The sequence below is a fragment of the Amycolatopsis sp. NPDC004747 genome (assembly GCF_053601335.1).
Genome location: NZ_JBSGBQ010000046.1, coordinates 1 through 57,671, shown reverse-complemented (window position 1 = coordinate 57,671; position 57,671 = coordinate 1). Strand labels below are relative to the sequence as shown.

Sequence of the window (57,671 nt, the reverse complement as noted above, 5' to 3'; positions counted from 1 at the left end):
GGATGTGCGTCGCGACCCGGTCGAGGAACCACCGGTCGTGGGAGATCACGACGGCGCAGCCGGGGAACTGCTCCAGCGCGTTCTCCAGCGAACCCAGCGTCTCGACGTCCAGGTCGTTGGTCGGCTCGTCGAGCAGGATCAGGTTCCCGCCCTGCTTGAGCGTCAGCGCCAGGTTGAGCCGGTTGCGCTCACCACCGGAGAGCACGCCCGCCGGCTTCTGCTGGTCCGGGCCCTTGAAGCCGAACGCGCTGACGTACGCCCGCGACGGCATTTCGGTCTGCCCGACGTGGATGTAGTCCAGCTCGTCGGAGACGACCTGCCACACGGTCTTCTTCGGGTCGATGCCGCCGCGGTTCTGGTCCACATAGGACAGCTTGACCGTCTCGCCGATCTTGACGTCGCCGGCGTCCGGCTCCTCGAGCCCGACGATGGTCTTGAACAGCGTGGTCTTGCCGACGCCGTTCGGGCCGATCACGCCGACGATGCCGTTGCGCGGCAGGTTGAACGACAGGCCGTCGATGAGCACCCGGCCGTCGAAGCCCTTCTGCAGCTTTTCGACCTCGACCACGACGTTGCCCAGCCGCGGGCCCGGCGGGATCTGGATCTCTTCGAAGTCGAGCTTGCGGTGCTTGTCCGCCTCCGCCGCCATCTCCTCGTAGCGGTCGAGACGCGAACGCGACTTCGTCTGGCGCGCCTTCGCGTTGGACCGGACCCACTCGAGCTCGGTCTTCAGCCGCTTGGCGAGCTTCGCGTCCTTCTTGCCCTGGACCTCGAGGCGCTCGCGCTTCTTCTCCAGGTACGTCGAGTAGTTGCCCTCGTAGCCGACGACGCGGCCGCGGTCCAGCTCCATGATCCACTGGGCCACGTTGTCGAGGAAGTACCGGTCGTGGGTGACGGCGAGGACGGCGCCGGCGTAGCGGGCCAGGAACTGCTCCAGCCACAGGACACTCTCGGCGTCCAGGTGGTTGGTGGGCTCGTCGAGCAGCAGCAGGTCGGGCGCCGACAGCAGCAGCTTGCACAGCGCGACGCGGCGGCGCTCACCACCGGAGAGGTGGGTGACGCCTTCGTCCGGCGGCGGGCAGCGCAGCGCGTCCATGGCCTGCTCGACGGTCGAGTCGAGCTCCCAGGCGTCGGCGTGGTCCAGCTCCTCCTGGAGCTTGCCCATCTCCTCGAGCAGCTCTTCGCTGTAGTCGGTCTCCATCAGCTTGAGGACCTCGTTGTAGCGGTCGAGCTTGGTCTTGATCTCGCCGAGGCCCTCTTCGACGTTCTGCCGGACCGTCTTCTCCTCGTTGAGCTCCGGCTCCTGCATGAGGATGCCGACCGAGGCGCCGGGCTGGAGGAACGCTTCGCCGTTGCTGGCCTGCTCGATCCCCGCCATGATCTTGAGAACGGTGGACTTACCGGCACCGTTCGGCCCGACCACGCCGATCTTGGCGCCGGGGTAGAACGCGGTGCTGACGTCGTCGAGGATGACCTTGTCCCCGACGGTCTTGCGCACCTTCTTCATGGTGTAGATGAACTCGGCCATACCCACGATCGTAGAGCGCGCTTGATCGCGCCTCGACGGCGGTCACCGTCGGACTACCGAAAGTCAGCCCGAGATCACGGCGAGAGTACCGAAACGGCCGTTTTCCCGGCAGCCGGACGGCGGCTCAAGCTCAACCGGACGTCGAGACTCAGTCCGCCCGCTTGCCCTCGGCGAGGTTCTTCAGCATCGCGTTGTAGGCGTTCAGCTCTTCGTCGCCCGTTGCCGCTTCGCGCCGGTCACGCCGCTTCGCCTCGCGCTCGTCCTGACGCGACCACTGCACCAGCAGCGCGATCAGCACCAGCAGCACCGGCACCTCGCCGGCCGCCCACGCGATGCCGCCGCCGAGCCGCTGGTCGGCCAGCAGGTCGGTGACCCACGGCAGGTGCAGCTGGCTGTAGAAGGCCTGCCCGATGACCGTCTGCTTGCTCATCAGGATCACGCCGAAGAAGGCGTGGAACGGCATCGCGGCGAACATCATGCCGAGCCGGCCGAGGTACGGGATCCGCCGCGGCGACGGGTCGACACCGATCACCGGCCAGTAGAAGACGTACCCGGCGAGCAGGAAGTGCCCGTTCATCGCCAGGTGCGCCCAGTGGTACTGCAGCGCGGTGTCGAACAGGCCGGAGAAGTACAGCGCGTAGAACGAGCCGACGAACAGCAGCAGCGCGACCACCGGGTGGGTCAGGAACCGCGACACCGGGGAGTGCACGAAGGCGACGAGCCACTCGCGCGGCCCGGGCGGGGCGTCCTTGCCCGCGGCCGGCAGGGCGCGCAGCGCGAGGGTCACCGGCCCGCCGAGCACGAACAGCACCGGCGCCACCATCGACAGCAGCATGTGGTTGCCCATGTGGACGCTGAACATCGCGGGCGCGTATCGGCCGACCCCCGACGACGTCGCGATCAGCAGCACCACGCAGCCGGCGATCCAGGCGACCGTGCGGCCCACCGGCCAGGTGTCGCCGCGGCGCAGCAGCCGCTGGACCCCGGCGAGGTACAGGCCGCCGAGCACCAGCGCGACGGTGCCGTACACCAGGTCGAAGCGGGTGTCGAAGAGCAGCCGCCACACCGTCGGCGCGCCGTCGAGGTCGTAGCCGATCAGCAGCTCGGTGGTGGACGGCTGGGTGATCGCGTCCGCCGGCGGCGGCGTCCTGGCCAGCCCCGACGCGATGCCGATGGTGACGAACATGATCAGGATCTCGACCGAGGCCAGGCGCAGCAGCTGGACACCGCCCGTGCCGTTCTTGAGGTTCGCGACGCCCTTTTCGCGCTGCTGGTGGCCGAACACCCCGAGCAGCAGCAGCGCCACCGTCTTGGCCACGACGAGCAGGCCGTAGTCGGTGGTGAACAGGTCGTTGAGGCCGATCCGGACCAGCGCGTTGACCGCGCCGGAGAGCGCCATCACGATCCAGCAGACCAGCGCGAGCTTCGAGAACCGCTGCGCGGCCAGGCTCAGGTGCCCCCCGCGCCGGTACCCGAGCGCCAGCAGGGCGACCAGGCCGCCGACCCACAGCGCCGCGGCGACCAGGTGGAACAGCAGGCTGTTGGTGGCGACGTCGTGCGAGCCGCCGCTGGCGGAGTGCCCGGTGACGGCGACCGGGACCAGCCCGCCGACGGCCAGGAAGAACAGCACCGCCGTCCAGCCCCAGGACAGCGCGAGCCGGCAGCCGAGCGCGACGAGGATGGCGATCAGCGCCGTCCACAGCCACGCCTTCGGCTGTTCGATGGCGCCGACGAGGTCGAGCAGCGTCTGCGGGTCCAGGACGTCCCCGAACGGCTTCCCGGCGGTGTCGGCGGCCGTGAAGGCGACCGAGAGCAGGGCCGCGGCGAACCACACCCAGGCGGCGATCCCGGCCGCGCGCAGGGCGCCGTAGCCCTCGGGGCCGAGCGTCCCGGACTTCTGCGGCGGCACCAGGAAGGCGGCCAGCAGCAGCGACCCCACGCAGATCACCGACGCGCATTCGGACAGCACGCGCATGACGGTGATGCCGTACTTGGTGACCAGCCCCGGGTCGGGCAGGCCGGCGATGACGTAGCCGGCCCCGCCGGTGAGCGCGATCAGGCCGATCGCGACCACCGCGGCCAGCAGGACACCGACCGCGAGCAGGGGCAGCACACTGGCCCGGCGCTGGGTGGGCACGTCGGATTTCGTGGCGGACACGCCCCTGAGGGTATGCCCCGGCCCGGTCAGGCCCGTGTGACGGGCAGGATGGCGCCGTGAAGATGATCCTGCTGCGGCACGCCGAGTCGCTGGGCAACGTCGACGAGCTCGCCTACACGCGGATCCCCGACCACGCGCTGCCGCTGACCGAAAAGGGCAGGCAGGAGGCCCGGGCGGTGGCGCCGGAGATCGCGCGGCTGCTCGACGGCACGCGGCCCGCGGTGTACGTCAGCCCGTACCTGCGCACGCGGGAGACGTTGCGGCTGCTGGACATCCGGGCGTCGTGCGAGCGGCTGGTCCAGGAGCCGCGGCTGCGCGAACAGGACTGGGGCAACCTGCAGGACCCGGCCGACCAGGAGGTCCAGAAGGCGCGGCGGCACGAGTTCGGGCACTTCTTCTACCGGCTGCCGTTCGGCGAGTCGGGCGCGGACGTCGACGACCGCGTCGCGGCGTTCCTGTCCGACCTGCGCCTGCGCGACGAAAGTCACCCGGAGACGGTGCTGATCGTCTCCCACGGGCTCACGCTGCGGCTGCTGTGCCGCCGGTTGTTCGGCTGGAGCATCGAGCTGTTCGAGTCCCTCTCCAACCCGGCCACCTGCGAATACCGCGTCCTTTCCGAATCCGGCGGCAAGTGGGCGCTGGACCGCCCGTTCGCCCAGTGGCGCGACTCACCCGACGGGGAAACCCAGCTTTAGCGGCGCGGTCAGCACGACGCGGGTGCCGTGGCCGGGCACCGAGTCGATGCGCGCGGCGCCGTCGATCTCGGCCATCCGCGCGTGGATCGAGTTGTCGATGCCGAACCCGGCGCGGCGGGCGCCGAGGTCGAAGCCGGTGCCGTGGTCGCGGACGGACACCGTGACGACGCCTTCGCGCTCTTCGAGGCACACCACGGCCTTCGCGGTCCTCGCGTGCTTCAAGGTGTTTCGCAGTGCTTCGCGGGTGGCGTCGTGGAGGGCGTTGACGACGGCTTCGGGGACGTCAGTGGGCTTCGCGAGCACGACGAGGTCGACGCGGAGCCCGTCGGCCGTCATCTCGACCGCCAGCGCGCCGAGGCGGTGTTCGAGCCCGCCCGGTTCGGCCGGCGCGTCGCCGTCGAGGCTCAGCCGCAGGCGCAGGGCGTGCGCGCGGGCGGTGCGGCGGACCTGGTCGAGGCTGCCGCGCGGGTCGAGCGCGTCCCCCGGCGCCGGCAGCGCGAGGGACTCCATCACCTGCAGGACCGTGTCGTGGACGTCTCGGCGGTGCCGCTCCCGCTCGGCGGCCCGGCCGCGCTGCTCGCCCAGCCCGAGCGCGAAGCGCATGGACCCGGCGACGAGCAGGACGATGGCCAGCGCCGTCGCCGCGGCCGCGACCAGGGCGAGCAGGATCCACGTCGCGGGTGCCGACGTGCCCGACACCGCGGCCATGCCGTACCGCAGGAGCAGTGCGCCGACGATCGCGACCGCCCCGGCGGGCGCGCCGCGCAGCAGGGTCCAGACCATCACCGTGCCGATGATGTTCGGCCACGCCAGGGTCAGCAGCTCGGGTGAATGCGCCGCGAACACGGCCGCGGCGAAGCTCGTTATGAGCGTGTACGCGGTGTCGGCGCCCAGAACCGGCCGGATCCCGGTGGCCCGGCGGAAGACCCAGGCCACCTCGAGGAGGTTCGGCACCAGGTAGAGGGCGATCGCGATCCAGAGCACCGGCGCGCTCAGTGGGCCGCCGGACCACACGAACTGCAGGAACAGCGCCAGCCGGAACGCCACCGGCACCAGCACCAGCCGCGGCACGGCGTCCCGCACGAGCGTCGGCCCCGTCCCGCCGAACCGCCCGCCCTGGCCGGCGAGCGCCCCCGCGCCGCCGAGCAGCACAATCCTCACGACGTCCTCCCCGGATCAAGGCCCCTACCCTGATCAGCCGACCTGAAATTGAAACGTCGCCGTATTCATTTCAGTTTACCGACGGGGTTCAGCTTGCCTCGCGCACCAGGAGACTGTCAACGCCCGACCCGTGGCGGAAACGCGGTTCGCGGCACGGATTTCGTGCCCGGAACGGCTATCGGCCGATCATCGCGTCCGCTTCCTCCCGCCGGCGCGACCGCCGGGCGGCGACCGCGGCGGGCAGGATCAAGGCCGCGACGAGCGCGACGAAGACGAACGCCACGGCGTAATCCGTCGCCTGCGCGATGCCGCCGACGATCGGCGGACCGCCCAGGAAACCGGTGTAGGCGACGGCGGTGACGAAGCCGATCTCGCGCTCGCCGCCGGTGCCGTCGCCGCGCTTCCCGGCGTCCCCGGCGAGGCTCAGGGCCATCGGGAAGGACGCGGCGAGCCCCGCCCCGGCCAGCGCGAAGCCGGCGTAACCGACGGCGGCGACCGGGACGACGGCCGCGGCGACCAGCCCGGCGGCGGCCAGGGTGGCACCCGCGGCGAGGCAGCGGGTCGGGCCGAACCGGCGTTGGGCCCACGGGCCCGCCAGCCTGGTCAGGGCCATGACCAGCTGGAACCCGGCGAACGCGAGGGCGGCGGCGCCCTGGCCGACGCCGCGCTCGACCGTCATCAGCAGCGCCGACCAGTCCGATGAGGCCCCTTCGGCGATGGCCGAGCACAGCGCGACCGCGGCCAGCAGCCACAGCACCGGCCGCCGGATCGGCGCCCGCGCCGGCGTGACCACGGGTTCTTCGGCGTGCGCGGGACGGATGCCCGGGACGTCGCGGACCACCAGGGCCAGCACCAGGACCGCGACGACGGCGGCGACGGTGAGGTGGCGCGCCGGGGACCAGCCGTGACCGGCGGCGAGCCCCGCGGCCAGCGAACCGGCGAGCGCACCGAAGCTGAACCCGGCGTGGAACACCGACATCACCGGCTTGCCGAGCCGTCGTTCGACCGCGACGCCGGCGACGTTCATCGCGACGTCGAGCATCCCGACGCTCGCGCCGATCAGCAGCAGCGCCCCGGCCAGCAGCGGGACAGTGGGCGCGAAGCCGATCAGCACGAGCGAGCCGGCGGCCGACGCGGTGCTCCCGGCGACGACCGCGCGGGCGCCGGCCCGTTCGATCAGCCGTCCGGACACCGAAGCGGCGGCGAGCATGCCGACGCTGGCACCGAGCAGGGCCAGGCCGAACACCCCGGGCGAGGCGTGCACCTGCGTGGTCAACGCGGGCGTGCGCGACGCCCACGACCCCAGCGCGAGCCCGTTGAGGGCGAACACGGTGAACACCGCGATCCGGTCCCGCATGGGTCCCCCTTTCGTGGCTCCAGCGTGACTTAAGCGCTTCAGAAAGTCCACCGCCGCGGCGGCTAGACTGCGCGGATGACCCGGCGCCGCCGTCCCACGCTCGACGACGTCGCCGGCGCCGTCGGGGTCTCACGGGCCACCGTTTCGAACGCCTACAACCGGCCCGACCAGCTGTCCGCGCGGCTGCGGGACCAGGTGCTGCGGGTGGCGGCCGAGCTGGGTTACCCCGGGCCGGACCCGACCGCGCGGAGCCTCGCGACCAGCCGCACCGGCGCGATCGCGGTCCTGCTGGACACGTCGCTGTCGATGGCGTTCGCCGACCCCGCGCTGTACCTGACGCTGGACGCGCTGGCGCGGGTGATCGACCCCCGCGGGCACGCGCTGCTGCTCCTGCCGGGCGGCGAACACGGCGGGCCGCCCGCCGACCGCGTGCTCACCGCGCAAGCCGACATCGCGATCGTGTACTCGCTGCCCGACGGCGCTCCTTCGCTGGAGGCGGTCGACGCGCGGGGGTTGCCGCTCGTGGTGATCGACCAGCCGCTGCTGCCCGGAGCGGCGCGGGTCGGCTGCGCGGACCGGCGCGGCGCGGCGCTGGCCGCCCGGCACCTGCTGGACCTGGGGCACCGGCGGTTCGGGATCTTCGCCGCGTGCAGCCACCTCCGGCCGGGCGGGGGCGCGTTGACCGTGGCGGAGGCGGCGGCCGCGCCCTTCCACGACGTCCGCGAGCGGCTGGGCGGCTACCTGGACGAGCTGGGGTCGTGCCCGGTCGTCGTCGAGGAGGCCGCCGGACTGAGCGCGGAGAGCGCGATGGCGGGGGCGTTCGCCCTGCTGGGGGCGTCGCCGCGGCCGACGGCGGTGCTGTGCATGTCCGACCAGCTCGCGCTGGCGGTGCTCGCCGCGGCCCGCGAGCTGGGGATCGGTGTGCCGGACGAGCTTTCGGTGGCCGGTTTCGACGACAGCCCGCCGGCGTCGTGGTCCTCGCCGCCGCTGACGACGGTCCGGCAGGACCTCGCGGCCAAGGGGCGGATCGCCGGGGAACTGGCACTGGGCCTGCTGGACGACGGTTCGGCACCGTCGCCGGTCGAGGTGCCGGTTTCCCTGGTGGTGCGCGGCAGCACGGGTCCCGCTTAGCACCGCCTCCACCGTTCTGCAAGACCTTCTTTTCCGGCTGTGGACAACCTTTCCGCCGCGGGGCAGTTGTCCACAGAATCGAAATTGCGGGCTGACAAACCGGCCCCCGCCCGCCAACCTGGAATCACACGTTCACCGCGGCCCACGAAAGCCGCGATTCCGGAGGGGAAATCCACCATGTCTTCACGTCGTCTTCGTTCCCGCCTGCCGCACGTCGTCGTCCTGGCCATGATCGGCCTGCTGACCAGCGTCGGAGCCGCGCACGCGAGCACGGATCCGGGCTGCCGCAAGGGCGAGTTCTGCCTGTGGCCGTCCGACGGATACACCGGCAAAATCCAGCGTTTCGACCTGCGCACGGCCAATACCGAGGAATGCCTGCCACTGCCCGAAGGATTCGACGGATCGTCGTTCGCGAATCTGATGACCCGCGATGTCACGGTGTACCAGGACGAGGAATGTTCGACCGAGGGAGATTTCATCACCTATCCGGGTGGCGGCACGTACGTCCCGAACGCGCCCTTCCTGGTCCGAGGCATCCAGATCTGGGAGTGACGCACTGAGACCCGGGCCCCGCAACGCCGCCAGCTCCAAGGAAGAGCCGGCTCGCGGCGGCGGCCGGGCCCGACCGGGGCCGCTTACCCCGAAGCGGCCCCACCCCGTGGGCGCGCCCGAGCGGCCGGGCGCGCCCACGGGCTCCCTGACGGGCGGTCGGCAGGCTGGCGATGGGCCGCTCCGGGGCGCCTGTGGGTCGCTTCGGGCACCTCGGCGGGCCACTCGGCGCCTGGCGGGCCACTCCTGGGCGCTCCGGCGGGCTCCCAGGTGGGGCGGACCTGCGGACCTCAGGCCGGCCGCTCCGGGCAAACCGGCGGCCCCAGCCGGGCTGCTCCGAGCGGACTTGCCGGCCCCAGGCGGACCAGCCGCGCTCCAGGCCGGTCGCTCAGCGCCGACCTGCGGGCTCCACGTGGGCACTCCAGGCAGCCCGCGGGCTGCAGGCCGGGCTGTCCGGGGCAGGCCTGTGGGGCGTCCGGTGGGCATTTCCGGCCGGACCCGGAGCCGACCCGGCCACAGGTGAGCTCAGGGGCGGCTGCAGGCCCGCCGGAGCGGGTTTGCGCCCGGTAAACCGATGCCGAGCAGCCCTGGAACGGGAACCTTCCAATCTCCAGATCGCAGGTTCGAACCCGAAATCGCAGGTCCACACCCAATCACGCACGGTCATCAGCTGGAAACAGCCCGAGCATTCCGCGACCAGCCGGCTCTGGTTCGCCGTCTCGGCGGTCGTCCCGCTGTTTTCGGGCGGAATGACCAGCCGGATCCGGGCAGCGGTGGCCGCAGGGGCCGGGGCGCGCAAGCGCCGCCACCCCGCCGCGACCGCAGCGCCGGCGGGCAGAGCAAGAGCCTTCTGATCTCTGGATAGCAGGTTCGAGCCCGCCAGGGAACCCCACGCGGCCTGCGGGCCGCACCACACATCGATCCGAGAGGAGCACGCACCGTCACCACCCGCCGGCCCCACCCGGACGTTGGACCTTCCCCCGCCGATCTTCCGAAATACGTCCAACGAGACCTGAAACGATTTGCCGGTGTCGAACGATCGAGAGGATGGCGACGACTAAGCTGCCGGTGCCGGGCGACCGGCACGATCGGCAGCAGGCCGTCGGCGCGGGCCCTCGTAGCTCAGCTGGATAGAGCAAGAGCCTTCTAATCTCTAGGTCGCAGGTTCGAGTCCTGCCGGGGGCGCCACCAGGGAAGACGTCGTGCGCAGGTGCGCACGACGGCCCCCTGGCCACGTGACCGGCCCCACTCCCCCGGTTCTCCCGGCGCTCCCACTGTGGACGGTGGCGGCCTCCACACCCCGGCGGCGGGCAGCGCCGGAAGTCGCACCGTGCAAGCGGCCAAGTGGCGCAACGATCCCCCGTCGGAACCTGGTCGAGACAACCTTGTTACCCGGACGGCGAATCCGCTCGCACGTGCTTCCCTGCGACCGGACGATCACCCCCAGCAACACTCCTCGCGAGTGGCGTGCAAATCGACACGCCGCCCCGATCGAGCGAGGCATCCATGACCAAGGAGGCAGTGACACACCGTGGACCACAACGAATGCGCCGGACGGCACCGGCGACGCCAGACGAACAGCGTCGTCCGCGCCGCCCTGGACGAAGCCCGGCGCGCGGGGCTCGTCCAGCGGCACCTGATGAAACTGCAACACCTGCGAACCCGGCCACTTCCCGCGCAACAGACCGGACCACTCGCGGAACCGGTCCGCCCGGCACCCGCGTCCACATGGGAGACCCGCCCGCGCCCCGACGAATCCGCCCGATCGGCTGAAACACCAGCGGCCGGTCCCCCGGAACCTCTCGGCACGGACGAGGCGGCCTGAACCGCAGCCGATCCTTTGTGGATGATCAGCTCCCGAGAACCGCTTTCCCCGACATTCACGAAGGTTTTCCGGATCGCCCGCCGGAGGGCCGGCCTCGAAGGGAGGAATGCAACGACATCGGCAACCGTGCCCCGGCCACACCGGCCCCGCCCCGCCACCGTCGCCCACGCCATCCGCGACCGCTCCACATCGACGAAACCCCCTGAACAGCACAAACAAGCCTGCCGTGCCGTTGCCGGGTGGACCGTGGGCGGGCGTGTCAGCGCACCGGGTGGGTCTCCCGGGGCGCCGGCTCGGGCATTCGGGCCCGGGCGGCCAGGACCACCAGCGTCGATCCAAGAGCAGCGCCCAGGATGCACACGCCCGTCCAGCCGGCGAGTGTGTACGCCACGTTGCCCAAACCGGAGCCTGCGGCCCCGCCGAGGAAGTACGCGATCATGTAGTTGGCCGTGATCCTGCTGTTGCGGCCGGCCGCCAGGCGGTAGATCGTCGCCTGGTTGGTCACCTGCAGTCCTTGCACCCCTATGTCCAGCACGATGATCCCGACCACCAGGAGGAACACCGACTGCCGAGCCAAGGCCAGTGGGCCGAACGACAGCAGCACGCAGGCCGCGAACACCGTCCCCGGGCGGCGGCCGAAACCCCGGTCCGAAAACCGGCCCGCGAAGTTGGCCGCGAGTGCGCCCGCCGCTCCGGCCAAGCCGAACAGGCCGATCGTGCTCGCGTCGAAGTGGTGGGGAGCGTCCGCGAGCATGAACGCCATCGTCGCCCAGAACAAGCTGAACGTCGCGAAGCCGATGCCGCCCAGCAACATCCTGTTGCGCAGCACCGGTTCCGCGCGGAACACCTGGAAGATCGACGCCAGGAGCGCCGGGTAGCTCAGGCGCTCGCGCACGCCGTCGGCGGGGAGGCGGCGGGAGAGCACCACCGCGGCGGCCGCCACCAGTGCCGCGCCTCCCCAGTACACGATGCGCCAGCCGGCCGCGTCCGCCAGCGCTCCGGCGACCGTCCGGCCGAGGAGGGTGCCCACCAGCATCCCCGTCATCACCGTTCCGACCACCCGCCCGCGTGCTGCCTCGTCGGCCATGGAAGCGGCGAACGGCACGATCACCTGGACGGCCGTGACCCCGAGACCGATCAGCACGGACGCGCCGATCAGCACGGGCATCGACGGGCTCGCCGCGGCGATGACCATCGCCGCGGCGAGCAGGGCGAGCAACCCGACCGCCAGCTTGCGGCGGGCGAGGACGTCGCCGAGCGGCACGATCGCCGCCAGGCCCGCCGCGAACCCGAGCTGGGGAAGGGAAACCGTCAGTCCCGCCGTCGACGAGCCGACGCGGAACTCCTCCTGGATCGTGTGCAGCAGCGGCTGCACGTAATACAGGTTCGCCACCGTCACGCCGGTGGCGACCGCCATCAGCAGGACGAGCGACCTCGTCGGCGCGGTCCGTTCGACCGGCATCGGAACCCCTTTCCCCCGCCGTGGCGCCCGGGCGGGCGCGATCAAAGTGGCTTACAGCTCAGCGCACCGAACCTCGCCGGCGCGAGGGATGCCGCACGGAGGAAGATGTCGTCACCCGAAGCGGTGAACTCCGTCAGGCAGGCGTCGGTGAACTTGATGACGTGCTCGTCCCCGTGCTCCACGGCGGCCGTGCGCAACGCGTCGATCGACGGCGGTGGTGCCTCCGGCAGCGGGGCCGGCTCCGGGGTCAGCGCGCCGAACCCGGCGAACACGCCCGCGAAGAACTGCCACAGATGCCAGGCCGTCGCCTCCACGGCCTCGGGCGTCAGATCCTTGCTCAGCATGCGCAACGCCGACGGTGCCGTCACCAGGTGGACGAACGGGATCGGCGTGTTGCGGTGGGCCGCGAACGCCCGGGCGCCGATGCCCGTGAGCCTGCCGATCTGGTCCTGCCATGGCCCCTGCGGGCGGAAGCTCTCCACGCCGTCGGCGAACTGCCGGTTGCCGTCGAGGAGTTCGAACCGGCCGGGGATGCCCTCCCGGCGGCTCTTGACCGTCGCCGGGAGCCGGGGAATCGTCTCCAGCGCGCCGGCGGGCGAGCGCAGCGGGCGGGCACTCGCGTAGCCGCCGGGCAGCTCCTGGTAGCGCGCCGCCCAGTAGCCGAGGCCGTGGGCGATCTCGTTGAGCAGCAACGGGTGCTCGCTGCCGTGTTCGTTCATCGCCCGGACCGCGTGCGCGGTGCGCAGGAACCCGTGCGTGCCCGCCGCCGAGATGCCGGGCAGCAGGCGGAACCACCAGCGGTCGACGACGTCGCGCCAGTGCGCGCCCTCGAGTTCCCTGGTGAAGAAATCCACCCAGTCCGTGGAACGCTCGATCTTCCCGAGCGCTTCGGCGACCGAGCCGGGACTGCCGTCGATCCGCCACTGGGCGGCCTCCGGTTCGTCGACCCAGGTCAGGTAGGTGTCCGTCCACCTGACGAGGTCCTCGCCGACGCCCATCGCGGCCAGCACTTCCGCGCCCATCGGGGCGTGGTTGGCGACAAAACCCTTGTACTCGAAGCCTTTCCGCTGTGCGCGGGTCAGCGACTCCAGCAAGGGATCGAGTCCGGCGGGCATGGCAACCTCCTCACTTCCGGGCCCGCAGGCCCAGGATCGTCGGGTTGGCCGAGAACTCGGCCCAGAAGTCCGCGCCGAACTCGGCGACGGCGGCCTCCGGGACGACGGGCGCGGTGAACTCCACGGACCGGAACCCCGCGTCGAGGAAGGCGCGCACGATCGGGCTCGCCGTCCAGAAGACGGCCTTGAACGAGATCTCGGGCTCCACGTGCGCGGTGACCTCGAGCCGCTTGCCGCCGTCGAAGTCCTCGAGCGGCCGGTGGGTGAGGCCGTACTTCGTCGCCGGTTCGCGGCGCCAGTCGAACGCCGGGTTCATCTCGATCCCGATGTACTCGCCGCCGTCGCGGAGGTTGGTGTACGCCGTGGTCGCCATGGCCGTGAGGTCGGCCTGGCTTTCGGCGTAGCAGAGCAACCAGACCGCGGAGACGACGTCGAACTCGCCGAGGACACCGGCCGAGCGGGCGTCCGCGCAGGTGAACGTGATCCCGCGCGGCTCGGCGGCTTCCGTCCGCCGGGCCGAGGCGACCATCTCCTCCGAAATGTCCACGCCGTGCACGGACCGGGCGCCTCGGCCCGCGAGCGTACGGCTGTACCAGCCGGTGCCGCACGCGAGGTCGAGGACGTCGGCGCCGCCGGTGCCCGCCGCCAGCCGGGCGAGCGTGGCCTGCTCGGGGAACCGGGCCAGCGGCATCTGCTTCTTGAGCCGCTCGTAGGACTGGCCGATCGCGTCGTACTGGGTTTCCATCGCGCCTCCGTTCAGGTCAGCCGGGACCGGGCCTCGGCGAGCAGGTCGGACCGGACGTAGCTCTGCGCGTTGAACAGGGACCGGTTCTCGTCGCGGATCTTGCGCCGCCCGTGCATCATCCGGCTGTTGTCGACGATCGCGACGTCACCGGCGTACCAGTCGATCTCGTCGGTCTCGAGCGCGGTCGCTTCGATGATCTCGCGCATGAGCATGGCGTCGAGCGGCGAGCCGTCTTCGAACTCGATCACCGGTGGCTCGTAGTTCACCGACGGGGTGAGGATGCTGTTCGCGAACACCGGGCCGGTGCCGAACAGCGTCTGGTGGGCGGCGTGGGTGAAGTAGGTGTAGTGCACCGAGCCGTCCGGGCGGAGCCGGTACTTGACGTCGACGTCGTCGTCGGTGACGGCGAGCAGGTCGTCGAAGGTGATCTCCTCGATCGCCTTCGCGCCGTCGAGCAGGCGGAACACCAGGCCCTTCCACTTGTCCGCCGGCATCGGCCGGGCGAACGAGATCCGCTGCTCGAGGAACCGGTCCTGGGTCCGCGGGGACAGCCTGTCCCAGGTGCGGACGCCGTCGCAGATGGTGGTCTGCGAACCGATCTTCGCCGGCCGCTCGCAGAAGAACCAGACCAGGTCCGGGACCCACGGCGTCGCGCCGTTTTCGACGTGCAGGCCCTGTGGCACGAGGCCCGCCTCGATCTTCTGCGCGACGCTGCCACCGGCGAACCGGCGGGCCGGGTCGAGGGTGATGCGCGAGGAGACCCGTTCGACCAGGCCGGAGAACGCTTCCGGCGTGGCGTCGAAGCCGCGCAGGACGACGTAGCCGTGCTCACCGAGCGCGGTCAGCAGCTCGACGCCGTCGACCGCGGTCAGCGGTTCGCGCACGCCGGTCTCGGCGACGAGGCCGTGCCCGTCGATGTGGGGCGACCGGGTGAACCCGGCCAATGACTGGGAAGCAGACATGTGCAGTTACACCTCGACCATGTTGAAGCGGTGCCCCTGCACCGCTTGCCAGATGTCCGTCCGACGGGGGCGTCCCGTGACGGTGAAGAATTCCGCGTGGAAGAGCTCGTCGCCGACGACGAACGCCGCCCGGCAGACCTGCTCGATCTCCGAGAGGATCTCGGCGTTCACGTGCCGGACCTGGGCGAGGGCCGCCGCGCGGTCCGCGCCGGGAGCGAGCACGAACACCGCGACCAGGCGTTCGAGGTTGTCCCCGAAGACGACCGCGGATTCGATCGCCGGTTGACTCTTGTACTGCGCCTCGACCCATTCCGGGCTGACGTTCCGCCCGTTGGACGTGATGATGACGTTCTTCAGCCGTCCGGTGATCGTCACGTAGCCGTCTTCGTCGACGAGGGCGATGTCGCCGGTGTGCAGCCACCCGTCATCGTCCAGTGGCAGGGCGCTCGGATCGCTCGAGCCGAGGTAGCCCGACAGCTGGGAGGTGCTCTTGATGAGCAGCTCGCCGGTGTCGTCGACGCGGGCCCGGCAGTGGTTCAGCGGCCGGCCGACCGCGCCGAGCTTGACCTGCCCCGGCGCGTTCAGCGTGGCCACGGAACCGTTTTCGCTGAGCCCGTAGGCGACGTAGACCGGAAGGCCACGGTCCCACATGGCGCACAGGACGGTGTCGGACACCGGTGCCCCGCCACTGAAGAGCAGCATCGGGTCTTCGCGGCCGTACAGCGAAAGCGAAGCGGCGCGCGCCCCGGCGTCGCCGATGCGCGCCGCCTTCTCGGCCAGTGACTCCACAAGGGACGGTGGCACCAGTGAGACGGTCGGACGCGCCACCGGCAGCAGCTCGCGGACGCGCTCCACATCGGACCCCGCGGTGCCGAGCGGTTTGACCTCCTCGGGCAGGAACACCACTGTTCCCCCGGCCAGGAAAGTCAGGTACACCGCGAACACCTGCTCCACCAGCAGGCTCATCGGGACCACGGAGACGTACCGCTGCCAGGCCTCGACACCGACCCGGGACCGGATCGAGTCGAGCAGGTCGTCGACCGCGCCCCGGCGGAGCATGACCCCCTTCGGGGTCGACGTGGTTCCCGAGGTGTGCACGATCTTGCAGATCGCGTCGCCGGAAAGCGCTTCCGCAAGAGCGATCCGCTCGCGGGCCGCGGCCAGTGCGGCGGCGTCCGCTGTGGACGCCACCGGGAAGATCTCGCACTTCTGCGGGAGCAGTTCCCCGGCCCCGCCCCACTCCTCGAGCCTGGCGGTCCCCTGGTCGTCGACCAGCACGGTGACCGCCGTGCGCAGCAGGTGCCGCGCCTGTTCCCGCGCGAAGGCGAGCGGGATCGGCACCGAGCGGACCGTCGTGAGCTGACAGGCGATGTCGGCGATCACGGCGGCCACGCCGTTCCCGGTGAGGATCCCGACCGTGCTGTCGTCCTCACCGCGCCCGCGGGCGCGGAGGTCGAGCGCCTCCGCCAGGCGGACGGCCGCCCCGAACACCTCGGCGTAGGTGTACCGGCCGGCGGTGCCGTCGGCGGCCAACTCCTCGACCGCGACCGCGTCCCCGGCGGTCAGGTCGACCTGGCTGAGCCATCGCATCAAGCTGCTCCTTTCACGACACTGGCTTTGACGGCACCGGTTTTCCCGGCACTGTGCGGCGTGCACCGCAGGATTCCCGTCCGGGGGCGGGTCGAGTAGTAGGTGCCCCACCGGTCCCGGTCGGCCCCGGGCAGGTCCGACCGGCAGGCGTTCGCGAGGGTGGTGAACCGCCAGCCGGCGCGGCGCGCGACGCCGTACAGCCGGTCGGTCAGGGTGGCCACGAGGTAGTCGAAGCCGAGGAGACCCGCGATTTCGGGGACGGCGCGCAGCAGGAACAGGCCGCACCCGGGCGAATTCGACACCACGGGCCCGAGTTCGCAGACGCGCTCGCGCTCGGGCGTGCCCTCACCGAGGACGGCGCAGGCCGTCTCCACCGGGGATTCCAGGTACCGCTCGGAAAGCAGCGCCCGTCCGCCCGCCGAGGTGATGCCGGCGACGCCGAGCGGCGCGGCCGAAGGACGCTCGGCGTCCCGCGCGGCGATGAAGAAATCCGGGCGCGGGTCGACGACCGCGCCGTAGGTGCCGAGGTACTTGGCCTTGGCCGTCTCGGCACAGAAGAGGTAGTAGGGATCGGCCGGCCACACGACGCAGGCTTCCGGCGCCGCGCCGGGGCGCAGCGTGCCCACGACGGCAGGACCGGCCGGCCGGCACACCGGAACCGCCGTTCTGTCAAGCGTACTGCTGTGGGAAACCGCCATGCCCCATAGGGTTACACGACCCCGCGGGGCCTGGCTGCTCCTCGATTGCGGTCCGGCGCGGCTACCACCGCCGGGGCGTCGTCAGTTCCCCTCCCCGCGGACGAAGACGCCCTGCCCGCCGCCGAGCACGTTTTCCGGGTCGTGGCGCCGCTTCGCCGACTCGACCAGCGGCCAAGCCGGTCCGAAGTGGACCTTCCAGTCAGCCGGGGTCAGCGGGACCGAGCCGACGGGGTACTGCACGCCACCGACCGCGCGGGCCCGGTGGTACAGCTTTTCGTTCGCCACGACCAGGGCCTCCGCCGCCACCGGGTCCGGCGGCGCGGTCCGGAGCAGGGCGAAGAAGAACGCCGTCGGGCTGCCCGGCATCCTCGGCAGCGGCGCGGTGGTGGCCCGCACCGGGTACAGCAGGACGACGCCGCTCGGGCCGACGTCGGCCGGCGTCAGCTCGGCCGCGACGCCTTCGACGAACGCGTCCGCCTCCTCGTCGGGCAGCAGGAGGTTGAGCGCGGGGTGCGGGTGGAACCAGTCCCCCGCGGCCCGGTACGCCGCTTCGCCCGCCGCCATGCGGTGCAGGAACTCCGCGTACGGCTGGTCGGTCGTCTGCGCGTCGCCGGGGGTGAACCCCAGCTCGCCCAGCTCGGCCGCGTCGTCGGGCTCGCCGGGTGCGCTGTAGTACGCCGCCACGTCGAGCAGGTACCGGCACTCGCCGCCTTCGCCGGCCTGCAGCTGTCCCTCGACGTACGCCCACCGGTCGCCACCCGCCAGCTTCCGCTGGAGGGCCGTCAACGCGGCCAGGTCCGGCACCGGCACCAGGTGCCGGCGGACGCGCTCGGGGGCCGGCACCAGCCGGATCACCGCGCGCACCACGACCCCGGACAGCCCCAGCCCGCCGAGGGTCGCCGCGAAGAGCTCGTCGCCGGGGCGGCAGGTGTGCCGCGTGCCGTCCGCGGTGACGACGTCCAGCTCGAGGACCGAGTCGGTCATCGGGCCGTACCGGTGCGCCGTGCCGCCGAACCCACCCGCCACCAGCGTCCCGCCGACGGACAGTTCGAGGTAGTTCGGGAGCACCGGCGGGGTCAGGCCGTGCGCGAGCGTCGCCTCGACGACGGCGGACCAGCGGGTGCCCGCCCGGACGGCCACCCGGTCGGCGGTGACCTCGAGCACCCCGGCCAGCGACCGCAGATCGGCGAGCACGCCCCCGTCGGTCTGCGCCTGGCCGAAGGTGGCGTGCCCCTCGCCCCGGACGACCACCGGCTTGCCGAACGCCGCCGAACCGGCGACGAGCGCGGCCAGCTCGTCCGCGTCGCCCGGCCGGTGCACGGCGGCGGGGCGACGGCGCACGAGGTGCCCGAAGTCGTCGTCGGGCCCGGGGCCCCGACTTGCGTCCGGTGCGGTCATCTCAGGCTTCCTCCACGGTTCTTCCGCTGCCTCAAGATCTTCGCGCACCACGCCGCCCGGCAGAAGTGCATTCTTCACAATCTGGGCAATGGGTTTACCAGAGAGCGTCCCTCACGCCGGCACGATCGTCACCGGAACCCCGTTGAACACGGCGTTTCCGGAGAGGAGGTCGAGGACCAGGTCGTCGGTCACGGCGTTGGCGTTCACCCCCGGGTTCGCCAGCGCGACCCGCTGCACACCGCCTTCGTGCCCCCAGCCGTGGGGCAGGCTCACCACGCCGGGCAGGAGGGCGTCGTCCGGCTCGACGTCGGCGGTCACCTTGCCCGCCGCCGAGCGCACCACGGCGCGGGCGCCCAGGCCCAGCCGGGCGACGTCGTCCGGGTGGACCTTGAGCGTGCACCGGTTGCTGCCGCCGCTCAGCCGCGGGACGTTGTGCAGCCAGCTGTTGTTGGACCGCAGCTGCCGCCGTCCGATGAGGAGCATGCCCTCGGCGGGCGCGGCCAGCCGCGCCCGCAGCCGCCCGGTGTCGGCGACCAGCTCGGGCGGGCAGAGCTCCACCCGGCCGGAGCGCGTGCAGAGCAGCTCCGCCAGCCGCGGTTCGAGGGGGCCGAGGTCGACGCCGCTCGGCTGCGCCCGCAGCGCCTCGAGGGTGAGGTCGTAGGGACCGAACTTCAGCAGCGCGTCGAGCAGCAGCTCGGGGCCGGTGTCCCCGGTGAGCCCGGCGCGCACGGCCGCCGGGTCCTGGCCGGCCAGCGGCGACCCCGGGTGCCGGGTCGCGCCGTCGAGCACCGCGCCGACGATCTGCTCCTCCAGCACCGACGGCGGCACCTGGGGGCCGTGCCCGGCGGCGATGAGCACCAGGTGCGCGAGGATCTCCGCTTCGGAGAGCCTGCCGGGTTCGAGCGGGTGCACCGCGGGGGAGAACCGCGTGTAGTTCCGCACGGTGATCGTCTGCTCGAGGAAGTCGAAGTGCGGGGTCTGCAGGATCCGCGGCGGCGGCAGGACGACGTGCGCGCGCCGGGTCGTCTCGTTGAGGTAGGGGTCGACGCAGACCATGAAGTCGAGCCGGTCGAACGCCTCCGCGAGCCGGGGGCCGTTGGGCGCCGACAGCGCGAGGTTGCCCGCGACCGTGATCAGCGCCCGCACCTGCCCCTCGCCCGGGGTCTCGATCTCGTCGGCCAGGGTCGCCACCGGGAACTCGCCCATGACCTCGGGCAGCCCCCGCACCCGGCTGCGCCACCGGCCGTGTTCGAACGGCTCGCCGGTGCGGAAGATCTCGGCGGCCGCCGTCTTGGCGAACATCACCCCACCCGGCCGGTCGAAGTTGCCGGTCAGGATGTTGAGGACGTCGACCAGCCACTGCGTGAGCGCGCCGAACTCGACCGCGCACGTGCCGATCCGGGCGTAGACCGCGGCCGTCGGCGCCGCGGCCAGGTCACGGGCGAGCCGCGCGACCGTCTCCGCCGGCACGCCGCTCGCCCGCTCGGCCACCGACGGCGGGAACTCCGCCGCGAGCTCGCGCAGCTGGGCGAGCCCCGTCACCGGGACGTCCACCGAAACGAGGTCCTCCGCGAACAGCGTGTGCACCATCCCGAAGAGCAGGAAGGCGTCGCCGCCGGGGCGGATGGGGACGTGTTCGTCGGCCAGCTCCGCGGTCCGGGTCCGGCACGGGTCCACGACGACGAGCCTGCCCCCGCGCCGGCGCAGCTGCTTGAGCCGCTTCGGGAAGTTGGGCGCTACGCAGAGCGATCCGTTGGACACCACCGGGTTGGCGCCGAGGACGAGCAGGTGGTCGGTGCGGTCGAGGTCCGGCACGGCCACCGCCATGGGGTCGCCGAGCAGCAGCCCGCTCGACACGTGCTTGGGCATCTGGTCGATCGTGGCCGCCGAGTAGACGTTGCGCGAACCGAGGGACTGCGTCAGCGGTGTCCGGTACATGAACCCGGCCATCGTGTGGTAGGTCGGGTTGCCGAAGTAGACGGCCACCGAGTCGCGGCCGTGGTCCTGCCAGGCCGCGCGCAGCCCGCGGTCCACCGCCGCGAACGCCTCGGGCCACGTCGCTTCGCGCCACTCCCGGCCTTCGCGGATCATCGGGACGCGCAGCCGGTCCGGGTCCGCGTCGAGCACCCCGAGGCTGGCCCCCTTGGGGCAGAGGAACCCGGCGGACAGGGGATCGTCCGGATCCCCCTGTACCGAAAGGACTTCGCCGTCTGCGCCCGTCTTGAGACGCAAGCCGCAGATCGCGTCGCAGAGGGGACAAGTCCGGTACGCCGTGCCCATGGCCACTCCCGAGATCGGTGCCGATGGGCCTCATCATGCTGAGCCGTCCGGAGTGGAACCTCTTCCTCCGTGCGCAGCCGGTGGCCACCCGGCGCGCCGGAGCACGCCGAAGTGCTGATGAGACGGGGGAAGCGGGCAAACCGGGCGCCGCGGGCGGGCGCACTGAGCACGGTGGGAGACGTTCGCCCCCCGCGTGAGAACCAGGATGGCTGCCACCGGGCCCGCGCCGAACCGGTACCCGTGACCGCACCGGCCCACCGGGAGCACCGGCTCCCGGTGGGCCGCGGCGCATCCAGGACCCGACTGGGCGGAACCAACGAAAGAAGTCATCATGACAACGACATCCCAAGCGCCGGTAGCCGCTTCACGCGGCTTGGCCGCCACGCGGCTGCCGTCGCTGACCGGGCTCCGGTTCATCGCGGCCCTGCTCGTGTTCCTTTACCACGCCCACTGGCTGGGGCTGTTCGCCGGTTCGCCGGTGGAGGAGGTCTACAACTTCGTCACCAAGAACGGCGGCTACGTCGGCGTTTCGTTCTTCTTCGTGCTCAGCGGGTTCGTCCTGACGTGGGCGGCCAAACCGGGGGACAAGGCGCGGAAGTTCTGGCGGCGCCGGTTCTTCAAGATCATCCCGAACCACGTCGTCGCCTTCGCGTTCGCGTTCGCCATGCTGCTCGGCTCGGGGTCGCCGATCCAGGTCAGCGCGGTCATCGCGAACCTGTTCCTGGTGCACACCTGGGTGCCCGACCTTTCGCTGGTGCTCAACGCGGTCAGCGGCGTCACCTGGTCGCTGTCGGTCGAGCTGTTCTTCTACATCAGCTTCCCGCTGCTGATCGTGCTCGTGCGCAAGATCCGGCCGGAACGGCTGTGGTACTGGTGGACCGGGCTGGTGACGCTGGCGCTGCTGATGCCGGTGCTGTCCGGGCCGTTGCTGCCCACCGAGCCGCGGTTCCCGTTCGACGAGTCGATCTCGTGGCCGCAGATGTGGCTGCTCGACTACGGCCCGCCGGTGCGCGTCCTCGAGTTCGCCTCCGGCATGGTGCTCGCCCGGATCGTGCTGAGCGGACGGCTGAAGAACCTGCCGGCACTGCTGCCCGCGCTGCTGGCCGTCGGCGTCTACGTGGTTTCGCTGTTCGTCCCGACCTCGTTCGCGATGGCGGCGATCTACCCGGTTCCGCTGGGCCTGCTCATCGCCGCGGTCGCCCTCCGCGACGTGCGTGGAGCGACCGGTTTCCTGGCCGGCCGTCCGATGCGCTGGCTCGGCGAGATCTCCTACGCGTTCTTCCTGCTGCACTTCACGCTGCTGTTCGCGTTGCACGGGCTGATCAGCAAGAAGGTGACCACCGAGGGGGTCGTCACCGAGCAGCTGGGCGGCGGCCCGGTGGGCGGCGCGCTGTTCCTGGTCGGGGCGTTCGCGGTGAGCCTGCTGGCCTCGTGGGTGCTCTACCGGGCCGTGGAGATGCCGGCGATGCGCCGCTGGTCGAAGTCCCGCGCCGACCGGCGCGCGGCGGCGGCCGCGAAGGCGTGAGCCACCCGGGTGGTCACCGGGTTCCGGTGACCACCCGGTGCTCCGCCGGCTCACCCCCGGCGTGCCGGAAGCCGGAACCCGCGTGATTCAGCCCGTATCCCGCGTGCTGGGAGCCGGAACTCGCGAGTTCCGGCTCCCAGCACGCGAACCACGTTCCCGATCACGCCGGATACGGGCTGGATCACGCCGGTTCCGGCACGTCCCGGTGTTGTTGCGGCGGTGCCAGGCGGGGCAGCCAGCACGGGGCGGTCGCGAGCCCGAGCAGCACCGGGGGCAGCAGGCCGCCGAGGGTGGCGAGCCAGAACCCGGGTGGGGTGTACTGGAAGACGACGTCGCCGTCGGGCAGGCGCTGGGCCAGCCAGTAAACCGGCACCGTGAACCACACGAACGCCGCCACCAGCACCACCCTCGGGAGCCTGCTCCCCCGGCGCCAGCGCGCCGTGGCCAGCCAGGCCAGCGCCGGCACCACCCACACCGCGTGGGCCGGCCAGGTGACCGGGGAAACCAGCACGGCGGTGAAGCCGACGAAGACCACGCCGAGCACCTCGTGACCGAGCCGGTGCGCGCGCACCGCCAGCAGGAGACCGCACACGCCGGCGAGCGCGCACAGCGGCAGCGACCACGGCGGCGGGTCCATGCTCGCCGCGATGCGTGAGAACAGCCCCGACAGCGAATGGTTGACGCCGATCGGCGCGGTCAGCACGCGCTTGACGTCGGCGAAGACGCCGTGGAACCAGTAGTCCCGCGAATCCGACGGCAGCACCGCGAACCCCGCCAGCACGGTGGCGGCGAACACCGCGAGCGCGCGCAGCCCGTCGCGCCACCGGCCGATGCAGCACAGGTAAACCACGAAGATCAGCGGGGTCAGCTTGATCCCGGCCGCGATCCCCAGCGCCAGCCCGCGCAGGCGCCCGGTCACCGGCAGGACGTCCAGCAGCACCAGCAGCATCAGCAGGACGTTGATCTGCCCGAACACGAGGTTCCAGATCACCGGGTCCAGCAGGTGCGCGGCCAGCGTGCCGGCCACCGTGGCCACGGCCCGGGTGCGGGCCGCCCGGACGCCCAGCCGGCCGAGGCACAGCCACAGCACCGCGCCGAGGGCGAGCACGTTCAGCGCGGTCCAGCCCACGTACGCGGTCTGCGTGCCCAGCAGGGCCAGCGGCACGAAGGCCAGCGCCGCGGCGGGCGAATAGGTGAACGGCAGCGCGTCGGAGCCGTTCTGCAGCAGGAACCCGTACAGCGGCTGCCCGGCCACGACCGACCGGCCGCCGGCCCGGTAGACCTCCAGGTCGAGCATCCCGACGAAGGTCATGCCCGGGATCGCGTAGCGGATCACCCAGGACACGGCGAACGCCGCGGCCACCAGTGCGGTGACCGCGGCGCCGACCATCCACTTCGGACGATCAAGCCGGCCCGCGTCGTCGGGGGCCGGTGCGCCCGGCACGATCACCCGGCCTCGGGCCGCTCGATCGACAGCGCGTGCCGGAACACGTCGAGCGGGTCGTAGCGGCCCTTGATCTCCTGCAGCTTCGGGTAGTGGTGCTTGTAGTACAGCGTGGGCCAGGGCACCCCCGAGGTGTTCCAGACCGGGTCGGCCAGGTCGGTGTCGGGGTAGCTGATGTAGGAGCCGTCGTTGACCTCGTTCGGCACCGGCACGCCGCCGGTGTCGGCGTAGACGTCCCGGTAGTACTCGCGCACCCAGGCGATGTGCTTGTCGTCCTCGGCCTCGGCCTGCCACATGCCGGCGCTGTAGGACGCCTTGAGGATGGCGTCCCGCTGGGCGATCGCCGTGTCGTCCTTGCCGACGGTGTTCGCCTTCGCGCCGTAGGCGGTGAGGACCAGGCACGCCTGGGGGTTCACGTAGCCGTCGGAGCTGAGGTGGCGGTAGATCGCGTCCAGCTGGCGTTCCGAATAGCGGCGGCGGAGGTAGCCCGCCTTGTGCTTGTAGCGGCCGTTCGGGTCGTTGGGCCAGCTGTAGGACGGCAGCCAGGAGCTCATCCACGGGATGACGTCCTCGACGTGCATCGCCGGCTCGACCGTGACGCCTTCGGTGATCGCGTCCAGCTGACCCTGCAGCAGGGCGGCCGCGTCCGGGACCGCCTCGTCGAGCACGGCGGTCATCCCGAACATCGGCGCCGACTTGTGGACCGCGATGAAGTTGCTCCACAGGTTGGCGTACGGCGATTCCGCGTCGTCGTTGCGCTCGAACCAGACGCAGTAGTTGCGGATCAGCGCCTTGAAGTCGGCTTCGGTCATGCCGTCCCACGACCACATGACGGTCTTGCGCCGCATCATCGACGGTGCCTTGGGCAGCAGGCCGGCCGGGTCCGTGCCCTCGGCGCCCGGCGTGCGCAGCCAGAACCGGGTCACCACGCCGAAGTTGCCGCCGCCACCGCCGGTGTGCGCCCACCACAGGTCCCGGTTCGGGTCGTCCTCCGCGCGCGTCGCGACCACGGCGCGGGCCTGGCCGGACTCGTCGACGACGACGACCTCCACGGCGTGGAGGTGGTCGACGACGAGCCCGTCGCGGCGGGACAGGTGCCCGTAGCCGCCGCCGGGGATGTGCCCGCCGACACCGACCTCGAAGCAGGTGCCGGCCGGGATGGTGACCCCCCACCCGTGGAAGAGCGCGCGGTAGACCTGCAGCAGCGTCGCGCCGCCCTCGACGGCGAAGGCGCCCATCCGCTCGTCGAAGTACACCGCGTTCATCGGCGACAGGTCGATCAGCGCCTTGACCGCCGACGAGGACGTGAAGTCTTCGAAGCAGTGACCGCCGCTGCGGACGGCGAGCCGCTTGCCCGCGGCAACCGCCTCGGTGACCGCCTCGACGACCTGGGCGGTGCTGCCGACGAAGCGGACGTAGTCCGGGCTGCCGGTGAACCGGTGGTTGTAGCCTTCGACGACGCTCGGGTAACGGGGGTCGCCGGCGGAGACGGTGACCGGCCCGAAGACCGGCGCCGACGCCGCTTCCGACCCGGACCTCGTGTCAGTCATGTCCTGGCTCCTTTCACCAGCCGACCGTCGCACACGCACCGGCCGCGGGCATCTCCGCGCTTGCGGATGCCCGGCGCGGACCGCAAAGCCCGAGATGACCCGGTCGTGGCGGGCGCGCGAGGATGCAGGCGGGGCCCGATCCGGCCCTGCGCCCACCGACCTGAGGAGCCGGAATTGTTGCAGGACAAGGTAGTCGTTGTGTCCGGGGTCGGCCCCGGCCTCGGCAGGGCGATCGCCCTGCGGTGCGCGAAGGCCGGCGCGGACGTGGTGCTCGCCGCCCGCACGAAGTCCACTTTGGACGTCGTGGCCAAGGAGGTCGAGGCACTGGGCCGCCGGGCGCTGGCGGTGCCGGCCGACCTCACCGACGCGGCTTCGGTCGAGGCCCTCGCGGCCGGTGCGCTGGACGCCTTCGGGCACGTGGACCTGCTGGTGCACAACGCGTTCGCGGTTCCGCCGTTCGCCGAGCTGACCGACGCCGACCTCGACGAGGTCCGCCGCAGCTTCGAGACGACGGTGTACGCGGCCCTGCGGCTCACCGGCCTGTTCCGCGCCTCGCTGGCCGAGCGCGGCGGCGCGGTGGTGCTGATCAACTCCGACGTGCTGCACAGCTCGAAGCCGACGTTCGGGCCGTACAAGATGGCGAAGGCGAGCCTGCTGGCCGCCGCCCAGACCCTGGCCAGCGAGCTGGGACCGCAGAACATCCGCGTCAACACCGTCGCACCGGCCTACGTCTGGGCCGAGCCGCTGCAGGCGTACTTCGGTTACCTGGCCGAGCAGCGCGGGGTCGAGGTCCAAGCGGTCTACGACGAGACGGCCGCGGAAACGGACCTGCGCCGGCTCCCCGAAGCCGACCAGGTGGCCAACGCCGTGGTGTTCCTCGGTTCGCCCGCCGCCGCCGCGATCACCGGGCAGTGCCTCGACGTCAACTGCGGCCTCGTGCACAACTGACCGCGCAGGCAAAAGGGGGCGGCCGGACACCCGGCCGCCCCCTTTCCGCGGGGTGCCTCAGTCTTCCCGGTCCTTCACCGCGCGGCCGAACGAGCGCAGGTCGGCCACGAACTCGGCCGGCAGCTCCATCGCCGCGAAGTGGCCGCCCCGCTCGTACTCGTTCCACTGCACGATGGTCGGCACGTCGCGGTCGGCGAGGCGGCGCAGGGGCAGGATGCAGTCGTTGCCGTACACCGCGACCCCGACCGGCACGGTCAGCGGCGGGGGCGCGACGCCCGCGGCGGCGGCCTGCTTCAGCAGTTCGTTGACTTCGAAGTAGAACTGCGCCGACGAGCTGGCGGTGCCGGTCAGCCAGTAGATCGTCACGTCGGTGAGCAGCTGGTCGATGTCGACCACGTCCTCCGGGCGCGCGGACGGCGTCGTCCATTCCTGGAACTTCTCGACGATCCAGGCCAGCAGCCCGACCGGCGAGTCGTTCATCCCGTACGACGGGGTGAACGGGCGGGTCTGCAGCAGCTTCATGTAGCCGGAGCCCTCCGTGTCGAACCACGAGAGCCGCCCCAGCTTCGCCAGGTCCTCCTCGCCGAGACCGGCCAGCTCTTCGGGGTCCCCGGACGGGATGGTGACCAGCATGCTCGTGTGCACGCCGACGACGTGCTCCGCGTCGATCCGGCCGAGCTCCTGGGAGATCAGCGAACCCCAGTCACCGCCGTGGGCGATGTAGCGGTCGTAGCCGAGCCGGGCCATCAGCTCGGCCCACGCCCGCGCCACCCGCGGGAGGCCCCAGCCGGTCTCGGGCGCCGGCCCCGAGAAGCCGTACCCGGGGATGGACGGGACGATCAGGTGGAAGGCGTCGGCCGGGTCGCCGCCGTGCGCGGCGGGGTCGGTCAGCGGCCCCGCCACGTCCACGAACTCGGCGACCGAGCCGGGCCACCCGTGCGTCACCAGCAGCGGCCGCGCCGACGGCTCGGGCGAGCGCACGTGCAGGAAGTGCACCTGGGCGCCGTCGAGCTCGGTGACGAACTGGGGCAGCTCGTTGAGCCGGGCCTCGGCCGCCCGCCAGTCGTAGCTGTTCAGCCAGTACCCGGCGAGTTCGCGCAGGTACTCCTGCGGCACGCCGCGCTCCCAGCCCGCGCCCGGCAGCGGCGCCGGCCAGCGGGTGGCGGCGATGCGCCGGTTGAGGTCGTCGAGCTCGCTCTGCGGGATGTCGATGCGGTACGGGCGCACGGCCGGTCCTCTTTTCTTCGTTCGGTGCGGTGCGGTCGGAGCTCAGGCCGGGCCCAGCGGGACGTCCGGGGCGGCGACGAGCTCGGCCAGCACGGCGCGGAAGGCCGCGACGAGCTCCCGTGCCGTGCGGTCGTCGTAGAGGTTGCTGCTGTAGCCCAGTTCGCCGATCAGGTCCCCGGTCGCGTCCAGCTCCAGGCACAGCAGGGTGCCGTCGGGGATGTCGGACCCCACGGTCTGCGGCAGCATCCGCCGCCGGATCGCGGAATACTCCAGCTCGCCGACCCGCTCGCGGTCCATCATGTGCGGGGTCTGGATGACCTGGAACGTGCACGGGGCGAACCCGTCCTCGGCCACGTCCGCCATCAGGCCGGGCGCGACGCCGAGGATCTCGGCGAACGGGAGCTCGTGCGTGTACGCGCCGAGGCAGGTCCGGCGGGCCCGGGCGGCGAGCTCGCGGAAGGTCGGGCGGCCCGAAAGGTCCAGCCGCAGCGGCAGGCAGTTGAAGAACGACCCCACGGCGTCCTGGAAGCGGGCGTGCTCGCGCCCCGGGGTGAACGTCGGCACGACCAGGTCGGCCGCCGCGCCGCCGCGGCGCAGGAACTCGCCGAACGCGGCCAGCAGCAGCATGAACGGCGAGCACCGCGCCTCGCGCGCGAGGCCGGCCGTCGCCGCGCACAGCTCGCGGCCCCACGAGAAGCGGTACCAGGAGGTGCGGAACTCCGGGTGCGCCGACCGCGGGCGGTCGGTCGGCAGCGCGACGTTCCGCGCGCCGGCCAGGTTCTCCCGCCAGTACGCCCGGGCCGGGCCGGTGTCGTGGCCCGCCGCGTGCTCCTGCTGCCACCGCGCGTAGTCCTGGTACTGCACGGCGGGGTCCAGCGCGGGCTCCCGGCCGGCGGCCCGCGCCGCGTAGCACTCGGCGAGGTCGCGCACGAGCAGCTGCATGGACCACGCGTCGACGGCGCTGTGGTGGGCCACCAGGGAAAGGACGGCGTCGTCCTCGGCGAAGCGGCCGAGCACCGCGCGCAGCAGGGGCTGTTCCCGCACCGGCAGCTCACCGGCGGCCAGTTCGTTGAGCAGTTCATCGGTCCGCACGTCCCGGTCCGCCTCCGGCGTGCCGGTCAGGTCCCGCTCGTCCAGCCGCGGCGCCGCCGGCGGCAGGATCCGCTGGTACCGGTCGCCCGTGCGGACCACCGTCGTCCGCAGCGCTTCGTGCCGGACGACGACGTCGGCCAGCGCCGCGCGGAGCACACCGGTGTCGATCCGGCCGCGCACGCGCCAGCCGTCGATGATGTGGAAGCGGGGACCGAACGGGCCCATCTCGTCGCCCATGTCCCACATGCACAGGAACTCCTGCTGCACCGACAACGGCACCCCGCCCGCCGCGGCGGGCACCTCGGAAATCGTCATCTGCCTCGTCCTCGTCGCGAACCGGGGCACCCGGGCGGACCCGGGTGCCCCGTGGGGATGGCTCAGGCGGTCCGGCGGACCTGGTCCGCCGTCTCGGCCAGCTCGACCACGCTCCGGACGAACGTCGCCCGGTCGGGGTCGTCGAACAGGCTGCCGAGGTTCAGGTGGAGCCCGAGCTCGTCACTGACCCTGGCGACGATCCGGACGGCCGAGATCGACTGGCCGAGCAGCTCGAAGAACGTGGCGGAATCCTGGCCGGGCGGGGGGTTGAGCACCTCGTCCCAGATCCGCCCCGCGTGCGCACCGACGTCGGCGGTGTTCGGCGTTCCCATCTGCGGTCCTTTCGGTCAGGGGGGTCAGGCGGCGCGCCGGTCCTGGCGCCCGTCCGCCGGCACCACAGGCTTGAGCGGCGGGTTGGCGGCGGGCCCGCGCAGCGACTTCCACAGCACCCGCAGCATGAACAGCGGCTTCATCAGCGACTCCGGGCGCTCGAGCATGCCCGCGGCGCGCATGTACGCGGTGGTGACCTTGGTGTCCCTCGTCGCCGCGATCTGCACCCGCTTCAGGTACTTCTGGCCGATGCGGACCTTGAGGGTGCGCTCGCCGACGACCCCCGGGAACGACAGGTCCACGGTGTTGGTCATCTCCCACGGCGCGTCGATGACCTCCCGGGCCAGCGCGGCGAAGTACTGCTCGGTCCGGGCGCTGCCGTGGGCGCGGACGTGGTCCCGGATGACCAGCGACGACAGCGCGGCCACCGTCATGCCCTGTGCGTAGACCGGGTTGAACGACGTGACGGCGTCCCCGGTCACCAGCAGGCCCTCGGGCAGCTTCGGCACCTTCTGGTAGTGCCGCCGGATCGTGGTCGGGTACCGGTAGGACACCGGCTCGTCCAGCGGGACGGCGTGCTGCAGGGCCTCGTGGATGTCGGGCACCGGCAACGACTTCACGAAGTCGTAGTAGCCCTGCTGGTCCGTCGGCGGGGCGTCGCCGAGCAGGCCGTACACGGTCAGTTCGACCCGGCCGTGGTCGGTCTTCGTGAAGATCGCCCCGCGCGGGACGGCGGGGTGGGCGACCGGGATGATCGCCAGGTCGCCGTCCCACGGGTCGGCTTCGAGGCGGTAGTGCTGGGTGCAGTAGGTCAGGCCGATCTTCTTGCGCTCCTCCTCGACCCGGCCGTACCCCAGCTCCTCGAGCCAGACCGGCGTGCGCGAGCCGCGGCCGGTCGCGTCGACGACGAGGTCCGCTTCGACGACCTCCTCGGCGCCACCGGCGGTCGGCTCGACCCGCACGCCGGTGACCCGGCTCCGGTCGGGGGTGGTCACCAGGCCGAGGATGGCCCGCTCCTCGAGGAACCGGACGCCGGGCAGCACCTGGGTCCGCTCGCGGATGTGCCGCTCCATCACCGGGGCGGTGGCCGGCACCGCGAGGTAGCCGATGTCCTCGCGCTTCAGCGCGTGCCCGTTGAAGTACCAGCGGCAGGCGCCCGCGAAGTCGCCCGCCGGGGTCTCGTCCGCGATGAGCTCGTCGGTGATCCCCGGGTAGAGCTCCTCCATGACCACGCGGCCGCGGACGTGCATCGCGTTGATGTGCCGTCCCTGGGGACGGCCCCGGCGCGGTCCGCCGGTGCCGACCAGCACGTCGCGGTCGATCACGACGACCTCGTCGTGGCTTTCGGTCAGCACCCTGGCCGCGAACAACCCGGCGATGCTGCCGCCGAGCACCACCGCACGGGACTTGCTGTTGCCCATGACGGGCACCTCCTTGGTCGTTCGGATGGCTCGCGCCGGACGAGCCCGTCAGAGTTCCTCGAACGGGGTGAGCCCGTCGAACCGGACCCTGGCCAGCCCGCGGTTGGCCGCGGTGGTCAGGAAGATCCCGTAGCCGGAGTGGCTCTGCAGCATGGACAGGTCGCGCCAGACGCGTTCCATGCGCTCGCCGGCGCGGGCGGAGCTCGAACCCGCGGTCGGGAACAGGTGGCGTTCCACCGCCCGCCACGCCAGCTGGACGGCCTGGCGGCAGATCGCGGTGATCTTGAGGTCCTTCTCCGTGGTGAACTCCCCCGGCCCCGCCGCGGCGGCCTCGTGCCACTGCCGGGCCGCGTCGCGGGTGGCCGCCTCCGCCGTCGCCACCAGGCCGGCGGCTTCCCCGTACCAGGCCTGGTAGTCGCGGTTTTCGAAGCGCGGCACGATCGGGGGCAGGAACGAGGTGCGGGTCCGCATCAGGTCCTCGTAGGCGTCGAGGGCGCCCTGCGCCATGCCGACGGCCAGCGCCGCGCCTTCGAGGAAGCCGAAGCTCAGCGGGGCACCGCGGAACTCGGGGTTGCCGTGCAGCTCGAAGCCCGGCGTGCCGCCGCTGACGTCGTAGCTGCTGAGGTGCGTCTCCATGGCGTAGTGCGCCGGGATGCGCGCCTCGTGGATGGTGATGCTGTGGGAGCCGCTGCCCCGCAGGCCGAGCTGCCCACCCCAGTCGTCGACCTGCTTCCACACCGAGCGCGGCGCGGCGAACAGCAGCGACTTCGGCGGCCCGTCGGGCTGCGGCACGACCGTGTGGCCGATGAAGGCCGACGCGTACGGCGCACCGGAGCAGTAGCCCCAGGTCCCGCTGACCGTCCAGCTGCCGTCCGGCCGCTGTTCCGCGGTGCCGTTCGGAACGATCGTCGTCGGGCAGATGAAGTCGCCGTCCTCGAACAGCTCCTCCTGGGCCTGCTCGCCGAACAGCGTCGCGAGGGTCACCGCGTGCGAGGCGCCGAAGCAGTACATCCAGCCGGTCGAGGGGCAGCCGCGCGCGAGCGCGGAGACGACCCGCAGGAACGTCTCCACCCCGAACTCGTAGCCGCCGTAGCGCCGCGGCACGAGGATGCGGTAGAAACCCGCCTTGCGGAAGGCCTCGTGGACGTCCGGCCCGTAGGCCGTGCGCTGCTCGGTCTCCTGCTGCAGGGCGACCAGCGACGGCGCGATGGCTTCCGCGCGGGCGACGACCTCCGCGGGAGTCAGCCCCGGTTCCGGCGGCGACGGGAATCCGGTGGCACCGGGCCGATCAGTGGCGGCTGCCATGTCTGCGCTGCTCCTTTCGCGGGCGGGTGGGCACGGGTGGCGGGTCAGCCGGGCAGGGAGGTGGTGAGGCCGCCGTCGACGACGAGCTCCTGGCCGGTGATGTAGGCCGCGGCGGCGGAGAGCAGGAACAGCACCGAGTCGGCGATGTCCGACGGCTGCCCGAGCCTGCCGAGCACGACCTGGCTCCGGAAGAACTCCTTCACCTGCTCGTTGCCGCCGGTGATGCCCGCGAACATGTCGGTCTCGACGTGGCCGGGGGTGACGGCGTTGACCCGGATGCCCTGGCCTGCCAGGTCGGCGGCGAAGGTGCGGGCCAGGTTGAGCACGGCGGCCTTGCTGGCGGCGTACACCGTGGCCAGGCTCAGTCCGTTGTGGACGGTCCAGGACGAGTTCAGCACGATCGAGCCGCCCTCGGTCAGCAGCGGGACGGCCTTCTGCACGGTGAAGAACGTGCCCTTGAAGTTCGTCGCGACGACGGCGTCGAAGTCCGCCTCGGTGAGCGCGGTGCCGGGTGCGGACACGCCGATGCCGGCGTTGGCGAAGACGCCGTGGAGCACGCCGAAGCGGTCGGCGATCGCGCTGAAGAGCGCGTCGAGGTCCGCGGTCCGCGAGACGTCGGCCGCTACGGTCAGCACGGTCGCGTCGGCGCCGAGTTCCTTCTTCGCCAGCGACAGCCGTTCGGCGTCCCGCCCGGCGAGCACGACCGCTCCGCCGCCCGCCACCAGCTTCTTCGCGGTGGCCAGCCCGATCCCGCTGCCGCCGCCCGTAATCAAGTAGGTCTTGCCTGCGAAGTCAGTCATGGCTCTATGGTCACCGACCCTGCCTCGTGCGGACGTCTTCCGGTTTGCGCTCCTCGGAGTACACAGTGGACGGTCAGGTCAGCGCGGTCGCGCCGGGCGAGACGTCGCCGAGGAACATGCCCCGCGGGTCGACGCGCCGCCGGACGCGGTCGAGCACGCGCACCCGCTCGGCGTCCAGGTGGCCCTGCGGTTGCGCGAAGTTCTCGACGAACGTCGGTGCGGTGCGGCCGGTGTCCCACGGCGCCAGCGCCGCGCGGACGTGCGCGCAGTGCGCCGCGATCGCCGCTTCCGCCGCCGGGCCGTCCGGGACGCCCGCCCCGAGGTAGGCGAACCCGGCGTCGAGGTGGCCGAGCGCGCCGGCGTCCGGCGGCGCCGCGGCCAGCGCCCCGCCCAGCTGCCGCAGTTCGGCGCTGATCAGCGGGGACCCCGAGCCGGGCCCGGTGACCCGGAGGAACTCCGCCGCGGCCGCGTCGCCGAGCTCGGTCAGCAGCAGGTGGTCCCCACACATCGGCAGCGGGTCGACCGGGTCCATGTGCGTGTGCGGCACGGCTTCGGGGCCCGCTTCCGCCCAGGTGTCGGCGATCGGTGCCGCGACGGCCCGCAACGGGCCGAGCAGGTCGCCGGTGATCCGCGCGGCCCGCGCCCGGTCCGCGGGCGTGCGGGCCAGCACCGCGCCGTCCACGCACACGACGGGCCCGGCCCGCAGCTCGAGCGGGATCTCCGGGACGTCCGGCAGGTTCAGCACCTGGAAGGCCGTGGTCGCCTCGACGGGCGCCACCTCCGCCCACTTCCGCCAGGCGCCGAGCAGCTCCCCGGCGTGCGCGGCGGACCAGAACGCCGCTCCCGTGTGGACACTCGCGCACGCGAACAGCGCGACCTCCACCGCGGTGACCACCCCGAAGCCGCCGCCACCGCCCCGCAGGGCCCAGAACAGCTCGGGGTCGGTCACGGCGTCCACCCGGCGAAGCTCGCCGGCGGCGTCGACGAGCTCGATCGCGCGCACGCTGTTGACGGCCAGCCCCACCGCGCGGCCGTAGAAGCTCACGCCGCCGCGCAGCAGGTACCCCACCGCGCCGACGGTGGGCGAGGACCCGTGCGCCACCGCGAGCCCGTGCGGGGCCGCGGCGTCGACGACCTCCGCCCACCGGGTCCCCGCCGGGATCCGCGCGACCCGGCGGACGGGGTCGACGATGACCCCGCCGTCGAGCGCGGTGCGCACCAGGACCGCACCGTCCATCGGCCGGGCGGTGGCGGCGGCGTGCCCGGTCGAGATGACCCGGACCGGGCGGCCGTCCGTCCGGGCCCAGCGGACCGCCGCCCGCACGCGGCCGGCCGTCCGGGCGGTGGTGGCGACGGCCGGGTACACCGGCGCGGCCAGGTTGAACACCGCGGTCGCGGCGGCGTAGTCCTCGTCACGGGTGGGCGGCATCGGTGCTCCTCCCCGCTCAGGCGAGCGGCTTGTGCGCGCTGACGATCGCGTAGCCGATCCGCTCGGGTCCCGGGGCGAGGAAGTAGCCGAGGCCTTCCTTGAGACCCGGGACGATGTCGGCCCCGAACTTCGCCGCGAGCCGGTCACGGGCCTGCTCCGCGGAGTCGAGGTACTTCGACGGCATCCCGAACACGCGCGGACCGCACTGGGTGTACTCGCCGACGCCGAAGCCGGCCGCGGTCAGCGCGTCGATCCACTCCGCCAGCCGCGGTGGCCGGTTGATGTGGATGGTCGCCGCGAACTCCGCCGCGCTCCCCTCGTCCATCGCACCCTCGAGGGTGTAGTCCGCGACGGAGATCCGCCCGCCGGGCCGCAGCACGCGGAACAGCTCGGTGAGCACCTTGCCGAGGTCCGGCGCGCACTGCAGCGACTCGATGGCGAGCACCGCGTCGAACGAACCGTCCGGGTAGGACAGTGCGGAGTAGTCGCCGAGCTCGACGCGCACGCGGTCGCCGACGCCTGCCGCTTCGATCTTCCGGTTCCCCTCGGCGACTTCGTAGCCGCTGACGGTGATGCCGGTGACGTGCGCGCCGGTCTCCTGGGCGAGCAGGATCGCCGGCGCGCCGAGGCCGCACCCGGCGTCGAGCAGCCGCTCGCCCGGGCGCAGGCCGAGGGTCGCCCCGACCTTGCGGGTGATGCGCTGGGCGGCTTCGGCCAGTGGTGTGTCGTCCTGCTCGCCGTACCAGTACGACATGTGGACCTGGCCGTCGTTGAGCGTGTTCGAGATCGGCGACGACTCGTCGTAGCTGCGCCCGACGTCGATCGGGTTGATGGATTCGGCCATGGTTTTCCTCGCTCCCGGAGTCAGGCCACGCGCTCGGCGGTGACGAACACGAACGAGCCGGGCGTCCGCTCGGTGCGGATCACCAGGCCCGCGTCCTTCAGCCACGTCTTGATCAGCTCGAGCTCGAACAGCTCGATGCCCTTCGGGCTTCCGGGCATGATGTGCGCGTGCTGGAAGTACCGGTTGATCCGGTCCTCCGGCCAGCGGAAGGTCAGCAGCGTGAACACGCCGCCCGGGCGCAGCACCCGGCCGATTTCGGCGACCGCCTTGCCGGGGTCCGGGATGGCCTGCAGCGCGTTCCAGCAGTTGACCGCGCCGAGCGAAGCGTCCTCGAACGGCAGGTTGAGCGCGCTGGCCAGCACCGCGGGCACCGACGGCAGCCTGGTGCGCATCCCGGCCAGCATCGGGGCGAGGACGTCGAGGGCGATCAGCCGCTCGGTCCCCACCGCCTCGGCGACGATCTCGGTCCACCGGCCGGCCCCGGCCGCGAGGTCGAGCACCGGGCCCTCGGCGCCGGCGAGCTCCTGGCGGATGTAGTCGTCCTCGTCGGCGGGCGAGACGTCGCCACCCCAGTTGGTGCCCATCACGCGGAGGAACGCGGGCCGCAGAACGGCTTCGTACCAGGTGCCGATGCCCTCCATCGCGGCCGCGCCCTGCAGGACGTCGTCGTCGGAGTGGGCGCTGCCCGCGGCCACGGTGAAGTCGGCGATGCCACCGGAGAGCGGGTAGGTCGTCGAGCAGCCGTCGCAGCGCACGGATGCCTCGAACGTCAGCTTCGACGAGCAGTTCGGACACCGCAGCTCGGTGCCGTGGTGGGCGAACGCGGCGGGCGGGAGCTCGGCGGGAGCGCCGGACGGCGGTTCGCGCCGGGGGCTGGTGTCCTCGACCAGGGTCGGGCGGCCGTGCTGCACGGCCCAGTAGGCCTTGGCACCGGAGTAGGCCAGCACCGACTGCGTGTCGGCGTTCCACCCCTCGGTGACCTGCTCCCGCGGCAGCGCGTCGATCCAGCCGCGGTCGAAGGCGCGCTCGCGCTCGGTCAGCGCCCACTCCCACGGCGACGGCCAGCACCGGCCCAGCACCGCGGTCTCGTGGACGAGCGGCTCGAGGCAGCGCTCCAGCCGGGTCCGGTCGTCCGGGTCGATGTCGAGCCCGGCGACGGCGGCGAGCACCCGGTCGCGCTCCTGCGGCAGGTGGGCGAGCAGGTAGAGCAGGGCGAGGGCGAGCGGGTCGCCCTTCGCGCAGCCCGCCAGCCGCTCGAGGTAGCCGCCGGTCCCCTGCGCGATCGCCGCCGTCAGCTCGCCGCCGAAGCCGGGACTGTCCGCTTCGGCCAGCAGCCCGAGCAGCACGGCCAGGTAGCCGGCGTGCGCGTCGTCCGCCTCGCCGAACGCCGCGACGATCCCGGGCACCGCGGGCAGCGCCGCCGCCGTCGCGGCGCCGTCGTTCCACAGCGCGCCGGCCAGCCGCCGGAACTCGCCGTCCAGGCGGTCCGGCCCGGCCTCGGCGAACGAGGCCACCAGTGCGGCGGCCGTCGGGGTGGGCTCACTCATCGACAACGTCCTTTCTCGGTAGGCGGCGTCAGCCGACCCGGAAGCAGTTCGATCCCCACGGACCCGGCTCGGCGCCGGTCACCTGCGCGGTGTAGTGGTCGAGCAGCCGCTGCGCCTCGGCGTTCGCCTGCCGGAACCGCTCGGCGGGCTCGGCGCCGGTGGTCAGCACGTCGTGCATCGCCCAGGTGAGCACCTCTTGGATGCCCGCGAAGTCGCCCAGCAGCGCGCCGAGCGCGCCCGGCGAGCCGTCGCCCGCCGCGAGCTGGTCGACCGCGACCTGGTGGTGCGGGTTCTCGGCGAACCAGCCCTCGCTTTCCAGCAGGGCGATCGCGGACTCCGTGACCGGCATGAAACCGGTGAACTTGTGGCGCGCGGCGGCGTTCTCCGCGGTGCCGATGTACTGGAGGAAGGCGAGCGCGCCGTCCTGCGTCCGCTCGTCGAGCCCGCGCGTCAGCCACAGGGCGTCGCCGCCGATGACGTTGCCCGCGTAGCCGGTCTCGCCGTTGTACGGGGTCCGCCCGGCCTGAACGGCGAACCCGTTGTCCCGCCCGGCCTGGACCATCTGGTCCGCCTGGACCGAGGTGCTCAGCACGAACGCGACGCGCTGGTCGGCGAAGGCCTGGTAGTTGTTCTCCCACGCTTCGGCCGTCCGCGGCCCGGAGGCCGGCACGCCGGGGTACAGGAAGTGGCCGTCGCGCTGCAGCTGCCGCCACCACTCGACGTAGGCCAGCAGCTCCGAAGAGACCAGGTCCACCGTCGACGGCCGGCCGCTGCGGCCGTTTTCGGCGCCGGAGAGGAACCCGCCCTGGCAGGCCACGCCCTGCTGGAAGAACCAGCCGTGGTTGGGCCAGGTGATCCCGTGCGACGGGCCGCCGGGCACCGCCGCGACCGCCCGGCACGCCGTCTCCACCTCGGCCCAGGTTTGCGGCAGGGCGGTGACCCCCGCGCGTTCCAGGACCGTGGTGTTGGCGTACAGGATCGTCGTCGAGGTCAGCGGCGGCACCGCGGCCGCCACGCCGTCGAACGTGTAGAACTCCCGCGCGGTCCGGACGGTGTCGCCGAGGACGACCGGGTGGCCGAGGATTTCCCGCCGTCCGGCGATGGCCGTTTCGATCGGCGTGAACAGCGGCTCGCCGTCCCGCGTGCGCAGGTCCCTGGCCAGCTGCGTCGAGGTGTAGAACAGCTGCGCGACGGCGGGCTGGCGGCCCTCCTGCGCGGCGTGGAACAGTTCCGTCGGCAGCTTGAGGAAGTCGAGGCCGCGGATGACGACCTCGTAGTCCGGGTGCAGCGCGTTGAACGTCTCCGCCTGTTTCTTCGTCTCGGCCAGCAGCCGCGGGATGACCGGGTACTCCGGCAGCCAGACCTCGATGACGACCTTCTCCACTGCCGCGTCCTCCCGTGGTGTCGGCACACCGCCGTCTGTCGCATGTGGACGGTCCGGGAAACGGGCACCGGACCGGGCAACCTGGTCATCATCGCACCGCGCCCGGCACCGGGGTCGTCTTCTGGACTGCCTTCCCCCGGACCAACGCGGCACGGAGGAAGAGGTCGGCGGCGACGGCCGGTGCGAGCATGAAACCCGGCCCGGCGCCCCATGTCCGTGACGCGCGGGGCCTGACCCCGGGAGGACGAACTCGATGGCCGACCAGCAGAACGCCCGTGCCGAGAACGCCGGCTCCCGGCGGGTGACCCGCCCGTTCACGGGGGCCGAATACCTGGAGAGCCTGCGCGACGACCGCGAGGTCTACCTCTACGGCGAGCGGGTCAAGGACGTCACCGCGCACCCGGCGTTCCACAACCCCGCGCGGATGACCGCAAGGCTCTACGACGCGCTGCACGACCCCGCGCTGCAGCCCGAGCTCGTGGGGCCGACCGACACCGGCAGCGACGGGTACACCCACCGCTTCTTCACCGCGTCGCACTCGGTGGACGACATGGTCGCCGACCAGAAGGCGATCGCCGCGTGGGCCCGGCTCAGCTACGGCTGGATGGGCCGCAGTCCCGACTACAAGGCGTCCTTCCTCGGCACGCTCGGCGCGAACGCCGAGTTCTACGCCCCCTTCTCCGACAACGCCCGGCGCTGGTACCGCGAGTCGCAGGAGAAGGTCCTCTTCTGGAACCACGCGATCGTGCACCCGCCGGTCGACCGGAGCCGCCCGCCGGACGAGGTCGCCGACGTCTTCGTGCACGTGGAGAAGGAGACCGACGGCGGGCTGATCGTCAGCGGCGCCAAGGTGGTGGCGACCGGATCCGCGCTGACGCACTACAACTTCATCGCCCACTACGGCGTGCCGATCAAGAAGAAGGAGTTCGCGCTCGTCGCGACCATCCCGATGGGTGCGCCGGGCATGAAGCTGATCTGCCGTCCGTCCTACGGGGCGCAGGCCGCGGTGATGGGCAGCCCGTTCGACTACCCGCTCTCGTCCCGGCTGGACGAGAACGACACGATCCTGGTGCTGGACAAGGTGTTCATCCCGTGGGAGAACGTCTTCATCTACGGCGACCTCGGCAAGGTCCAGATGTTCACCGGCCGGTCCGGCTTCCCCGAGCGGTTCACCTTCCACGGCTGCACCCGGCTCGCGGTGAAGCTGGAGTTCATCGCCGGCCTGCTGGCCAAGGCCCTCGAGATCACCGGGGTGCAGGACTTCCGCGGGGTGCAGACCCGGCTCGGCGAAGTGCTGGCGTGGCGCAACCTGTTCTGGGGCCTGTCCGACGCCGCCGCGCGCAACCCGGTGCCCTGGCACGACGGCGCGCTGCTGCCGAACCCGGACTACGGCATGGCCTACCGCTGGTTCATGCAGCTGGGGTACCCGCGGATCAAGGAGATCATCCAGCAGGACATCGCGAGCGGCCTGATCTACCTCAACTCCTCCGCCGAGGACTTCGCCAACCCCGACGTCCGCCCCTACCTGGACAAGTACGTCCGCGGCTCGAACGGCGTCGAGGCGGTCGACCGGGTGAAGGTGATGAAGCTGCTCTGGGACGCCACCGGCACCGAGTTCGGCGGGCGGCACGAGCTCTACGAGCGCAACTACTCCGGCAACCACGAGAACACGCGGGTGGAGCTGCTGTTCTCGCAGATGGCTTCCGGGCAGCTGGACTCCTACAAGGCGTTCGTCGACACCTGTCTCGGCGAGTACGACCTGGACGGCTGGACCGTGCCCGACCTCTCGTCGTTCTCCGGCATCCGGCAGTTCCGCAACGGCCTGCTCAACGGCTAGCGCCCGCTTCACCCGCACCCACCACGAAGGAAAGCCCTATGACGCACAACCTCGAGCCGGCCCGCGGCACCCGGCCGGTCACCACCCTCACCCCGCCGCCGAAGTCCTGGTGGCGCAGCTGGCAGCTGTGGCTCGGCGTGCTGGCGGTGCTGATCGTGTTCAACGCGATCTACGCGCTGCCGCGCTACCTCAGCGGCGACCCCGCGCAGGTCCGGATCCTGCTGGACCAGAACGTTTCGCTGCACTACCCGCTGGTCGTCGCGCACGTGGTGACCGGGAACATCGCCATGGTCACGCTGTTCTTCCAGCTGTGGCCCTGGCTGCGGCGCAACCACCCGCGGTTCCACCGGATCAGCGGGCGCGTGCACATCTTCGCCGGTGCGCTGCCGTCGGCGCTCTTCGGGTTCGCGATGCTGTTCCTGCGCCCCGGCCCGGCCGGCAGCCTCGGCCTCGCCCTCGCCGCCACGGGCTGGATCTTCACGATCCTGATCGCACTCAAGCGAGCCCGCCAGCGCCGGATCGCCGAACACCGCCGCTGGATGGTCTACAGCTTCGCCTTCGCGCTGTCCACGAGCTGGGGCCGGATCGTGTTCGTGCTGATGACGGTGATCCCCGGGTTCACGATCAGCGACGCCGTGCTGACCGACTTCGCGAACTGGGCGAGCTGGGTGGTCAACCTCCTGGTCGCGCACTGGTGGCTCGAGCGTTCGGCGCGCCGCCGCCGTCAGCGGACCGGCCGGTCCTCCGAGGAGTTCCTCCGCGCCGCCTGAACGAACCCCCGCGAAACGGCGGTGCCCGGTCCCCGGTGCACCGCCGTTTTCCGTTGTGCGCCAACAGTTCGGGACGCACAGGATGAGTAGCTCGTTGCCGCGGGCCAAAACCAGAATGGTGGTCATGGCCGATCGCGAGCGCACCCGGATCCCCCGGATCCGCCAGTCCCCCGAGCCGCCGATCGCCCCGCTCCAGGCCGCGCAGTGGTACACCGCCCGGCTGGAACCGGCTTCGGCGACGGGTCACGTGTGCCGCGCCTACCGGCTGACCGGCTCCCTCGACGTGGCCGCGCTGCAGGCGGCGTGGCGCCACCTCGCCCGGCGACACCCGGCCCTGCGGACGCGGTTCCCGGACGAGGCCGGGATCCCCGAGGCCCGGCTGGTGGACGACCACGACCCGCTTTCGGTGGTGGACCTGACGGCCGCCCCGGACGGGGTGGCGGGCGTCGCCGCCTGGGTGGCCGGCCGCCCGTTCGACCTCGCCGCCGCACCGCCGGTCCGGCTCACCGTGCTGCGCACCGGGCGGGCCGAGCAGGTCTTCGTGCTGGTGCTGCACCGGATCGTGGCGGACGAGCGGTCGGTGCCCGCCCTGCTGGCCGAGCTGTCCACCTGGTACGCCGCCGCGCTCGGCGAGGGGACGGCCACCGCCGCGCTGCCCGCCACGGCCGGCTTCCGCGCCGCGCAGCCGTCCGCCCGGCTCCGGGCGGACGCGGGGCCGGCGGCGGTCCCGCCGCCGCTGGCGCTCCCGGCCGACCGGACCCGCCCGGCCGGCCCCGCCCCGGCCGCCGGCGTCGTGCCGTTCGACTGGCGCGGGGACCCCGGCCTGCCGCTGGCCGGGTTCGCCCGCGACGCGGGCACCACGCCGGCCCGGGTGCTGCTGGCGGCGTTCCTCGTCCTGCTGCACCGCCACAGCGGCCAGGACCGGTTGCCGGTGGGACTGCCGGTGCCGGTCGGCCCGGGCGCCGGGCCCGATCCCGCGATCGGGCCGTTCACCAACGTCGTCGTACTGACGGCCGACCTGGGCGGGCAGCCGGACTTCGCGACCGTCGTCGCCCGGGTCGACGAAGCCGCGCGCGAAGCGCTGGCGCGGCGGGAGGTTCCGTTCGCCGACGTCGTCCGCGCGGTGGCTCCGGACCGCGACCCGCGCCGCACCCCGCTGCACGACGTGACCTTCACCGCCATCGAACCCGAGCCCGGCCCCCGGTTCGTCGGCCTGACCGCCGAGCCGGTCCCCGTCCACCGCGGTGCGCTGGCGACCGACCTGGCCCTCTCCGCCGACGGGACGCCGTCCGGTTTCCTCGAGTACCGGACCGCGCTGTTCGACGCCGAAACCGCTCGCACGCTGGTCGCCCAGCTGCACACGCTGCTCGTCGCGGCGATCGCCGAACCCGGCCGCGAGGTGGCCGCCCTGCCGCTCGACGACGAAGCCGTCCGGAGCGCGATCGCCCGCGAAAGCGACCGGATCGCCGACGGGCCGCCCGCCGGCGCGCCGCTGGACCACGCCGTGGCCCGCCGGGCCGCCGGGACACCCGCCGCGCCGGCCGTGGTGTTCGAGGGCGAGTCGGTGACCTACGGCGAGCTGGACGCGCTGACGAACGCGATCACCGCCCGGCTGCGTGCGGCCGGGGTCCGGCCCGGCGCGGCCGTGGCGGTGCGCGTCTCGGCGGGAGCGCGCCGCTACGCCGCCGTGCTCGCGGTCTTCCGGGCGGGCGCCCACGTGGTCTGGTTCGGCACCGGCGACGCGGGTGAGCGCGGCCGCTCCGTGCTCGACGACCTGCGCCCGGTGTGCCTCGTCCTCGACGCCGACCCCGCCACCGACCCGCTGGCCGGCTGGTTCCGCTCCGCCCGCGACGGCCGCATCGTCGACGTCACCTCCCTCGAGCCGCTGCCCGCCGCCACGGCCGTCCCGGAGGAGCCCGCGGCCCTCACCGATCTCGCGTATGTGGCGTACACGTCCGGATCGACCGGCCGTCCGAAGGGAATCCCGCAGACGCACGGCGCGCTCGTCCAGTTCGGCGGCTGGCTGGCCGAGGAGTTCCGGATCGGCCCCGGCGCCCGGCTCGCCCAGTGGGTCACCCCGGAGCACGACCCGGCGATCACCGAGGTCGCGGCGGCGTTCCTCGGCGGGGCGACGCTGTACCCGCTGACGGAGCTGCTCCGCGCCCACCCGGAAAAGCTCGCCCGGTGGCTGGCCGCGGAACGGATCACCCACCTGCAGACGGTGCCCAGCTTCGCCCGCGAAGTCCTGCGGGCGATCGAGGAGCTGCCCGTCGACGGCCGCCCGGCGCTGGACCACCTGCTGCTCATGGGCGAAGCGGTCACCGGTGAGCTCGTCGAGCGGCTGCGCGCGGCGCTGCCCGCCACCCGGATCGTCAACATCTACGGCCCGACCGAGACGGTCGCGGGCACCTGGCACGAGGCCACCGCCCCCGACCGGGCGAACGTGGCGATCGGGAAGCCGATCCCGGGCCGGGCGGTGGTCCTGCTCGACGACGAAGACCGCCCGTGTCCCACCGGGGTGACCGGCAACATCGTCATCCGGACCCCGTTCGTCACGCCCGGCTACGTCGGCCACGCGGCCGGGAACACCGCGCCGTTCCGGCCCGTCGGCGAAGCCGCGGCGGAGCCGGCCGGGCCGTGGCGGCCGGGCTGGTACCGCACCGGCGACCTCGGCAGGCGGCTGCCCGACGGCAGCTACGAGTTCCGCGGTCGCAAGGACTTCCAGGTCAAGCTCTTCGGCAACCGCGTCGAGCTCACCGAGATCGAGGACGCCCTCGCCGCCGAAAGCTCGGTCGCCGAGTGCGCGGTGGTGCCCGCGGCCGACTCGGGCGGGCTGGTCACCCGGCTCGTCTGCCACGTCGTCCCCCGCGAAGCCGGCGGCGGCGCGCCCCGCGCCTGGCGGGCGCACCTGCGCCGCCGGTTCGGCGGCATCCCCATGCCGCTGACGTTCGTGGTCACCGGCGGGCCGCTGCCCCGCAACCTCGCGGGCAAGATCGACCGGCACCGGCTCCCGCCACCGCCGGCCACGGCCGACGACCACGTGCCGACACCGGTCGAAACCGCGCTCGCCGGGCTCTGGGCCGAACTGCTGCCCGGCCGCCCCCGCGCGGGCGCGGACGACACCTTCTTCACCGCGGGCGGCCACTCGCTCCTCGTTCCCGTGCTGGCGGCCGAGATCCACCGCCGGTTCGGGACCGCCCTCTCCGTCTGGGACCTGGTGTCGACGCCGTCGCTGGCCGGCATGGCGGCGGCGATCGAAGCCGGCAACGGCCCCGCTGTCCGAGAAAACCCGAAGAACAAGGAGTTCAGCTGATGACCCTGGTCGAGAACACCCAACCGGTGGAGTTCGACGGTGACCACTTGGACATCGAGGACGTCCGCCGGGTCGCCGAGACGGGCACGCCGGTCCGCGTGGCGCCGTCGGCGATCCAGCGGGCGGCGAAGAGCCGGGCCATGTTCGAAGACATCGTCAGCCAGGAAATCCCGATCTACGGGGTCACCACCGGCTACGGCGAGATGATCTACATGCAGGTGGGCACGGACAAGGAAGTGGAGCTGCAGACCAACCTGGTGCGCAGCCACAGCGCCGGCGTCGGCCCGCTGTTCTCCGAGGTCGAGGCGCGGGCGATCCTGTCCGCGCGGCTCAACGCGCTGGCCAAGGGCCACTCCGCGGTGCGGCCGGAGATCCTGGAGCGCCTCGCGCTGTACCTCAACGAGGGGCTCATCCCGGCGATCCCCGAGGTCGGCTCGCTCGGGGCGAGCGGCGACCTCGCCCCGCTGGCGCACATCGCCAGCACCGTGATCGGCGAGGGCTACCTGCTCCGCGACGGCAAGGCCGTGCCGACGGGGCCGGTCCTGCGCGAGCGCGGCATCGAGCCGCTCGAGCTGCGGTTCAAGGAGGGCCTGGCCCTGATCAACGGCACCTCGGCGATGACCGGCCTCGGCTCGCTCGTCGTGGCGCGCGCCCTCCAGCAGGCCCGGCACGCCGAGATCGTCGCGGCGCTGGCGATCGAGACCGTCCGCGGCTCGACCAGCCCGTTCCTCGCCGAGGGCCACGACATCGCCAAGCCGCACCAGGGCCAGATCGACTCGGCCGCGAACATGCGGGCGCTGATGGCGGGTAGCGGGCTCACCGTCGAGCACGCGGACCTGCGCCGCCAGGTCGCGGAGAGCAAGGAGGGCGACGGCAGCGTCCAGCGCTCGAAGCTGTACCTGCAGAAGGCGTACTCGATGCGGTGCATCCCGCAGGTGATCGGCGCGGTCCGCGACACGCTGTACCACGCCGGCACCAAGCTGCGCATCGAGCTGAACTCGGCCAACGACAACCCGCTGTTCTTCGAAGGCCAGGAGATCTTCCACGGTGCGAACTTCCACGGCCAGCCGATCGCGTTCGCGATGGACTTCGTCGGGATCGCGCTGACCCAGCTGGGCGTGCTGTCCGAGCGGCGGACCAACCGGCTGCTCAACCGGCACCTGTCCTACGGCCTGCCGGAGTTCCTGGTCGCGGGCGAGCCCGGGCTCAACAGCGGCTTCGCGGGTGCGCAGTACCCGGCGACCGCGCTGGTCGCCGAGAACCGCACGATCGGCGTGGCCAGCACGCAGAGCGTGCCGTCCAACGCGGACAACCAGGACGTCGTCAGCATGGGCCTGATCGCGGCCCGCAACGCCCGCCGGATCCTGCAGAACAACGACCGCATCCTGGCCGTGGAGTTCCTCGCCGCCGCGCAGGCGGTCGACCTCTCCGGCCGCTACGACGGGCTCAGCCCGGCGGGCAAGCTCACCCACGACACGATCCGCGCCCTGGTCCCGACCCTGGACCGCGACCGGTTCATGAGCGACGACATCGAGAAGGTCGCCGCCGCGCTGGCGCGCAACGAGCTCGCCGACACCCTCGCGGCCGGCGTCGACCTGCGCTGAGGCGCTCCCCCCGGCCGTGCGCCGGGCCGCCGTCCCCGGCCTGCGGGGGCGGCGGCCCGGCCCGGCGGTTTTCCGCGGCGCCGCCGCACGAGTTGGAGGAACCATGAACGACCGTCCCCACGTCCTCGACCGGTTCGGCCGGGACGTCCACGCGGAAGGCGCGCTGCTGCGCGCCCAAGGCCCGATCACGCGGATCGAACTGCCCGGCGGGGTGCTCGCCTGGTCGGTCACCGGCTACGAAGCGGGCCGGAAGATCCTCTCCGACCCCCGGTTCTCGAAGAACCCCCGCGAGCACTGGACCGCCTACGTCAACGGGGAGATCGGCGTCGACTTCCCGCTGATCGGCTGGGTCCTGATGGAGAACCTGACCACCGCGCACGGCCGGGACCACACCCGGCTGCGCAAGCTGACCGCCTCGGCGTTCACGCCGCGGCGCGTCGAAGGCGTGCGGCCTTCGGTGCAGCAGATCGCCGACACCCTGCTGGACAACCTGTTCGACCCCGCGGCGCCCGGGCCCGCGGACCTCAAGGCCCGCTTCGCCCAGCCGCTGGCGGCCCAGGTGATCTGCGACCTGTTCGGCGTGCCCGAGCAGGACCGCGCCGAGATGCTGCGCGGCTACCAGGTGAACGTCGACACGACCATCAGCCCCGAAGAAGCGGCCGCGAACGTCGCGCAGTGGCACCGGGAGATGCAGGCGTTCATCGACTCCAAGCGGGCCAACCCGGGAGACGACCTCACCACCGACCTGATCGCCGCGCGCGACGAGGGTTCCCGGCTCAGCGACGCCGAGCTCGTCGACACGCTGCACCTGCTGCTCGCCACCGGCACCGAGCCGGTGATGAACCTGATCACGAACGCCGTGCACGTGCTGCTCCAGCGGCCGGACCAGCTCGAGCTCGTGCGGTCCGGGCGCGTCGGCTGGGCCGAGGTGATCGAGGAGACGCTGCGGGTCGAGGCACCGGTGGCGCACCTGCCCTTCCGGTTCGCGGTCGAGGACGTCGAGGTCGACGGCTTCGTCGTCCCGAAGGGCGAGCCGATCCTGATGAACTTCGCGGCGATGGGCCGCGACGCCGAACGCAACGGCGCCGACGCCCACGAGTTCGACGTCACGCGAACGGGCGGCGAACACCTTTCCTTCGGCCACGGGGTGTACCGCTGCATCGGTATGCCGCTGGCCAGGATGGAAGCCGAGATCGCCCTTTCTTCGCTGTTCGAGCGATTCCCCGGGCTGACGCTCGCGGTGGCGCCCGACGCCGTCGCACCGCAGGGCACGTTCATCATGAACGGCCGGGAATCCCTGCCCGTGCACCGGTCCCAGGCCGGCGCGGCCGCGGCCTGAGCGACGCCGACGCCCTCGCCGGAATCCCGGCGAGGGCGTTTTGCCGCGCACAATTGACCGCAACTCCCAAAATGCTCTTCTTCCGGCGGCACCCGCCCCGGCGCATTCGATTGTCGTACGCTAGCCTTGGAATTACCGGCACCACGACCGGAAAATCAATTTCCCGACACCGGAAGGTGGAGACGTCATGGCTATGTTCGCCATCCTGATCTACGAAGACTTCGGCCCCGGCGGCTGGGCCGACGCGCCGGCCGAGGTGCTCGAGGCGCACGGTGGCTTCGCCGCGAAGGTCGAGGAGCTCGGCGGCAAGGTGATCGAGGGCCAGGCGCTGCTGGAGACCCCGCAGGCCAAGTCGATCCGCGGCGGCGAGGTGTCCGACGGCCCGTACGTCGACACCAAGGAGGAACTGCTGGCCTACAACGTGGTCGAGGCCCGCGACCTGGACCACGCCGTCGAGATCGCCAAGTTCTGCCCGGTCTCCAAGGACGGCGGCGTCGAGGTCCGGCCGGTGCTGGCCTGATCCGCGCCGTGCGCGCGCGAAGGAGCCGGGTTCACCCCGCTGCGCCCAGCGGGGTGAACCCGGCTCTCCCGGCGAAGGCCGGGACTTTCCGGGTTCAGGCGGGCGAAACCCCGTCCCGCGGACGGCGAGCCCGCGCCCACCGGCGCATGATGGGCCGTTCCACGAAGGTGAAGAGCAGCCCGCCCAGCAGGACGGAGAGCCCGAGCGTGCCGGCGAGGAAGAGCAGCGCGACCGGCGTGCTCCACGGCACGTGCTCGTACATCCCGTACCCGGGCAGCTGGCCGCCGTTGAGCAAGGCCTGCGTGGTGAACAGCACGACGAGCTGGACGACGAAGAACGCGTACGAGCTCTCGCCCAGCCAGCCCATCACCGGCGTCCGCAGGAACGACTTGCGCCCGGCGGCCTCCCGCACCGCGATCGACGCGGCCAGCAGGCCCAGCGGCAGCGGGTAGAAGGCGGCGTACTTGAACAGCGGCGGCACGAACAAGGTGAGCGCGTACACCGCGACGGTCAGCAGGGCCGCCGGTGCGACGCCGAGCCGGATCCAGCGGCCCTCGCGCACCACCCGGGCCAGGAGCATGCCGGCGACGAACTCCGGGATGCGCGCCAGCGGCAGGAACGCGACGATCCACTGCTGCATCCACGGCAGCCCCGGGATGTTGAAGCTTTCGCCGGTGCCCGGCACCAGCAGCATGGTCAGCGCCGGGATCAGCAGCGACGTCCCGGCGGCGCCGAACACCCACGCCCAGAGCCGCTCCGGGCGGATGCGCGCGACCCCGCGCACGATCAGCGGGAAGCTCGCGTAGAACAGCAGCTCGACCCCGAGGGTCCAGGTGACGCCGTTGACGGTGTAGATCACGAAGTCCGGGTCGGGCGCCCACGGCTGGACGAGGAACAGGTTGGCGATCGCGGGTCCGATGTGGACGACCTCGCCGGAGGCGAAGAGCAGGCTGATGGCGACCGCGAAGACGATCAGGTGGTTCGGCACGATCTTGAAGAACCGCCGCCGCCAGAACGCCGTCGCGGTGTCGCCGGGCCGGTGGACCCAGGTGAGCACGAACCCGCTCAGCACGAAGAAGAACGAAACACCGAGCGCGCCCACGTTGCCGCCGAGGAACTCGTAGCCGTGCTCGATGGACTGGTTGGCGAACAGGCCGAGGTACTGGCCGTGGTCGAGGAAGACCAGGAAGGCGGCGAAGAACCGGAGCCCCGTCAGCGAGGGGATCCGGGCCGGCGGTCTCTCCACCACGTCGAGGTGCGCCGCATCGCGGATGACGGTCATGGTGACCACTTTCGTTCGGGGGACTCGGGAAGCCTGCGCGAGCGCGAGGCCGTGCCACTATGTCAGCCGCCCCTAGAGTGATGATGGATCACACGAGCGCACTCGATCCACTACGATGAGCAACCGGATTTCGTTACCCGGCAACCCATTTGCCCGATTCCACCCGAATTTCGAACGCCATCCGGTCCACTGTGGATCACGCAGGGAGCCGTTCGGCTCAGCCGCGCACCACCCGCAGCCGCAGGTGCGTCACGCCCGGCGTCTCGACCACCGCCGTCCGCTCCAGCCGCACGGCCGGGTCGGCGTCCTCGAACAACCGGCGCCCGCCGCCGAGGAACAGGTGCACGAGGTGCAGCTGGATCTCGTCGACCACCCCGGCCCGCAGCGCCTGCCGGAAGACGTCCGCACCGCCAAGGAGCGCCACATCCCGCTCGCCCGCCACCGCTTTCGCCTCGGCGACCACCGCGACGACGTCGCCCGCGACGAACGTGAACGTGGTGTCCGCCTTGACCAGCGGGGCGCGCTCCTCGTGCGTCAGCACGAAGACCGGCATCCGGAACGGCGGCTCGGCACCCCAGTGCGGCTCGCCGTTGGCGAACATGCGCCGGCCCATCACCACCGCGCCCGCGCGGGCGAGCGACTCTTCGACCAGGTCCTCGGCCGGCTCGTGCGCGCCGCCCGCCAGGCCGTGCCGGGCCCGCCAGCCCGCCAGTTCGTAGAGCCATTCGTGCAGCCGCTCGCCGCCGTCGCCGAGCGGCACCTCGGGCCCGTCACCCGGCCCGGCGACGAATCCGTCGAGGGACACCGAAATATCGAAGGTTGTCGCAGGCATTTCTCTCCCGGGTGCCGGATCCGGCCGGCCGGACGGACCAGTTCAGTCCACTGTGGATTGTGCGGGGAACGGGGCGGGGTGCACGCCTCCCGGCGCCACGATAGCAAGAGCACGAAGGGACAAGGAGACTCCGAGCGGACTACCGGGCCGCGGACCCGAGCCACTCGAACCGGTGAATTATCCGAATTCACCCGCGTTTCCGCTGGACAGGCCATTCGCGACCCCCGGCCGCGGAAGCGGTTCCCGGGCGCCGGCCACATCGGACGTCCGCAATTTCGAAGATGTACCTGCCGTGACCGATCGATACAGTTTCGAATGCGAGGCGTAGTGCACCCATCGGGCGGTCAGCCCGGCCGGCGGAGGCGCGGCGGGCTCGACCCAACACCCGCCGATTAGGCCGAACGAGTGAATCCGGACCGGCTCGCGGCTCGGATGTCCGGAACCCCCCGGCCGCTCCGACTTCGTCGTAAAGGCATCCGAACGGCTACCGGAACGTGTTACGACAGAGGGAGAAACCGTGCAAGAGCGCACAGACGCCGGCCAGAGCCTGCGAGCGGGGCGGCGAGAATGGATCGGGCTGGCGGTGCTGGCGCTGCCGACACTGCTCATCGCCCTCGACATCGGCGTGCTGTTCCTGGCCCTGCCGCACCTGAGCGCGGACCTGGGCGCGACCGGCACCGAGCAGCTGTGGATCACCGACACCTACGGCTTCCTGCTGGCCGGCTTCCTGATCACGATGGGCGGGCTCGGCGACCGGATCGGGCGGCGCAAGCTGCTGCTGATCGGGGCCGCGATGTTCGGCCTGGCGTCGGTCCTGGCCGCCTACTCCACGACGCCGGAGATGCTGATCGGGGCCCGGGCGCTGCTGGGCATCGCGGGCGCGACCCTCGGCCCGTCCACCCTGGCGCTGATCAGCAACATGTTCCGCGACGACCGCCAGCGCGGGATCGCGATCTCGCTGTGGGGCGCCTGCCAGTTCGGCGGCTCCGCACTCGGCCCGGTGATCGGCGGCGTGATGCTGGCCCACTTCTGGTGGGGTTCGGTGTTCCTGCTCGGCGTGCCGGTGATGGTGCTGCTGCTGGTGGTCGGCCCGATCCTGCTGCCCGAGTACCGCGCCCCGGGTGCCGGGCGCATCGACCTGGTCAGCGTGCTGCTTTCGCTGCTGGCGATCCTGCCGATCGTCTACGGCATCAAGGAGCTCGCCGCCGGGAGCAGCGGCGCGGTCGTCCCGTCGCTGGCGATCGTGGTGGGCCTGGCCATGGGGACGCTCTTCCTGCGGCGCCAGCGCACGCTGGAGCACCCGCTGGTCGACCTCAGCCTGTTCCGCCGTCCCACCCTGGGCGTCGTGCTGTGCGCGATGACCGTCGGGTCCGGTGCCTTCGCCGGCGCCAGCCTGCTGACCAGCCAGTTCGTCCAGAGCGTCGCCGGCCTCAGCCCCGGCATCGCCGGCCTGTGGCAGGCGCCGACCGGCATCGGCATCGCCGCGGGCGTGCTGCTCGCCCCGTCGCTGGTCAAGCGGTTCAAGCCGGCCACGGCGATCGCCTTCGGCATGGCGACGTCGGTGCTCGGGATGGTGCTGCTGGCGCTCTCCGACAGCGGCAGCGGCCCGGTCTACGTCGTCGTGTGCATCACGCTCGTCGCCTTCGGCGTCGGCCCGCTGTTCGCGCTCGGCACGGGCATCGTCGTCGGGTCCGCGCCGCCGGAGAAGGCCGGCTCGGCCGCGTCGCTGTCGGAGACGAGCAACGTCTTCGGCTCCACCCTCGGCCTCGCCGTGCTCGGCACCGTCGGCACCGCGATCTACCGCAACCTGTTCACGGCCGAGGTCCCCAAGGACGTCCCGGCGGGTGCGGTCGACACCGCCCGCGAGACCATCGGCGGCGCGACCGTCGCGGCCGGGCAGCTGCCCGCGCCGCAGGGTGACGGCCTGTTCGCCGCCGCCCGCGACGCCTTCACCAGCGGCATGAACGTGGTCGCCGTCGTCGGTGCCGTCCTGATCGTCGGCATGGGCGTGCTCGTCCACCGCTCGCTGACCAGGGCCGCCCGCTCCGCCACCGTCCCCGAGCAGGTCGTCAACGCCGACGACGTCACCACCGCAACCGAGGTACCGGCGAAGGCCGGCAACTGAGTCGGCCCCACGCCCGAGAGAAAGAAGAGAAATGGAATCCGCGGCTTTCGCCGAGCTCGCCCAGACCGTCACCGGCGCCGTCGTGCTCCCCGGCGACGACGCCTACGCCGAGCTCAGCAAGACCTTCGTGCACCAGGGCAGCCCCGCTGTCATCGTCAGCTGCACCGGCCAGGAGGACGTGCGCGCCGCCCTGCGGTTCGCCCGTGACAACGGGCTCGAGATCGCGGTGCGCAGCAGCGGCCACAGCGGCGCCGGCTTCAGCACCAACGACGGCGGCCTGGTCATCGACCTCTCGCCGATCAACCACGTCGAGGTCGTCGACGCCGAAACCGGGCTCGTCCGGCTCGGCAGCGGCGCGCGCTGGGTCGAGGTCGGCTCGGTGCTGACCGAGCACCACCTGGCCATCTCCTCCGGCGACACCACCAGCGTCGCGGTGGGCGGGCTGCTGCTCGGCGGCGGCATCGGCTGGCTGGTGCGCAAGCACGGCCTCGCCATCGACAGCGTCCAGGCGGCCGACGTCGTGACCGCCGACGGCGAGTTCCTCCGCGCCAGCGCCGAGGAGAACCCGGACCTGTTCTGGGCGATCCGCGGCGGCGGCGGCAACTTCGGCGTCGTGACGTCGTTCGAGATCGTCGCGCGGCCGCTCGAGGGCATCGTGGTCGGCAAGCTCGTGTTCCCGACCGACCAGGCGGCGCAGGTCGTCCGCGGCTGGACCGCCGCGATGGCCACCGCCCCGCGGGAGCTGACCACGACGATCGCGCGCTTCCCGTCCTTCGGCGACACCCCGCCGCCACTGTTCCTCAACATCTGCTTCGCGGGCACGGACGTCGAGGCCGCGGAGCGGGCGATCGCGCCGCTGCTGGAGATCGGCGACGTGCTGGACAAGGAACTGCGGCCGGCGACCTACCCGGAGGTCCTCGAGGACGCGTCCGACCTGCCCGAGGGCTGGCTGCCGCGGGCGATGAACCGGTTCGTCCCGGAGCCCACGGACGCGTTCGCGACCTCGGTGATCGCGGCGATCGAGAAGCTGGACACGATGTACCTGGAGCTGCGCAGCCTCGGCGGCGCACTGGGCGACGTCCCGGCCGGCGCGACCGCGTTCGCCCACCGCGACGCCCAGGTGATGGTCAACGTGGCCAACCTCGGCACGGCGGCGGAGAACGTCGAGCGGACCCCGCAGTTCGACGGGTTCTGGGCCGAGATCGCCCCGTTCACCTCGGGCGCGTACTGCAACCTGATCAGCGAGATCCACGAGGACGACCTCAAGCAGTCCTACCCGGCGGCCACCTACGCCCGCCTGGCCGAGCTGAAGGCGAAGTACGACCCGCAGAACGTGTTCAAGCGCAACGTGAACATCGTCCCGCAGTCCTGACGCCCGCGGCACACCAAAGGGCCGCCGCCACGCTTTCCGCGTGGCGGCGGCCCTTTCGGTGTTCCGGTTCTCAGGCCACGACTTCCAGCTGCGCCATCATCCCGAGCGAGGAGTGCTCGAGGAAGTGGCAGTGGAACATGTACTTGCCGAGGTAGTCGTTGAACGTCGCCTGCAGCCGGACCGTCTCGCCCGGTGCCACCTGCACCGTGTCCTTCAGGCCGGCGTCGTCCGGGCGCAGCGGGTTGCCGCCGCGGTCGAGCACCCGGAAGCTCGTCTGGTGCAGGTGGAACGTGTGGTTGGCCCCGATCGCGCCGTCGCCGTTGGTGACGCGCCAGATCTCCGTGCTGCCCCGCTTCACCGTGAAGTCCACCCGGTTGGCGTCGAACGGCTTGCCGTCCATCATGCCGACCGGCAGTTCGCCGGAGAGGTCGAAGCTCATCGAGACGTCCCGCGTCACGGCCGGCGTGGGCAGGGCCGGCAGCGGCCGCAGCCGGTCCGGCACGCGGCTGCCGTCCACGGCACGGCGGACGACGTCGAAGCGCACCAGCGGGCCGGCCGCGGCGTCGACGAGGAGCACCTGGCTGCCGACCGGGTACTTCGCGAAGTCCACCACCACCTCGGTCCGCTCCGCCGAGCCGATGACCACCTCGGTGCGCGGCACCGGAGCGGGCAGCAGGCCGCCGTCGCTGGCGATCTGGACGAGCTGGCCGGTCTGCCCGCCGCTCTCGACGTGCAGCTTCAGCTCGCGTTCGTTGCTGCTGTTGAGCAGGCGGAAGCGGTACTTGCGCGCCGCGACCGGGAAGTACGGCTGGGCCTTGCCGTTGGCCAGCACCGCGGGCCGCCCGTCGAGGTCTTCGAACAGGTTGAACACGAGCTTGCCGGTCTCGTCCACGTTGGCGTCGCGCAGGGCGATCGGGACGTCGTAGGCCCCGCCGGGCAGCCCCAGGTAGGTCTCGGCGTCGTCGTCGACGAGGTAGAAGCCGTGCAGTCCCAGGTAGACGTTCTCGGCTTCGGTGTGGTGGCTGTGGTCGTGGTACCAGAGGGTGGCCCCGCGCTGCTGGTTCGGGTAGTCGTAGACCCGCGAACCGCCCGGCTGGATGAGGTCCATCGGGTAGCCGTCGCTCGCCGCCGGGGTGTGCCCGCCGTGCAGGTGGACGTTCGCCGGCACGTCGAGGCGGTTCTCGAAGGCGACGCGCACCGGGCGACCGGTCCTGGCCCGGATGGTGGGCCCGACGAACCCGCCGCCGAACGTGCGCACCGCGGTGGGGCTGCCGGGCAGGATCTCCGTGGTGGCCGCCTGCAGCGGCAGCCGGTAGACGTCCACACCGCCGGAGGTCTGGACCGGTTGCAGCACCGGCGGCACCGGCATCGCGACCGTCCACGGCGTGAACGTGGCGTGGGTCGCCGTGCGGGCCGCGGGCGCGCCGTGCAGGCGGGCGGGCGCGTGCGGCGCGGCGGGCGCACCGGCGGCCGAAGACCCCCGGGGCAGCGCCAGTCCCGCCGCGCCCGCGACCACGCCGGCCCCCAGCGCCAGCGCGCCTCTTCGACTCAAGAACGTCATCTTCACTCTCCCCTTCACGGAGCAGGCCGGGCCGCGCGGGGCACGCCCCGGCGGTCCGGCCTGCTGATCGGTCTGCACTGCCCCCCGGCGGCGCCGCATCCGTCCTGTTCGGACGGACGAGCGGCGCGGCCGGTCAGAGGTAGACGGTGTTCGGCTCGAGACCGCACAGGATGCGGCCGTAGAGCTCCAGGTTGGTGTTCGGGTGCATGATCGCGTGCAGGTTGACCGTCTGGATGTCGCGTTCGATGCGCTGGATCGGCACCGACGTGTACACCGACGAACCACCGCTCGCGGTGTTCAGGATGTCCACCGCTTCCTTGGCCCGCTGGGCCACCGCGCCCATGTGCAGCCGGACGCGGGCGCGCTCCTCGATCGTCCACTCGGCGGCCGGGCCCTTGGTGTCCAGCATTTCCGCGGCGGCGAAGGCGTGGAAGCCCGCTTCGTCGATCTTGGTGGTCGCCTCGGCGACCTGCAGGTGCGTCAGCGGTGCCTCGGCCTGGCTCTCGTAGCTGGTGTAGCTGATCTTGCGGCCGGGCAGGCGCTCGAAGAACGCGTCCTTGGCCGCCTTCGCCAGGCCCAGCGCGGCCGCGCTCACCGTGGTGCACGCGGTCGGCATGAACGGGGCCTGGTAGATCGCCGAGCCCGCGTTGGTCTTCGACGCGATCTGCCCGCCCAGCACCGGGCCCATCTGCAGGACGCGGCTCTCCGGGATGAACAGGTCCTGGGCGATCGTGCTGACGCTGCCCGAGCCGCGCAGGCCCGAGGTGTACCAGTCGTCGACGACCATCAGGTCCGACAGCGGGATCGCGACCATGATCGGCGCGAACCCGCCGTCCGGCAGGGCCAGCACGGCGGCGTTGGTGTTCCACGCGCTGTGCTGGGCGCCGGAGTTGAACGCCCACTTGCCGTTGAGGACGACGCCACCCTCGGTGGGCTGCGCGACCGCGGTGGGGCTCAGGATGCCGGTGATCCGGACGTCCGGCGTCGCGAAGATCTCGTCCTGGACCTCGTCCGGGAACAGCCCGGCCATCCAGGTGCTGATCGACCAGACCGCGACGACCCACGCGTGGGAGCCGTCACCGCGGCCGAGCTCGGCGAGCACGTCGACGACCGTGCTCATGTCGGATTCGTAGCCACCGTAACGCTTCGGCACGCGCATCTTCAGGATGCCGGCGTCGGTCAGCGCCTCGATGGTCTCGTCCGGCAGGCGCCGGTCCTCTTCGGCCCTGGACGCGTTCTTCTTGAGCAGCGGCACCAGTTCGGACGCCCGGCGAACGAGCTCTTCCCGCGACGGCACCTCGGTGTTCGACATGGATTCTCCTCGGAAACAGCGGCAGGCGATCAACCCCACGGACCGCGTTTTACCCGTGCCCTCCGACCCTCGCAGCCGGCGGCGCCCGGCGCATCTTCCGTACTGCGATCCGAATTCCCTTGTCCGGCAAGGAATTCCGCAACACAGAAGAGAAGCCGGGTGGCTTCAGCTCGCCCGCCGCAACGGACGCGGCGGCCCGCTTCGGCCGGTGAACGCGGTCAGCTCGCGCAGCTCGGCCGACAGCTGCCGCAGGTCGTCGGCGACGAGGGCCTGGGGCCCGTCGCACAGCGCCTCGGCCGGCCGGGGGTGGACGTCGACGAGCACGCCGTCCGCGCCGACCGCCACCGCGGCCCGCGACAACGGCAGCACCAGGTCGCGGCGGCCGCCGGAGTGCGACGGGTCGACCATCACCGGCAGGTGCGAAAGCGACTGCACGACGGGCACCGCCGAGATGTCGAGGGTGTTGCGCGTGGCCGGTTCGAACGTGCGGATGCCGCGCTCGCACAGGACGATGTCGAGGTTGCCGCCCTGGGCGATGTACTCGGCGGCCATCAGCCACTCGTCGATGGTGGCGTTCATCCCGCGCTTGAGCAGCACCGGCTTCCCCGCCGCGCCGACCGCCTGCAGCAGCCCGAAGTTCTGCATGTTCCGGGTGCCGACCTGCAGCATGTCCGCGTAGGCGGCGACCATTTCGACGTCCTGGGCGGCCACCACCTCGGTGACCACCGGCAGGCCGGTCTCGGCGCGGACGTCGGCGAGGATGCGCAGCCCCAGCTCACCCAGCCCCTGGAAGGCGTACGGCGACGTGCGCGGCTTGAACGCGCCGCCGCGCAGCAGGCCCGCGCCGGCCGCCTTCGCCATCCGGGCCGCCTCCAGCGTCTGGTCCGGCGTCTCCACGGCGCACGGACCGGCGATCAGCGTGACGGTGTCCGGGCCGATCGGGACGCCCCGCACGAACACCGTGGACCGCGAGCTGTGGTGCTCCCGGCTGACGAGCTTGTACTTGGCGGAGATGCGGTTGACGCTGTGCACCCCGCTCATCGCCGCCAGGTTGAGCGTTTCCAGCCGTTCGATGTCCCCGATCAGCCCGACGATCGTCCGGCTCACGCCGCGGCTGACGAAGGCTTCGCCCCCGGCCTTGCCGACGAGCTCGACGATCGCCTCGACGTCGGCGGCACTGGCGTGCGCAGCCATGACGATGACCATGTTTCCGATCCCTCCGGTGCTCCGGCGGTGCGGCCGGCCGGTGCCGGCAGATCCATGCTCCCGCTGCCCGCACCTGGTCACGTCTTCGCGGTTGCGCACCCCGCCCGGTGCTGGACCGCGGGAAAACGTTGTACCCCAACACTTTCGCGCAATCGAGCGGTAGCAGCGCCGGTCGCGGCCCGCTTACGCTCGACGGGCCCGCGCCCCACCCGAGGAAGAGGGATCCCGGTATGTCCACCAGCAATGGCACGTCCACCGTCGCCACCGAACAGGCCGCCGTCGCCGCCGTCCCGCAGCGGATCATCGAAGCGTGGGCCGGAAACGACGCCGAAGCCTTCGCCGCGGCCTTCACCGAGGACGGCACCATGGCCCTGCCCGGCGGCGTCTTCGTCAAGGGCCGCGACGGCATCAAGGCGTTCATGGGCGCCGGCTACGCGGGCCCGTACAAGGGCACCCGCGTCCACGGCGAGCCGGTCGACCTGAAGTTCCTCGGCAAGGAGGCGGCCGTCGTCATCACCGTCGGCGGCGTGCTCGCCCCCGGTGAGACCGAGGTCAGCCCGGCCCGCCAGGTCCGCGCGATCTGGGTGCTGGCCAAGCAGGACGGCGAATGGCTGATCGCCGCGTACCAGAACACCCCGATCGAGCTCTGACGCCGAACACGGAAAGGCCACCTGGCGGGTCCCGCCAGGTGGCCTTTCCGTGTTCGGTTGTAAGGGGGGGGCGAGCAGGCCCCCCCGCCCCGCGAATCCGACCAACAGGAGGAGCGCACCCGAAAACAACCGG

General features: G+C 72.1%; 43 protein-coding genes and 1 tRNA gene (1 of these 44 running past the window's edge). 15 read left to right on the top strand and 29 right to left on the bottom strand.

All coding sequences use genetic code 11. The annotated features are described in order from the left end of the window. Positions 1 to 1,528, bottom strand: partial view of an energy-dependent translational throttle protein EttA gene (gene ettA / locus ACWEGE_RS42935; protein ID WP_449666257.1) — the 5' portion only. Its footprint begins 149 nt before the window's first position; only the first 1,528 of its 1,677 coding nucleotides appear in the window; it begins with the start codon at positions 1,526 to 1,528; the stop codon falls past the left edge of the window. 148 nt (positions 1,529 to 1,676) lie between these two features. Beyond that, positions 1,677 to 3,686 carry a cytochrome c oxidase assembly protein gene (locus ACWEGE_RS42930; RefSeq protein ID WP_449666256.1) on the bottom strand — a complete coding sequence of 670 codons (2,010 nt, stop codon included), beginning with the start codon at positions 3,684 to 3,686 and terminating at the stop codon, positions 1,677 to 1,679. A gap of 56 nt (positions 3,687 to 3,742) precedes the next feature. On the opposite strand from ACWEGE_RS42930, the gene ACWEGE_RS42925 reads away from it, so the two are divergent. Continuing rightward, complete coding sequence (locus ACWEGE_RS42925) at positions 3,743 to 4,381, top strand: phosphoglycerate mutase family protein (RefSeq protein ID WP_449666255.1); 639 nt, start codon at positions 3,743 to 3,745, stop codon at positions 4,379 to 4,381. Here the strand turns inward: ACWEGE_RS42925 and ACWEGE_RS42920 are convergent. Continuing rightward, positions 4,355 to 5,533, bottom strand: coding sequence for a sensor histidine kinase (locus ACWEGE_RS42920; RefSeq protein WP_449666265.1), 1,179 nt, complete (start codon positions 5,531 to 5,533; stop codon positions 4,355 to 4,357). The two genes, ACWEGE_RS42925 and ACWEGE_RS42920, sit on opposite strands and share 27 nt — an antisense overlap. A 184-nt stretch (positions 5,534 to 5,717) precedes the next feature. After that, positions 5,718 to 6,899 (bottom strand): MFS transporter, encoded by a 1,182-nt coding sequence (locus ACWEGE_RS42915; RefSeq protein WP_449666254.1) that lies wholly within the window; start codon positions 6,897 to 6,899, stop codon positions 5,718 to 5,720. Positions 6,900 to 6,974: 75 nt separating this feature from the next. Between ACWEGE_RS42915 and ACWEGE_RS42910 the strand changes: the two genes are divergently transcribed. The 3 genes from ACWEGE_RS42910 to ACWEGE_RS42900 all read left to right on the top strand — a co-directional run bounded on the left by ACWEGE_RS42910 (position 6,975) and on the right by ACWEGE_RS42900 (position 9,767). After that, positions 6,975 to 8,030: a LacI family DNA-binding transcriptional regulator gene (locus tag ACWEGE_RS42910; RefSeq protein WP_449666253.1), complete on the top strand. Its 1,056-nt coding sequence runs from the start codon at positions 6,975 to 6,977 to the stop codon at positions 8,028 to 8,030. Positions 8,031 to 8,207: 177 nt separating this feature from the next. Further along, a complete protein-coding gene (locus ACWEGE_RS42905) occupies positions 8,208 to 8,582 on the top strand; it encodes a peptidase inhibitor family I36 protein (protein ID WP_449666264.1) in 375 nt (124 codons plus the stop codon). Positions 8,583 to 9,690: 1,108 nt separating this feature from the next. After that, positions 9,691 to 9,767 (top strand) — tRNA-Arg (locus ACWEGE_RS42900). 896 nt (positions 9,768 to 10,663) lie between these two features. Here the strand turns inward: ACWEGE_RS42900 and ACWEGE_RS42895 are convergent. The 8 genes from ACWEGE_RS42895 to ACWEGE_RS42860 all read right to left on the bottom strand — a co-directional run bounded on the left by ACWEGE_RS42895 (position 10,664) and on the right by ACWEGE_RS42860 (position 20,654). Beyond that, entirely contained in the window at positions 10,664 to 11,866 is a 1,203-nt protein-coding gene (locus ACWEGE_RS42895) for an MFS transporter (RefSeq protein ID WP_449666252.1), read from the bottom strand. Between the two features lie 41 nt (positions 11,867 to 11,907). Next, entirely contained in the window at positions 11,908 to 12,981 is a 1,074-nt protein-coding gene (locus ACWEGE_RS42890; protein ID WP_449666251.1) for a hypothetical protein, read from the bottom strand. Between the two features lie 10 nt (positions 12,982 to 12,991). Further along, positions 12,992 to 13,726: a class I SAM-dependent methyltransferase gene (locus ACWEGE_RS42885; RefSeq protein WP_449666250.1), complete on the bottom strand. Its 735-nt coding sequence runs from the start codon at positions 13,724 to 13,726 to the stop codon at positions 12,992 to 12,994. 11 nt (positions 13,727 to 13,737) lie between these two features. Further along, positions 13,738 to 14,688: a TauD/TfdA family dioxygenase gene (locus ACWEGE_RS42880; protein WP_449666249.1), complete on the bottom strand. Its 951-nt coding sequence runs from the start codon at positions 14,686 to 14,688 to the stop codon at positions 13,738 to 13,740. Positions 14,689 to 14,694: 6 nt separating this feature from the next. Continuing rightward, positions 14,695 to 16,278, bottom strand: coding sequence for an AMP-binding protein (locus ACWEGE_RS42875; RefSeq protein WP_449666248.1), 1,584 nt, complete (start codon positions 16,276 to 16,278; stop codon positions 14,695 to 14,697). Continuing rightward, complete coding sequence (locus ACWEGE_RS42870; protein ID WP_449666247.1) at positions 16,278 to 16,904, bottom strand: thermostable hemolysin; 627 nt, start codon at positions 16,902 to 16,904, stop codon at positions 16,278 to 16,280. Before ACWEGE_RS42870 ends, ACWEGE_RS42875 begins: the two co-directional genes overlap by 1 nt. Positions 16,905 to 17,057: 153 nt before the next feature. Beyond that, positions 17,058 to 18,374 carry an FAD-binding protein gene (locus tag ACWEGE_RS42865; RefSeq protein ID WP_449666246.1) on the bottom strand — a complete coding sequence of 439 codons (1,317 nt, stop codon included), beginning with the start codon at positions 18,372 to 18,374 and terminating at the stop codon, positions 17,058 to 17,060. Positions 18,375 to 18,485: 111 nt separating this feature from the next. Then, positions 18,486 to 20,654 (bottom strand): molybdopterin-dependent oxidoreductase, encoded by a 2,169-nt coding sequence (locus tag ACWEGE_RS42860; protein WP_449666245.1) that lies wholly within the window; start codon positions 20,652 to 20,654, stop codon positions 18,486 to 18,488. A 331-nt stretch (positions 20,655 to 20,985) separates the two neighbouring features. Here ACWEGE_RS42860 and ACWEGE_RS42855 point away from each other — a divergent pair, with 331 nt between their 5' ends. Beyond that, on the top strand, positions 20,986 to 22,179 hold the full coding sequence (locus tag ACWEGE_RS42855; RefSeq protein WP_449666244.1) for an acyltransferase family protein: 1,194 nt from the start codon (positions 20,986 to 20,988) through the stop codon (positions 22,177 to 22,179). Positions 22,180 to 22,360: 181 nt separating this feature from the next. Here the strand turns inward: ACWEGE_RS42855 and ACWEGE_RS42850 are convergent, their stop codons facing one another. Beyond that, positions 22,361 to 23,629 (bottom strand): glycosyltransferase 87 family protein, encoded by a 1,269-nt coding sequence (locus ACWEGE_RS42850; RefSeq protein ID WP_449666243.1) that lies wholly within the window; start codon positions 23,627 to 23,629, stop codon positions 22,361 to 22,363. Then, positions 23,626 to 25,173: an FAD-binding protein gene (locus ACWEGE_RS42845; RefSeq protein ID WP_449666242.1), complete on the bottom strand. Its 1,548-nt coding sequence runs from the start codon at positions 25,171 to 25,173 to the stop codon at positions 23,626 to 23,628. Before ACWEGE_RS42845 ends, ACWEGE_RS42850 begins: the two co-directional genes overlap by 4 nt. 138 nt (positions 25,174 to 25,311) lie before the next feature. Here ACWEGE_RS42845 and ACWEGE_RS42840 point away from each other — a divergent pair, with 138 nt between their 5' ends. Continuing rightward, positions 25,312 to 26,121 carry an SDR family oxidoreductase gene (locus tag ACWEGE_RS42840; RefSeq protein WP_449666263.1) on the top strand — a complete coding sequence of 270 codons (810 nt, stop codon included), beginning with the start codon at positions 25,312 to 25,314 and terminating at the stop codon, positions 26,119 to 26,121. A gap of 57 nt (positions 26,122 to 26,178) precedes the next feature. On the opposite strand, the gene ACWEGE_RS42835 is transcribed toward ACWEGE_RS42840, so the two are convergent. The 10 genes from ACWEGE_RS42835 to ACWEGE_RS42790 form a co-directional block, all read right to left on the bottom strand. Next, positions 26,179 to 27,348 (bottom strand): epoxide hydrolase family protein, encoded by a 1,170-nt coding sequence (locus ACWEGE_RS42835; RefSeq protein WP_449666241.1) that lies wholly within the window; start codon positions 27,346 to 27,348, stop codon positions 26,179 to 26,181. Positions 27,349 to 27,390: 42 nt separating this feature from the next. Continuing rightward, positions 27,391 to 28,755, bottom strand: coding sequence for a condensation domain-containing protein (locus ACWEGE_RS42830; RefSeq protein ID WP_449666240.1), 1,365 nt, complete (start codon positions 28,753 to 28,755; stop codon positions 27,391 to 27,393). Positions 28,756 to 28,817: 62 nt separating this feature from the next. Further along, on the bottom strand, positions 28,818 to 29,087 hold the full coding sequence (locus ACWEGE_RS42825) for a phosphopantetheine-binding protein (protein ID WP_449666239.1): 270 nt from the start codon (positions 29,085 to 29,087) through the stop codon (positions 28,818 to 28,820). Between the two features lie 24 nt (positions 29,088 to 29,111). Further along, positions 29,112 to 30,506 (bottom strand): FAD-dependent oxidoreductase, encoded by a 1,395-nt coding sequence (locus tag ACWEGE_RS42820; RefSeq protein WP_449666238.1) that lies wholly within the window; start codon positions 30,504 to 30,506, stop codon positions 29,112 to 29,114. 48 nt (positions 30,507 to 30,554) lie between these two features. Next, complete coding sequence (locus ACWEGE_RS42815) at positions 30,555 to 31,811, bottom strand: acyl-CoA dehydrogenase family protein (RefSeq protein ID WP_449666237.1); 1,257 nt, start codon at positions 31,809 to 31,811, stop codon at positions 30,555 to 30,557. Between the two features lie 44 nt (positions 31,812 to 31,855). Further along, complete coding sequence (locus ACWEGE_RS42810) at positions 31,856 to 32,611, bottom strand: SDR family NAD(P)-dependent oxidoreductase (protein ID WP_449666236.1); 756 nt, start codon at positions 32,609 to 32,611, stop codon at positions 31,856 to 31,858. Between the two features lie 73 nt (positions 32,612 to 32,684). Further along, positions 32,685 to 34,040: an FAD-binding oxidoreductase gene (locus tag ACWEGE_RS42805; protein WP_449666235.1), complete on the bottom strand. Its 1,356-nt coding sequence runs from the start codon at positions 34,038 to 34,040 to the stop codon at positions 32,685 to 32,687. Positions 34,041 to 34,056: 16 nt separating this feature from the next. Next, the gene (locus ACWEGE_RS42800; RefSeq protein WP_449666234.1) at positions 34,057 to 34,884 is read right to left on the bottom strand and encodes a methyltransferase domain-containing protein; all 828 of its coding nucleotides are present in this window, start codon (positions 34,882 to 34,884) and stop codon (positions 34,057 to 34,059) included. Positions 34,885 to 34,904: 20 nt separating this feature from the next. Beyond that, complete coding sequence (locus tag ACWEGE_RS42795; RefSeq protein WP_449666233.1) at positions 34,905 to 36,431, bottom strand: class I SAM-dependent methyltransferase; 1,527 nt, start codon at positions 36,429 to 36,431, stop codon at positions 34,905 to 34,907. Positions 36,432 to 36,459: 28 nt separating this feature from the next. Next, positions 36,460 to 37,815, bottom strand: a complete 1,356-nt coding sequence (locus tag ACWEGE_RS42790) for an extracellular solute-binding protein (RefSeq protein WP_449666232.1) — start codon at positions 37,813 to 37,815, stop codon at positions 36,460 to 36,462. A gap of 253 nt (positions 37,816 to 38,068) precedes the next feature. Here ACWEGE_RS42790 and ACWEGE_RS42785 point away from each other — a divergent pair, with 253 nt between their 5' ends. The 6 genes from ACWEGE_RS42785 to ACWEGE_RS42760 all read left to right on the top strand — a co-directional run bounded on the left by ACWEGE_RS42785 (position 38,069) and on the right by ACWEGE_RS42760 (position 47,198). Beyond that, on the top strand, positions 38,069 to 39,652 hold the full coding sequence (locus ACWEGE_RS42785; RefSeq protein WP_449666231.1) for a 4-hydroxyphenylacetate 3-hydroxylase N-terminal domain-containing protein: 1,584 nt from the start codon (positions 38,069 to 38,071) through the stop codon (positions 39,650 to 39,652). A 38-nt stretch (positions 39,653 to 39,690) separates the two neighbouring features. Next, the gene (locus ACWEGE_RS42780; protein ID WP_449666230.1) at positions 39,691 to 40,422 is read left to right on the top strand and encodes a DUF2306 domain-containing protein; all 732 of its coding nucleotides are present in this window, start codon (positions 39,691 to 39,693) and stop codon (positions 40,420 to 40,422) included. 124 nt (positions 40,423 to 40,546) lie between these two features. Then, a complete protein-coding gene (locus tag ACWEGE_RS42775; RefSeq protein ID WP_449666229.1) occupies positions 40,547 to 43,735 on the top strand; it encodes a non-ribosomal peptide synthetase in 3,189 nt (1,062 codons plus the stop codon). Then, complete coding sequence (gene cmdF, locus ACWEGE_RS42770; RefSeq protein ID WP_449666228.1) at positions 43,735 to 45,339, top strand: tyrosine 2,3-aminomutase; 1,605 nt, start codon at positions 43,735 to 43,737, stop codon at positions 45,337 to 45,339. Before ACWEGE_RS42775 ends, cmdF begins: the two co-directional genes overlap by 1 nt. 103 nt (positions 45,340 to 45,442) lie before the next feature. Next, positions 45,443 to 46,678: a cytochrome P450 family protein gene (locus ACWEGE_RS42765; RefSeq protein ID WP_449666227.1), complete on the top strand. Its 1,236-nt coding sequence runs from the start codon at positions 45,443 to 45,445 to the stop codon at positions 46,676 to 46,678. A 187-nt stretch (positions 46,679 to 46,865) separates the two neighbouring features. Then, positions 46,866 to 47,198 (top strand): YciI family protein, encoded by a 333-nt coding sequence (locus ACWEGE_RS42760; protein WP_449666226.1) that lies wholly within the window; start codon positions 46,866 to 46,868, stop codon positions 47,196 to 47,198. A 94-nt stretch (positions 47,199 to 47,292) separates the two neighbouring features. On the opposite strand, the gene ACWEGE_RS42755 is transcribed toward ACWEGE_RS42760, so the two are convergent. Both ACWEGE_RS42755 and ACWEGE_RS42750 read right to left on the bottom strand, forming a co-directional pair. After that, positions 47,293 to 48,480 (bottom strand): acyltransferase family protein, encoded by a 1,188-nt coding sequence (locus ACWEGE_RS42755; RefSeq protein ID WP_449666225.1) that lies wholly within the window; start codon positions 48,478 to 48,480, stop codon positions 47,293 to 47,295. Between the two features lie 217 nt (positions 48,481 to 48,697). Then, positions 48,698 to 49,312, bottom strand: coding sequence for a dihydrofolate reductase family protein (locus ACWEGE_RS42750; RefSeq protein WP_449666224.1), 615 nt, complete (start codon positions 49,310 to 49,312; stop codon positions 48,698 to 48,700). Positions 49,313 to 49,829: 517 nt separating this feature from the next. Between ACWEGE_RS42750 and ACWEGE_RS42745 the strand changes: the two genes are divergently transcribed. Both ACWEGE_RS42745 and ACWEGE_RS42740 read left to right on the top strand, forming a co-directional pair. Then, positions 49,830 to 51,437 (top strand): MFS transporter, encoded by a 1,608-nt coding sequence (locus ACWEGE_RS42745; RefSeq protein ID WP_449666223.1) that lies wholly within the window; start codon positions 49,830 to 49,832, stop codon positions 51,435 to 51,437. Positions 51,438 to 51,468: 31 nt separating this feature from the next. After that, entirely contained in the window at positions 51,469 to 52,809 is a 1,341-nt protein-coding gene (locus tag ACWEGE_RS42740; protein WP_449666222.1) for an FAD-binding oxidoreductase, read from the top strand. Positions 52,810 to 52,879: 70 nt separating this feature from the next. Here ACWEGE_RS42740 and ACWEGE_RS42735 read toward each other — a convergent pair whose 3' ends face one another. From ACWEGE_RS42735 to aroF, 3 genes are all read right to left on the bottom strand, one after another. Then, positions 52,880 to 54,370: a multicopper oxidase family protein gene (locus ACWEGE_RS42735; protein WP_449666221.1), complete on the bottom strand. Its 1,491-nt coding sequence runs from the start codon at positions 54,368 to 54,370 to the stop codon at positions 52,880 to 52,882. A gap of 133 nt (positions 54,371 to 54,503) precedes the next feature. Then, positions 54,504 to 55,682 carry an acyl-CoA dehydrogenase family protein gene (locus tag ACWEGE_RS42730; RefSeq protein WP_449666220.1) on the bottom strand — a complete coding sequence of 393 codons (1,179 nt, stop codon included), beginning with the start codon at positions 55,680 to 55,682 and terminating at the stop codon, positions 54,504 to 54,506. Positions 55,683 to 55,847: 165 nt separating this feature from the next. Continuing rightward, entirely contained in the window at positions 55,848 to 56,876 is a 1,029-nt protein-coding gene (gene aroF, locus ACWEGE_RS42725; RefSeq protein ID WP_449666219.1) for a 3-deoxy-7-phosphoheptulonate synthase, read from the bottom strand. Positions 56,877 to 57,118: 242 nt separating this feature from the next. Between aroF and ACWEGE_RS42720 the strand changes: the two genes are divergently transcribed. After that, the gene (locus ACWEGE_RS42720; protein ID WP_449666218.1) at positions 57,119 to 57,538 is read left to right on the top strand and encodes an SgcJ/EcaC family oxidoreductase; all 420 of its coding nucleotides are present in this window, start codon (positions 57,119 to 57,121) and stop codon (positions 57,536 to 57,538) included. Positions 57,539 to 57,671: the final 133 nt, after the last annotated feature.

Excerpts from the sequence above, each read along its gene's own strand:
- ACWEGE_RS42845 (WP_449666242.1), bottom strand. The coding sequence starts at position 25,173 with ATGACTGACACGAGGTCCGGGTCGGAAGCGGCGTCGGCGCCGGTCTTC.
- ACWEGE_RS42720 (WP_449666218.1), top strand. The coding sequence starts at position 57,119 with ATGTCCACCAGCAATGGCACGTCCACCGTCGCCACCGAACAGGCCGCC.
- ACWEGE_RS42730 (WP_449666220.1), bottom strand. The coding sequence starts at position 55,682 with ATGTCGAACACCGAGGTGCCGTCGCGGGAAGAGCTCGTTCGCCGGGCG.
- ACWEGE_RS42875 (WP_449666248.1), bottom strand. The coding sequence starts at position 16,278 with ATGCGATGGCTCAGCCAGGTCGACCTGACCGCCGGGGACGCGGTCGCG.
- ACWEGE_RS42915 (WP_449666254.1), bottom strand. The coding sequence starts at position 6,899 with ATGCGGGACCGGATCGCGGTGTTCACCGTGTTCGCCCTCAACGGGCTC.
- ACWEGE_RS42750 (WP_449666224.1), bottom strand. The coding sequence starts at position 49,312 with ATGCCTGCGACAACCTTCGATATTTCGGTGTCCCTCGACGGATTCGTC.
- ACWEGE_RS42800 (WP_449666234.1), bottom strand. The coding sequence starts at position 34,884 with ATGGCCGAATCCATCAACCCGATCGACGTCGGGCGCAGCTACGACGAG.
- ACWEGE_RS42760 (WP_449666226.1), top strand. The coding sequence starts at position 46,866 with ATGGCTATGTTCGCCATCCTGATCTACGAAGACTTCGGCCCCGGCGGC.
- ACWEGE_RS42885 (WP_449666250.1), bottom strand. The coding sequence starts at position 13,726 with ATGGAAACCCAGTACGACGCGATCGGCCAGTCCTACGAGCGGCTCAAG.
- ACWEGE_RS42810 (WP_449666236.1), bottom strand. The coding sequence starts at position 32,611 with ATGACTGACTTCGCAGGCAAGACCTACTTGATTACGGGCGGCGGCAGC.
- ACWEGE_RS42860 (WP_449666245.1), bottom strand. The coding sequence starts at position 20,654 with ATGGGCACGGCGTACCGGACTTGTCCCCTCTGCGACGCGATCTGCGGC.
- ACWEGE_RS42895 (WP_449666252.1), bottom strand. The coding sequence starts at position 11,866 with ATGCCGGTCGAACGGACCGCGCCGACGAGGTCGCTCGTCCTGCTGATG.
- ACWEGE_RS42910 (WP_449666253.1), top strand. The coding sequence starts at position 6,975 with ATGACCCGGCGCCGCCGTCCCACGCTCGACGACGTCGCCGGCGCCGTC.
- ACWEGE_RS42805 (WP_449666235.1), bottom strand. The coding sequence starts at position 34,040 with ATGCCGCCCACCCGTGACGAGGACTACGCCGCCGCGACCGCGGTGTTC.
- ACWEGE_RS42865 (WP_449666246.1), bottom strand. The coding sequence starts at position 18,374 with ATGACCGCACCGGACGCAAGTCGGGGCCCCGGGCCCGACGACGACTTC.
- ACWEGE_RS42740 (WP_449666222.1), top strand. The coding sequence starts at position 51,469 with ATGGAATCCGCGGCTTTCGCCGAGCTCGCCCAGACCGTCACCGGCGCC.
- ACWEGE_RS42795 (WP_449666233.1), bottom strand. The coding sequence starts at position 36,431 with ATGAGTGAGCCCACCCCGACGGCCGCCGCACTGGTGGCCTCGTTCGCC.
- ACWEGE_RS42765 (WP_449666227.1), top strand. The coding sequence starts at position 45,443 with ATGAACGACCGTCCCCACGTCCTCGACCGGTTCGGCCGGGACGTCCAC.
- ACWEGE_RS42825 (WP_449666239.1), bottom strand. The coding sequence starts at position 29,087 with ATGGGAACGCCGAACACCGCCGACGTCGGTGCGCACGCGGGGCGGATC.
- ACWEGE_RS42880 (WP_449666249.1), bottom strand. The coding sequence starts at position 14,688 with ATGTCTGCTTCCCAGTCATTGGCCGGGTTCACCCGGTCGCCCCACATC.
- ACWEGE_RS42855 (WP_449666244.1), top strand. The coding sequence starts at position 20,986 with ATGACAACGACATCCCAAGCGCCGGTAGCCGCTTCACGCGGCTTGGCC.
- ACWEGE_RS42780 (WP_449666230.1), top strand. The coding sequence starts at position 39,691 with ATGACGCACAACCTCGAGCCGGCCCGCGGCACCCGGCCGGTCACCACC.
- ACWEGE_RS42775 (WP_449666229.1), top strand. The coding sequence starts at position 40,547 with ATGGCCGATCGCGAGCGCACCCGGATCCCCCGGATCCGCCAGTCCCCC.
- ACWEGE_RS42890 (WP_449666251.1), bottom strand. The coding sequence starts at position 12,981 with ATGCCCGCCGGACTCGATCCCTTGCTGGAGTCGCTGACCCGCGCACAG.
- ACWEGE_RS42820 (WP_449666238.1), bottom strand. The coding sequence starts at position 30,506 with ATGGGCAACAGCAAGTCCCGTGCGGTGGTGCTCGGCGGCAGCATCGCC.
- ACWEGE_RS42830 (WP_449666240.1), bottom strand. The coding sequence starts at position 28,755 with ATGACGATTTCCGAGGTGCCCGCCGCGGCGGGCGGGGTGCCGTTGTCG.
- aroF (WP_449666219.1), bottom strand. The coding sequence starts at position 56,876 with ATGGCTGCGCACGCCAGTGCCGCCGACGTCGAGGCGATCGTCGAGCTC.
- cmdF (WP_449666228.1), top strand. The coding sequence starts at position 43,735 with ATGACCCTGGTCGAGAACACCCAACCGGTGGAGTTCGACGGTGACCAC.
- ACWEGE_RS42785 (WP_449666231.1), top strand. The coding sequence starts at position 38,069 with ATGGCCGACCAGCAGAACGCCCGTGCCGAGAACGCCGGCTCCCGGCGG.
- ACWEGE_RS42735 (WP_449666221.1), bottom strand. The coding sequence starts at position 54,370 with ATGACGTTCTTGAGTCGAAGAGGCGCGCTGGCGCTGGGGGCCGGCGTG.
- ACWEGE_RS42905 (WP_449666264.1), top strand. The coding sequence starts at position 8,208 with ATGTCTTCACGTCGTCTTCGTTCCCGCCTGCCGCACGTCGTCGTCCTG.
- ACWEGE_RS42755 (WP_449666225.1), bottom strand. The coding sequence starts at position 48,480 with ATGACCGTCATCCGCGATGCGGCGCACCTCGACGTGGTGGAGAGACCG.
- ACWEGE_RS42815 (WP_449666237.1), bottom strand. The coding sequence starts at position 31,811 with ATGGCAGCCGCCACTGATCGGCCCGGTGCCACCGGATTCCCGTCGCCG.